Source organism: Clostridium sp. CM74B_53 (assembly GCF_036318045.1).
In the GTDB taxonomy this organism is placed as follows: domain Bacteria; phylum Bacillota; class Clostridia; order Lachnospirales; family Lachnospiraceae; genus Pilosibacter.
The window spans coordinates 173,015-230,685 of sequence record NZ_JAWQDE010000004.1; the positions used below are offsets into that span (position 1 = coordinate 173,015).

The 57,671-nt window shown below is 47.9% G+C and carries 43 protein-coding genes (1 of these 43 cut by a window edge); 31 read left to right on the top strand and 12 right to left on the bottom strand.

Features of this window, described 5'->3' with window-relative positions:
* Positions 1–22: 22 nt before the first annotated feature.
* From V2546_RS05005 to V2546_RS05025, 5 genes are all read left to right on the top strand, one after another.
* The gene (locus tag V2546_RS05005; protein ID WP_329751702.1) at positions 23–2,215 is read left to right on the top strand and encodes a glucose PTS transporter subunit IIA; all 2,193 of its coding nucleotides are present in this window, start codon (positions 23–25) and stop codon (positions 2,213–2,215) included.
* 36 nt (positions 2,216–2,251) lie between these two features.
* Positions 2,252–2,509 (top strand): HPr family phosphocarrier protein, encoded by a 258-nt coding sequence (locus V2546_RS05010; RefSeq protein ID WP_118532855.1) that lies wholly within the window; start codon positions 2,252–2,254, stop codon positions 2,507–2,509.
* A gap of 16 nt (positions 2,510–2,525) precedes the next feature.
* Positions 2,526–4,145, top strand: a complete 1,620-nt coding sequence (gene ptsP, locus V2546_RS05015) for a phosphoenolpyruvate--protein phosphotransferase (RefSeq protein ID WP_329751703.1) — start codon at positions 2,526–2,528, stop codon at positions 4,143–4,145.
* An 80-nt stretch (positions 4,146–4,225) separates the two neighbouring features.
* Positions 4,226–5,059: a Cof-type HAD-IIB family hydrolase gene (locus tag V2546_RS05020; protein WP_118297142.1), complete on the top strand. Its 834-nt coding sequence runs from the start codon at positions 4,226–4,228 to the stop codon at positions 5,057–5,059.
* 226 nt (positions 5,060–5,285) lie between these two features.
* On the top strand, positions 5,286–5,606 hold the full coding sequence (locus V2546_RS05025; protein WP_118297061.1) for a YerC/YecD family TrpR-related protein: 321 nt from the start codon (positions 5,286–5,288) through the stop codon (positions 5,604–5,606).
* Between the two features lie 155 nt (positions 5,607–5,761).
* Here the strand turns inward: V2546_RS05025 and V2546_RS05030 are convergent, their stop codons facing one another.
* The 6 genes from V2546_RS05030 to V2546_RS05055 form a co-directional block, all read right to left on the bottom strand.
* Positions 5,762–6,385: a DUF1836 domain-containing protein gene (locus V2546_RS05030; protein WP_329751704.1), complete on the bottom strand. Its 624-nt coding sequence runs from the start codon at positions 6,383–6,385 to the stop codon at positions 5,762–5,764.
* A 195-nt stretch (positions 6,386–6,580) separates the two neighbouring features.
* A complete protein-coding gene (locus V2546_RS05035; RefSeq protein WP_329751705.1) occupies positions 6,581–7,594 on the bottom strand; it encodes a TAXI family TRAP transporter solute-binding subunit in 1,014 nt (337 codons plus the stop codon).
* Positions 7,595–7,804: 210 nt separating this feature from the next.
* Positions 7,805–9,055: a sodium/glutamate symporter gene (locus tag V2546_RS05040; protein ID WP_118297058.1), complete on the bottom strand. Its 1,251-nt coding sequence runs from the start codon at positions 9,053–9,055 to the stop codon at positions 7,805–7,807.
* Positions 9,056–9,476: 421 nt separating this feature from the next.
* The gene (locus V2546_RS05045; protein ID WP_329751706.1) at positions 9,477–10,727 is read right to left on the bottom strand and encodes a sodium/glutamate symporter; all 1,251 of its coding nucleotides are present in this window, start codon (positions 10,725–10,727) and stop codon (positions 9,477–9,479) included.
* A 333-nt stretch (positions 10,728–11,060) separates the two neighbouring features.
* Entirely contained in the window at positions 11,061–11,747 is a 687-nt protein-coding gene (locus V2546_RS05050; RefSeq protein ID WP_329751707.1) for a response regulator, read from the bottom strand.
* On the bottom strand, positions 11,735–13,357 hold the full coding sequence (locus tag V2546_RS05055) for an ATP-binding protein (protein WP_329751708.1): 1,623 nt from the start codon (positions 13,355–13,357) through the stop codon (positions 11,735–11,737). The genes V2546_RS05050 and V2546_RS05055 overlap by 13 nt, the downstream gene beginning before the upstream one ends.
* A gap of 510 nt (positions 13,358–13,867) precedes the next feature.
* On the opposite strand from V2546_RS05055, the gene gap reads away from it, so the two are divergent.
* The 6 genes from gap to V2546_RS05085 all read left to right on the top strand — a co-directional run bounded on the left by gap (position 13,868) and on the right by V2546_RS05085 (position 20,045).
* Positions 13,868–14,887 carry a type I glyceraldehyde-3-phosphate dehydrogenase gene (gene gap, locus V2546_RS05060; protein ID WP_117552041.1) on the top strand — a complete coding sequence of 340 codons (1,020 nt, stop codon included), beginning with the start codon at positions 13,868–13,870 and terminating at the stop codon, positions 14,885–14,887.
* 97 nt (positions 14,888–14,984) lie between these two features.
* A complete protein-coding gene (locus tag V2546_RS05065; RefSeq protein WP_015554971.1) occupies positions 14,985–16,208 on the top strand; it encodes a phosphoglycerate kinase in 1,224 nt (407 codons plus the stop codon).
* 296 nt (positions 16,209–16,504) lie between these two features.
* A complete protein-coding gene (gene tpiA, locus V2546_RS05070) occupies positions 16,505–17,254 on the top strand; it encodes a triose-phosphate isomerase (protein ID WP_118532841.1) in 750 nt (249 codons plus the stop codon).
* Between the two features lie 329 nt (positions 17,255–17,583).
* Positions 17,584–18,468, top strand: coding sequence for a DegV family protein (locus V2546_RS05075; protein ID WP_118322777.1), 885 nt, complete (start codon positions 17,584–17,586; stop codon positions 18,466–18,468).
* A 154-nt stretch (positions 18,469–18,622) separates the two neighbouring features.
* Positions 18,623–19,048, top strand: a complete 426-nt coding sequence (locus V2546_RS05080; protein WP_015554968.1) for a PPC domain-containing DNA-binding protein — start codon at positions 18,623–18,625, stop codon at positions 19,046–19,048.
* 91 nt (positions 19,049–19,139) lie between these two features.
* A complete protein-coding gene (locus V2546_RS05085) occupies positions 19,140–20,045 on the top strand; it encodes an RsmB/NOP family class I SAM-dependent RNA methyltransferase (protein ID WP_329751709.1) in 906 nt (301 codons plus the stop codon).
* A gap of 48 nt (positions 20,046–20,093) precedes the next feature.
* On the opposite strand, the gene V2546_RS05090 is transcribed toward V2546_RS05085, so the two are convergent.
* Positions 20,094–21,473: an MATE family efflux transporter gene (locus V2546_RS05090; RefSeq protein ID WP_329751710.1), complete on the bottom strand. Its 1,380-nt coding sequence runs from the start codon at positions 21,471–21,473 to the stop codon at positions 20,094–20,096.
* 390 nt (positions 21,474–21,863) lie between these two features.
* Here V2546_RS05090 and V2546_RS05095 point away from each other — a divergent pair, with 390 nt between their 5' ends.
* From V2546_RS05095 to V2546_RS05140, 10 genes are all read left to right on the top strand, one after another.
* The gene (locus V2546_RS05095) at positions 21,864–22,709 is read left to right on the top strand and encodes a LysR family transcriptional regulator (RefSeq protein WP_329751711.1); all 846 of its coding nucleotides are present in this window, start codon (positions 21,864–21,866) and stop codon (positions 22,707–22,709) included.
* Between the two features lie 174 nt (positions 22,710–22,883).
* Positions 22,884–23,783 (top strand): tyrosine-type recombinase/integrase, encoded by a 900-nt coding sequence (locus V2546_RS05100; protein ID WP_329751712.1) that lies wholly within the window; start codon positions 22,884–22,886, stop codon positions 23,781–23,783.
* Positions 23,784–24,090: 307 nt separating this feature from the next.
* The gene (locus V2546_RS05105; protein WP_329751713.1) at positions 24,091–24,792 is read left to right on the top strand and encodes an AP2 domain-containing protein; all 702 of its coding nucleotides are present in this window, start codon (positions 24,091–24,093) and stop codon (positions 24,790–24,792) included.
* A 247-nt stretch (positions 24,793–25,039) separates the two neighbouring features.
* A complete protein-coding gene (locus tag V2546_RS05110; protein ID WP_329751714.1) occupies positions 25,040–28,879 on the top strand; it encodes a VWA domain-containing protein in 3,840 nt (1,279 codons plus the stop codon).
* A complete protein-coding gene (locus V2546_RS05115) occupies positions 28,860–29,576 on the top strand; it encodes a class C sortase (protein WP_329751715.1) in 717 nt (238 codons plus the stop codon). The genes V2546_RS05110 and V2546_RS05115 overlap by 20 nt, the downstream gene beginning before the upstream one ends.
* A 77-nt stretch (positions 29,577–29,653) precedes the next feature.
* Entirely contained in the window at positions 29,654–31,318 is a 1,665-nt protein-coding gene (locus V2546_RS05120; RefSeq protein WP_329751716.1) for a hypothetical protein, read from the top strand.
* Entirely contained in the window at positions 31,275–31,640 is a 366-nt protein-coding gene (locus V2546_RS05125) for an LPXTG cell wall anchor domain-containing protein (protein ID WP_329751717.1), read from the top strand. Before V2546_RS05120 ends, V2546_RS05125 begins: the two co-directional genes overlap by 44 nt.
* A gap of 69 nt (positions 31,641–31,709) precedes the next feature.
* A complete protein-coding gene (locus V2546_RS05130; protein ID WP_329751719.1) occupies positions 31,710–34,094 on the top strand; it encodes a hypothetical protein in 2,385 nt (794 codons plus the stop codon).
* Between the two features lie 39 nt (positions 34,095–34,133).
* Positions 34,134–34,967 carry an LPXTG cell wall anchor domain-containing protein gene (locus tag V2546_RS05135; protein WP_329751720.1) on the top strand — a complete coding sequence of 278 codons (834 nt, stop codon included), beginning with the start codon at positions 34,134–34,136 and terminating at the stop codon, positions 34,965–34,967.
* A 22-nt stretch (positions 34,968–34,989) separates the two neighbouring features.
* Positions 34,990–37,257 carry a hypothetical protein gene (locus V2546_RS05140; protein WP_329751721.1) on the top strand — a complete coding sequence of 756 codons (2,268 nt, stop codon included), beginning with the start codon at positions 34,990–34,992 and terminating at the stop codon, positions 37,255–37,257.
* 192 nt (positions 37,258–37,449) lie between these two features.
* Here V2546_RS05140 and lysS read toward each other — a convergent pair whose 3' ends face one another.
* Together lysS and greA are read right to left on the bottom strand one after the other, a co-directional pair.
* Positions 37,450–39,387 (bottom strand): lysine--tRNA ligase, encoded by a 1,938-nt coding sequence (lysS, locus tag V2546_RS05145; protein ID WP_021905726.1) that lies wholly within the window; start codon positions 39,385–39,387, stop codon positions 37,450–37,452.
* Between the two features lie 14 nt (positions 39,388–39,401).
* The gene (gene greA / locus V2546_RS05150) at positions 39,402–39,884 is read right to left on the bottom strand and encodes a transcription elongation factor GreA (protein ID WP_117484601.1); all 483 of its coding nucleotides are present in this window, start codon (positions 39,882–39,884) and stop codon (positions 39,402–39,404) included.
* Between the two features lie 368 nt (positions 39,885–40,252).
* On the opposite strand from greA, the gene V2546_RS05155 reads away from it, so the two are divergent.
* The 7 genes from V2546_RS05155 (at position 40,253) to V2546_RS05185 (ending at position 50,336) form a co-directional block, all read left to right on the top strand.
* Positions 40,253–41,755 (top strand): class I SAM-dependent DNA methyltransferase, encoded by a 1,503-nt coding sequence (locus tag V2546_RS05155; RefSeq protein WP_329751722.1) that lies wholly within the window; start codon positions 40,253–40,255, stop codon positions 41,753–41,755.
* 80 nt (positions 41,756–41,835) lie between these two features.
* Positions 41,836–42,966, top strand: a complete 1,131-nt coding sequence (locus V2546_RS05160; RefSeq protein WP_329751723.1) for a restriction endonuclease subunit S — start codon at positions 41,836–41,838, stop codon at positions 42,964–42,966.
* A gap of 24 nt (positions 42,967–42,990) precedes the next feature.
* The gene (locus tag V2546_RS05165) at positions 42,991–44,085 is read left to right on the top strand and encodes a Fic family protein (protein WP_329751724.1); all 1,095 of its coding nucleotides are present in this window, start codon (positions 42,991–42,993) and stop codon (positions 44,083–44,085) included.
* Positions 44,086–44,175: 90 nt separating this feature from the next.
* A complete protein-coding gene (gene xerA / locus V2546_RS05170; RefSeq protein WP_329751725.1) occupies positions 44,176–45,144 on the top strand; it encodes a site-specific tyrosine recombinase/integron integrase in 969 nt (322 codons plus the stop codon).
* A gap of 29 nt (positions 45,145–45,173) precedes the next feature.
* Positions 45,174–46,301, top strand: coding sequence for a restriction endonuclease subunit S (locus V2546_RS05175; protein ID WP_329751727.1), 1,128 nt, complete (start codon positions 45,174–45,176; stop codon positions 46,299–46,301).
* A gap of 205 nt (positions 46,302–46,506) precedes the next feature.
* Positions 46,507–46,968, top strand: coding sequence for a hypothetical protein (locus V2546_RS05180; protein WP_118532817.1), 462 nt, complete (start codon positions 46,507–46,509; stop codon positions 46,966–46,968).
* Positions 46,969–47,042: 74 nt separating this feature from the next.
* A complete protein-coding gene (locus V2546_RS05185) occupies positions 47,043–50,336 on the top strand; it encodes a DEAD/DEAH box helicase family protein (protein ID WP_329751728.1) in 3,294 nt (1,097 codons plus the stop codon).
* Between the two features lie 291 nt (positions 50,337–50,627).
* Here V2546_RS05185 and V2546_RS05190 read toward each other — a convergent pair whose 3' ends face one another.
* A complete protein-coding gene (locus V2546_RS05190) occupies positions 50,628–51,110 on the bottom strand; it encodes a DUF2798 domain-containing protein (protein WP_329751729.1) in 483 nt (160 codons plus the stop codon).
* Positions 51,111–51,742: 632 nt separating this feature from the next.
* On the opposite strand from V2546_RS05190, the gene V2546_RS05195 reads away from it, so the two are divergent.
* The 3 genes from V2546_RS05195 to V2546_RS05205 all read left to right on the top strand — a co-directional run bounded on the left by V2546_RS05195 (position 51,743) and on the right by V2546_RS05205 (position 55,998).
* Positions 51,743–52,165 (top strand): MarR family winged helix-turn-helix transcriptional regulator, encoded by a 423-nt coding sequence (locus V2546_RS05195; RefSeq protein ID WP_118603372.1) that lies wholly within the window; start codon positions 51,743–51,745, stop codon positions 52,163–52,165.
* Positions 52,166–52,358: 193 nt separating this feature from the next.
* A complete protein-coding gene (locus V2546_RS05200; RefSeq protein WP_118603374.1) occupies positions 52,359–54,095 on the top strand; it encodes an ABC transporter ATP-binding protein in 1,737 nt (578 codons plus the stop codon).
* Between the two features lies 1 nt (position 54,096).
* Positions 54,097–55,998 carry an ABC transporter ATP-binding protein gene (locus V2546_RS05205; protein ID WP_118533219.1) on the top strand — a complete coding sequence of 634 codons (1,902 nt, stop codon included), beginning with the start codon at positions 54,097–54,099 and terminating at the stop codon, positions 55,996–55,998.
* Between the two features lie 136 nt (positions 55,999–56,134).
* On the opposite strand, the gene V2546_RS05210 is transcribed toward V2546_RS05205, so the two are convergent.
* Both V2546_RS05210 and V2546_RS05215 read right to left on the bottom strand, forming a co-directional pair.
* Positions 56,135–56,818, bottom strand: a complete 684-nt coding sequence (locus V2546_RS05210) for a DUF6198 family protein (RefSeq protein ID WP_118533217.1) — start codon at positions 56,816–56,818, stop codon at positions 56,135–56,137.
* Positions 56,819–57,116: 298 nt separating this feature from the next.
* On the bottom strand, positions 57,117–57,671 hold the 3' portion of the coding sequence (locus V2546_RS05215; RefSeq protein ID WP_329751730.1) for an N-acetyltransferase family protein. 12 nt of this gene lie beyond the right edge of the window; 555 of the gene's 567 nt are visible here — the last part of the coding sequence; its start codon lies off the right edge, out of view; it ends in the stop codon at positions 57,117–57,119.

Consider the following 57,671-nt stretch of genomic DNA (forward strand, 5'->3'; position numbering starts at 1 on the left):
AGAAAACGAAAGGGTGAGATTCATGAAAGATCAGGTCTTTGGTGTCCTTCAGAGGATCGGGAGATCGTTCATGCTGCCGATCGCGCTGCTTCCGGCGGCGGGACTTTTGCTCGGTATCGGCGGTTCATTCTCAAATGTCACGATGCTCAAGGCATACGGGCTGACGAGGATCATGGGACCGGGAACCTTCTGGAACGCACTGTTCATGGTCATGAGCCGGGCCGGGGACATCGTGTTCACAAATCTCCCGATCCTCTTTGCCATGGGTGTTGCGATCGGGATGGCAAAGAAGGAGAAGGAAGTTGCAGCGTTAGCGGCGGTCATCTCGTTCCTCGTCATGCATGCTGCGATCGGAGCGATGATCGAAGTAAACGGCGGAGCGGATTCCCTGAAAGAGGGCGCCGGCGCCATGGTCGCGGGGATCTGGTCCCTGCAGATGGGAGTGTTCGGCGGGATCCTCGTGGGGCTTGGGACGGCATGGCTCCACAACCGGTATTATAAGATCGAGCTTCCCCAGGTGCTCTCGTTTTTCGGCGGAACGCGGTTTGTCCCGATCGTGTGCGCCCTGTTTTACGTTCTCGTGGGGATCCTCATGTACTTTGTCTGGCCGCCGGTCCAGACGGCGATCTCCGGAGTCGGCCGGTTCGTGCTCCGCTCCGGTTACCCGGGAACCTGGTTTTACGGCTTTGTGGAGCGGGCGCTGATCCCGTTTGGTCTGCACCATGTGTTTTACATCCCATTCTGGCAGACAGCGGTCGGCGGGTCCATGGAGATCGGCGGGAAAGTCGTGGAAGGCGCCCAGAACATCTTTTTCGCGGAACTCGCGGACCCTGCAGCAGCGAGATTTTCTGTGGAGGCGACAAGGTTCATGGCGGGAAAGTTCCCACTTATGATCTTCGGACTCCCCGGCGCAGCTCTCGCCATGTATCAGGCGGCGCTGCCGGAAAAGAAAAAGGAGGTATCGGGGTTGTTCCTCTCCGCCGCACTGACTTCCATGCTCACAGGGATCACGGAACCGCTGGAGTTTACATTCCTCTTTACAGCGCCTCTGCTCTATGGGATCCACTGTGTATTTGCCGGTCTGGCGTACATGCTGATGCACATGCTCAGCGTGGGCGTCGGAATGACATTCTCCGGCGGACTGATCGACCTGTTTCTGTTCGGGATCCTTCAGGGGAATGAAAAGACCGGATGGCTCTGGATCGTGGTGATCGGTGTGTTTTATTTCCTCGTGTATTATGCGGTGTTCCTGATCGTAATCCGGAAACTCGATTATAAGACGCCAGGGCGGGAGAGCGGGACCGCGGCAAAGCTTTATACGAGAGATGATGTGGAGCAGAGGAAACAGGATAAAAGAAACAAAACTGTTTCAAAAAACGCGAAAAACGAAAAAGATAGAGCAAAAGAAGCAAAGAATCCCGCAGAGACAGCCGGGGGACCGCACCAAAGTCAGAATGATAACGAAAAAAATCCGGAGAGATCCGGGGAGTCGCGCTCGGGAAAAATCCTCCGGGGACTCGGCGGCATGGACAACCTCACTGATGTGGACTGCTGCGCGACGCGGCTCCGCTGTACTGTAAAAGATGAAAAGAAAGTGGATGAGACGATCTTAAAAGCGACCGGGGCATCCGGCGTCATCAAAAAAGGAAACGGCGTCCAGATCATCTATGGTCCGCAGGTGTCTGTCATCAAGTCGGATCTGGAAGAATATATGGAAGCGTGTGAACAGGCACAAAATGCGTCAACTGTGATCAGAAGTCCCATGACCGGGACCGTCATTCCGCTTGAAGAGGTCCCGGACGAGGCGTTTGCCGGAGCCATGATGGGGGACGGTGCGGCGATCGTACCTACAGACGGGATCGTGCAGGCCCCGGCGGATGGAGAGGTGACCTTTGTGTTTCCCACAAAGCATGCCGTCGGATTCCGGACGGATGTCGGTCATGAGATGCTGATCCATGTCGGGATTGACACGGTGTCCCTGTCCGGAGACGGATTTGAGGCTTTCGTGAGCGACGGGGATCATGTGCGGGCGGGAGAGCCGCTTTTAAAGGTGGATATCCGGAAGATCGGGGACCGGGTTCCGTCCATGGCATCGCCGGTCCTCTTCACGGACCTTGCGGAGAATATGGAAGTCAGGGTATTGAAAAAAGGGCAGATCCATGCAGGTGAGCCTTTCATGGAAGTGCACCGGAAAGCTGACGTTGGATTTTGCTGATCCGGAATGCGAAAATAAAAAGGAAGTGGGTTGATTATGGAGAAGTTTCAGTATACAATTACAGACGAGATCGGAATTCACGCAAGACCGGCGGGGGAACTCGCGAAGCTTTCAAAAGAATTCCGTTCAAAGATCACCTTGAAGACAGACACAAAACAGGCAGACGCGGAAAAACTGATGGCAGTGATGGCTCTCGGGATCCGTCATGGTCAGACGATCAACGTTGAGATCGACGGGACGGATGAAAAGACGGCGGCAGAAGCGGTACGGAAGTTTTTTGAGGCAAAACTGTGAGGCAGAAACAAAAAGTATGGAAATCATTAAAGGAAAATCAATTTTAAATAAAGTGGCGATCGGACCGATCCTCTACCACAGAAAGACGGAGAGCCAGGTCAAACGCCGCACGGTGGAAAATACGGAAGCGGAGATCAGCCGGTACAAAGCGGCAGTGAAATGCGCCGAGGACGAGCTCAAGGCACTCCACAAAAAGGCGTGTGAGCAGGTCGGAGAGACCGGAGCGGCAGTGTTTGAGGTCCACATGATGATGCTGGAGGACGCAGACTACCGGGATTCCGTTCTGAATATCATCAAAAATCAGAAGACGAACGCGGAGTACGCAGCCGCGGTGACCGGTGACAACTTTTACCGGCTCTTTGCGGACATGGATGATGAATATTTCCGTGCCCGGGCGGCGGACGTAAAGGACATCACAGACCGGCTGCTAAAGATCCTCTCCGGCGATGCGGTGGAATCCGGTTTCCTGACAAAACCGGTGATCCTGATGGCGGAGGACCTCGCGCCGAGCGAGACGGTCCAGCTGGAAAAAGACATGCTGCTCGGATTTATCACCGAACAGGGGTCTCCGAACTCCCACACGGCGATCCTCGCGCGCAGCATGAACATTCCGGCGCTGGTCTCCGTGCCGGTGAAAGAGTCCTGGGACGGAAAGATGGCGGTCATCGACGGCGAGACCGGAACCCTCTATGTGGATCCGGATGAGAAAACGCTGGCGGATATGAAGAAAAAGAAGCTGGCGGAGGAAGAGAAAGAGCGTCTGCTCCAGGAGTTAAAGGATAAAGAGGATGTCACCCTGGACGGGACGAAGGTAAAACTCTATGCGAACATCGGGGACGTCTCAGATGTCGCGGAGGCATTAAAGAGCAATGCGGCTGGGATCGGTCTGTTCCGGAGTGAATTCCTGTACCTTGAGAAGAAGACGTACCCGACCGAGGAGGAACAGTTTGCCGCATACCGCCAGGTGGCGGAGATGATGGCGGGAAAGGAAGTCATCATCCGGACGCTTGACATCGGCGCCGATAAGCAGGCGGACTATTTTAAATTAAAGAAAGAAGAGAACCCGGCGATGGGATACCGCGCGATCCGGATCTGCCTGACAAGACCGGAGATCTTCCGGACGCAGCTTCGGGCAATCTATCGCGCGAGTGCCTTCGGGAAGATCTCGATCATGTTCCCAATGATTGCGTCCCTCTGGGAGGTAAAAAAGGCGAAGGAGATCGCCGCTTCCGTCCGGGATGAGCTGAAGGAACAGGGAGTTCCGTTCGGCGATGTGGCGATCGGCATCATGATCGAGACCCCAGCGGCAGCGATCATCAGCGGAGACCTCGCGAAAGAGGTGGATTTCTTCAGCATCGGAACGAACGACCTTGTCCAGTACACACTCGCCATCGACAGGCAGAATGAAAAACTGGACCAGTTTTACGATCCGAAACATCCGGCCGTCCTGAAACTGATCCGCTATGTGGCGGAGAGCGGCCACAAATATGGATGTACGGTGGGAATCTGCGGTGAGCTGGGTGCGGAGACAGATCTCACGGAGGAATTCCTTAAGATGGGGATCGACGAACTCTCTGTGTCCCCGTCGTTCTTACTGACGGTGAGAAAGAAGATCAGGGAGATCGATCTCTCCTGATGTCTGAGCGAATAAAAATGAATACTGCGGGAGAACCGGAAACGGATCCGGTTTCAGAGTCCGCTGATACAGGAGAAGATATGCAGACAGAAAAAAATATGGCAGGTCCTTACGAGATCATCGTCCTGGACCTTGACGGCACGCTGACGAACCGGGACAAGGTGATCACACCGAGGACGAAAGCGGCACTCATGAAGGCGCAGGAGCGCGGAAAAAAGGTGGTCCTCGCGTCGGGACGTCCCACGCAGGGCGTAATGCCGCTCGCAAAAGAGCTTCGCCTGGAGGAATACAGCGGATACATTCTTTCCTTCAACGGCGGGCGGATCATCAACTGCAAGACCGGGGAGACGGTGTTTGCGAGATCCCTTCCGGTGTCCGCAAATAAAAAGATCATCGGACTTGCGGAGGAAAATCAGGTGGATATCGTGACATACGAGGGCAGCAGGATCATCGCATCGAACCCGGAATCCCCATACACAAAACTGGAGAGCCGGATCAACGGGATGGAGATCTGGAAGCCGGAGAATATGGCTGAGTATGTAAATTTCGAGGTGCCGAAATTCCTCATGATGGAGGACGGGGATTACCTCGCAATGGTGGAGCCGAAGGTGAAGGCGGCGATGGGAAAGAATTTCAGTGTTTACCGCTCAGATCCGTTCTTTCTCGAGATCCTCCCGAAGGGGATCGACAAAGCCCAGAGTCTGGAGCGTCTGTTGGAAGTTCTGGGACTCACGAGAGAGCAGATGATCGCCTGCGGGGACGGTTACAATGATCTCACGATGATCAAATACGCCGGTCTCGGCGTCGCGATGGAGAATGCGGTCCTTCCGGTGCGGAACGCGGCGGACTATATCACGGCATCGAACAACGATGACGGGGTGGGGCTGGTTGTCGAGAAATTTATGCTGGCGTGAGAAATGAAAAAAGGTTCATGATATCGAAATGCAAAATTGGCTGCCGATATTCCATCGGGATATGGCAGCCATAACTATTTCCGCTTTTTTATACAGAAAGACTGGACTTTTTGAATCTAACGTGTTAAACTGTGATTAGTGCGTGAAACAGATCGATCCATAAAAATGCAGCAGAAAAAGATCCAGACTCTGCTGCAAATATGAAGCAGAAGGGGTAACAGGTATCATGAACAAGAAAATCAAGACAGATGCGGTCGACCATCTTTTTGAGGCAATCCTGACATTAAAGACACCGGAAGAGTGCTATGCGTTTTTTGAGGATGTCTGCACAGTGAATGAGCTTTTGTCCTTATCCCAGCGTTATGAAGTTGCAAAAATGCTGAGAGAGAAACGGACGTATCTCGATATCGCGGAGAGCACAGGTGCTTCCACCGCGACGATCAGCCGTGTAAACCGTTCCTTAAACTACGGAAGCGACGGATATGATATGGTATTTAAGCGTCTCGGATTCGAAAAACTCGATGATGAGGACGATGCGGAAAAATAAGATATGAAGAAAAAGACCTTCGTACAGGAGCGGAATGGGGATCTGCTTCCGGACGAAGGTCTTTTGGTATATTAGTTTGCCCGTAATCTGCCATGCATCCGAAGGAAAGCTCCGGGGGGAGGTTCCCGTAGGTGTGAAGGTACTGAACAGCTACATTATTTTTTCTTTTTCGGCGGATTCTCAGCCCTGAGTTCGTCGGCCAGGCGCTCGATCATCTGCTTTTTTAAGAACACATCAAAGGCGAGCTCACAGATAAACCCGAAAAGCTGGAGCGATTCCGCATTTTCCGGCTCTGCGCTGCCCTCTGCGCCGGAAGGAAACGTCTCCTTCGCCTTCTCAAATTTCTCTTTCACATCTTCCTTTAACCGATCCATCTGTCCGTGTTCCATCGAGAAGACCTTCGTGTAGATCTCCGCAAGGGAAGATTCGTCATCCGTATCGAAATGGTGCTCTATAACATAGGAAAGAACCGTTTCGATATCCGTAAAACTCAGCAGATTTTTAAAATAATAGATAAATACCAGGAGCAGGATATGTTCCTGGGTATACTTTTTCTTTACCGGGGATGGAAGCAGGTTGTTCTTCGCATAGTTGTTGATCATCGTTTTTGTCAGGACCTTGTCTTCCGGGTAGCGCTTTAACTCACCGAGGTGCTTCTCCATAAAGGTCGTCACCTGATCCATGTAAAGGTCGATCTGCGGGATCTCGTCTACATGAATATGGTCTAGGCTGTCCAGGTGAGCGAGCAGCTCATTCAGTCGTTCTTCATTCGTTTTCATGGTGAAACTCCTTTCATCCATCTATTATATAGTATTAAAAACTATATGACAAGGGGTAAAGATGATTTTTCTGCGTACGAAAAGAAAAACACGTTACAGTACACGGGCACTCTATGCCTGCGCACTGTAACAAAAAACACACCACCAGAAAAAATCTGGTGATGTGTGGAAACCATGCATTCGAAATCCTGCCGCCTACCTGCTGTGTTCCTCCAAAAGTCCCTTTTCCTTATAAAAACGCTCTGCTCCGGCATGCAGTTCGATCGGGAGATCGTTGAACATGAACCCGGACTGGGCGGTGTAGGAGAGGGCGGGGTGAAGGTCCTTTAAGCGGTCACGGTTCTCATAGAGGATCGAGGTGATCTCGTAGACGAGGTCTTCATCCAGATCTGCGCGGACGCAGAGGAGGGCCTTGATCCCGAAGGTTGCGATATCTTCGTCCTGGCCTTTATAAGTTCCAGACGGGATCTGATCCATATAGTAGAACGGGTTCGAGCGGATGATGGAGCGGAGCTCGGAGTCCGTGTATTTTAAAAGATGGCATGGAACCGTGTCTGCCAGCTCCGCAAGCCCGGAGATCGGCACCCCGGTAAATCCATGGATCGCGTCGAGCGTCCTGTTTTTAACCTCGTCAGCGCCTGATCCGAGACCACAGTTGACGAAGGTGGAGTTCTGGTCGGTGATTCCGAGAGTGCCCAGGGAAACCTTTGCCGCGAGTTCTGTGGTGGAATCCTGGGGACCGACACCGAGACGGTTTCCTTTTAAGTCGTGAACATAAAAGATCCCGGAGTCATCCCGCGCCATCCAGTTCGAAAGACTCGGATAGAGAGCCGCAATGACTTTCAGATCTTTGAATTCGTGATCCTTGAATTCACCGGTCCCGTTTACCGCGGAGAAAGCAATGTCGCCGCTCACAAGTCCGAGATCGATACTGCCGTCCTGGAGAGAGTGGACATTTCCGGAGGAGCCGGTCGAGGCGCTGATATTGATCTTGATGGAAGAATCAGCATCTCCTATCACGAGGGAGATCGCCTTTCCGACCGGATACATCGTTCCGCCGCTGTCGGCAGTTCCGATCGTAAGGATCTTTAAAGAATCTGATCTTGCTTCTGTCTGGCGCTGCGCAGTTTCGGATGATTTTCCGCAGCCACCAAGGACAAGACCGGTACAGGCGAGGAACAAAGAAATTGTGTGTAAAAATTTATGCATGAAGTATATCCCATTCCTTGTATTAAAACCTGTCGGCTGTAAAAAGAACCTGACAAGTTTTGTAACTTTTGGAATGAGTATAGCATAAAAACCATCGCAGATTCAATGTTATTTTGAAAAAACCGGGCAAAAAACCGGGCGGAAAGTGGGGGATTCCGCCCGGTGAAAAGAGGGAGGTCAAATGACCTTTAGTGAATGTCACATGTATTTCTATGAACGGAATAAGCCTCCGAAGATAGAAAGGAAGATCGGGTTGTAGATATCGTCGATGATAACGGCAAAGGACGGATACAAAACCCATGCGATGGTGTGCCAGCCGTACTGGTCCATGATCGCTTTCTCGTTTGCGACGGCATTGGAACCGGAACCGCAGCCCCAGCCGATGTTTCCGGCTGTCATGACAGCTGCGCCGTAATCGCGGCCGAAGAGATTGAAGGATACAAAGATTCCAAAGAGTGCCATGAAGATACCCTGTGCAACGAGAACGATTCCCATCTGACCTGCAAGCGGAGCAAGCTTTGTAAAGTCTGTGGTCATGAGAACGAGTGCAAGGTAAAGCTCAAGGAACATATGCTCGATCGCTTCTACTTCCGGAACATAGAACTTGATGCCGGCAGCTTCCATGACGTTTCTTGCGATCGCACCTGCGAAGAGGCAGCCGATGAATTTCGGCATCTCGATCATCGGGATGTTGTCGAGTAAGCAGTAGATCGGCATACCGAGTGCTGCGAGAAGAAGACATAATGCAAACATCATGATCATTCTTGTGTTGTCGAGTTCCGGAACTTTACCGGTTGCGTGTGCTTCCGGCTTGTCGTTCGGATCAGCTTTTAAGCCGTGCTTTGCGATCAGAAAAGCAGCGACCGGGCCGCCGATGAGGGAGCCCATGATGTTTCCCATGGTACCTGCCGCAACACCGACAACGGTAGCGTCTGCAGCGCCCCACTCTTCAAAGATCGGGCCAAATGCAGAAGCAGTACCAACGCCGCCGGACATGGCTGCGGAAGAGCACTGAAGGGCCAGGAGCGGATGCATGCCGATCAGCTGGCTCAGGGCATAACCTAAAAGGTCCTGGCAGGTGATCAGGAGGCATGCAGCGAATGCGATCAGGGCACAGAGTTTTCCGCCCGCATGTCTTAACATCTTTGCGCTGAAGCCGAAGCCTACGCAGAGGAAGAATAAGTTCTGGCAGAGATCCTTCATGATCGTCGCGTCGAAGGAGATTCCGACGATTCCTGCCCCCTTGATGCAGGATACGATGATCGAGAAGATCAGACCGGAAATAACAGGCGCCGGAATCGCGTATTTTCTGAGCGTCTCAGAACGGGCAACGATGGCCCTGCCGAGGAAGATCACGATGGCCGCGAAACCGAGAGTACACAGGTACTCAAACTTGAAAGAGGCGACTGCTCCGTCGGCTGCCGGTTTGTAGGTGCCGAAATAACTGATGATACTTTCCATAAGAGTTCCTCCAATCCTTTTTTGGCTTTCCGGGTCATATCATTCCGTCCGCTTCTGAGACCGGAAGGTTTTCTGTCTCCCCACAGAGGAAACGGTCGGATCACCCGGAAGATAAAACTTTAGTAACTTGAAAATCAGGAAGGACCGTTGCTAAAATTTATGAAAAAAGTATAAAATATTATAAAAATATTTGCAATTTTTCGAAACTATTAACCGACAAAAGTAACTAAAGTTATAAAATTGCAGTAAAAAACTTACAAAAACAGATGTAGAGAAACAATAAAGATGAACAGATACTTAACGGAGAAAGACTTGACAGTAAGAAATAAGTCGTAAAAAAATCCCCCGGGAGAGTGGGGAGCTCTCCTGAGGGATTTTTAAGGGAGGTTCTGTATAATTCGTGAAAACCTTATGTTTCCGATCAGCCTTTGAATAATCCACCAAAGATGGAAAGGAAGATCGGGTTGTAGATATCATCGATGATAACCGCGAAGGACGGGTAAAGAACCCATGCGATGTTGTGCCATCCGTACTGATCCATAACGGCTTTCTCGTTCGCAACGGCATTCGGACCGGAACCGCAGCCCCAACCGATGTTGCCGGCTGTCATAACGGCTGCGCCGTAGTCACGGCCAAAGAGGTTGAAGGATACGAAGATACCGAACAGAGCCATCAGGATCGCCTGTGCTACGAGGACGATACCCATCTGACCTGCAACCGGGGCAAGCTTTGTGAAGTCTGTTGTCATAAGAACAAGTGCAAGGTAAAGCTCCAGGAACATATGCTCGATGGCGTCAACCTCCGGAACATAGAACTTGATGTTTGCTGCTTCCATAACGTTTCTTGCGATGGCACCTGCGAAGAGGCAGCCGATGAATTTCGGCATCTCGATCATCGGGATGTTGTCGAGTAAGCAGTAGATCGGCATACCGAGAGCAGCGAGAAGTAAGCACATTGCGAACATCATGATCATCTTTGTATTGTCAAGCTCCGGTGCTTTGCCGGTTGCCTTTGCTTCCGGTTTATCGTTCGGGTCAGCCTTTAAACCGTGCTTTGCGATCAGGAAAGCCGCAACCGGACCACCGATGAGGGAGCCCATAACGTTACCAAGAGTACCTGCCGCAACACCGATCGTTGTAGCATCCTGTGCACCCCAGCCCTCGAAGATCGGACCAAAGGCAGATGCGGTACCAACACCACCGGACATCGCTGCGGAAGAACACTGAAGAGCGAGGAGCGGATTTAAGTTGATCAGGTGAGCGATCGCAACACCGAGAACATCCTGACAGGTGATCAGGAGGCAGGCTGCAAATGCGATCATGACGCAGAGCTTTCCGCCTGCATGTCTTAACATCTTTGCGCTGAAGCCGAAGCCTACGCAGAGGAAGAAGAGGTTCTGACAGAGGTCTTTCATGACCTTTGCGTCAAAACTGATACTGACTGTGCCGGTCATCTTGATCGCGGACATTACGAGTGAAAAGATGATACCGGAAACAACCGGAGCAGGAATCGCGTATTTTCTTAACGCCGCGGAATGTGCGACGATTGCGCGTCCGAGGAAGATTACGATTGCTGCAAAGCCGAGAGTACATAAATACTCAAATTTAAAATTTGCGATTGCGCCATCGGCAGCTGGTGTGTAGGTGCCGAAATAGCTGATGATACTTTCCATAAAAAATCCTCCAATCCTTTTTTGGTAACTGTCTTGCATCAGTTACAGTCGTTTTTACCTTTTGCGTTGCTGAGATCTTTCAGTTTCTGTATTTTTAAAAACTGCTCACAGTAAAAAAACAGCTTCCACCGTTTATACCCCGCTTATTTTGGTGGAAAAAGTGTAAAAACTTTATAAAAAGAATAAAATATTTTGTATATAATGTCAATTTATGTAAGTATCTAACGAATTATGTAATTATCGTAACCGGAAAAATCACTTTCGTTCGCCACGCTCTGAACAGAAGACTCCGCCGGATCAGATCCGTGCAGAGTCTTAAGAAATGCCTGTTTATTATTTTTTCCCGAATCCGTATTTGATGGAAGGGCGTCCTCCCGTCTTATAGTCGATGGTGCTGATGATCTCTCCGGTGTCCACCATATAATTCATATATCGCCGGATCGTAATGCGGGAGAGATGGATCTGCTCGGCGATCTGTTCGCTGGTGAAGAAGCCGTCAGGATTTGCCATCAGATATTCCCGGACCATATTGAGGGTAGTCTCGTTCAATCCCTTTGCCAGCGTCGGTTTTGCCTCTGTTGTGGGCTCGCTTCCGGAAACCAGACGGTCGATGGCGTGCTGGTCCAGATTGGCATGGGAATCTTCCAGGTACTTCTTCATCTCCGCAAAACGGTCAAGAGCCGCCTTAAAACGTGTATATTCAAACGGTTTTACAAGATAATCCGTGACGCCGCGGTTTAAGAGCGAGCGGACGATATCCGTGTCATTCGCGGAGGTGACCATGATCACATACGGGGTGAGTCCTGCCGCATGGAGCGCGTCGAGGAATTCACCGCCGTTCATGACTGGCGCATAGTAATCGAGGATCACGAGATCAACAGGATTTGTTTTGATATAGGGCAGAGCCTCCGCTCCGTTTTTGAAGAGATGTTCTACACGGAAGTTGGTACTGACTTCGATATATTGTTTATTGATGGATGCGACCATCGGGTCGTCTTCAATGATGATTACATGGTACATGATGGTTTCTCCTTTCCGGTAAATGTAATGGTAAAGCAGGTTCCTTCTCCTTCTTCTGTTTCGATGGAGATATCCCCGTGCGATTCTTCAACAAGTTGTTTGATCAGGAAAAGTCCGGTTCCGCGGTTTTCGCCTTTGGATGAGACTCCACGCTCATAGATCCGGTCGATCAGATCCGGCCGGATCCCACCGCCGGTGTCCTCACAGGTGATGATGTTGCAGTCCGGATCGCAGTAGAGTCCAAGCGTGATCTCTTTGATCTCATGCTCCCCGTTGGAAAGCTCCTCAATCGCGTTTTCGAGAAGGTTTCCGATGATCGTGATGTAATCTTCCATCGGCAGCAGCAGATCTTTCTCAAGACACCGGCTGTCGGGGGATACCGTGAGCAGGATCCCGAGTTCTGCGGCGTGCATCATCTTTCCGATGACCAGGGCGCAGATCTTTGATACGCGGATGCAGTCGGCTGTCTGCCGGATCGACTGGCTGGAGACGAGGTTGCTGTTGATGATGAATTTGATGGCTTCCTCTGTCTGACCTGTCTGGAGGTAGCCGAGTATGACATGAAGTTTATTTAAGAATTCATGGTTAAAAGCCCTCAGTGTGTCCAGCATCGCCTTTGCTCCGGTGAGCTCATCCATGACGGTTTCCATATCGGTCTGGTCATTGATGATGGTCAGGACGGCATGGGAACCTGTCTGGGAGTTGACGGGAACTTCGCTCACGAGAAGTCTGTGGTTCCCGTTGGTGCAGGCCCGGTGGTAGGACGGAACTCCGGAAGTCAGGACGCGGTCTGCCTGGGAGGCAGGAAAGAGGTCCTTAAAATGGCAGCCTTCAGTGGCCGGCGCCGGCTGCGGCAGCTGAAAGAGCTGTCTTGCCGCCTGGTTTGCATAGGCGATCACGCCATTCGAATCGGTCGCGATCAGACCTTCTTCCAATGCATTCAGAACGACATCCTGGCGGAGATAGAGATCAAGAAGCTCGGTCGGATGATGGCCCATCAGGGAATCGCGCAGGAGCGACACGAGTCCGTGCGACAGAAGGACACTGGCCACCAGCATGACCATTGCGGCCAGTAAATAGGTAGGAAAGAGCGTTTGCATCTGCTCGAAGATATACGTGTTGAAGACGGATGCCATGATAAAGCCGATGATGTGCCCGTCCTTACTGAGGACCGCATGGAAGGCGCGCCGCTGTGTTCCGTGGGTGCCGTAGCCGGTCGTGATGTAGGGCTGGCTTCCTTTTAAGATCGCTTCTTCCTCGCCGCCGACGAAGGTCTCGCCGGTCTCCTGACGGTTCGTGTGATAAAAGCGGAGACCGTTGGTGTTGTAGACGGCGATGACGTTGAGGTCGGAAAAGTTTTCGGACAGGGAATCCAGCTCTTCAATAGCAGAGTCATCCGGATATCCGTTTTCCAGCATGGAGATCACGTTGTCCATCGACGCGATGTAGGAGGCGAGCGCACTGATATTTTTATCGATCTCCTGTCGCTGGCGTGTGATCGTCGAGAACAGGGTGATACTTAGGGAGAGGAGCAGAAGACAGATGGATACTGCCATGAAGCTTAAAAAGAGCTGACTCTCCAGGGATAGTTTTCGGAATTTCTGTATCATATGTGGGTCCTCCGGGAGTGGGATGGAAAATATTTATCACTTAGTATATAGAAAATGAGGGGGAGATGCAAGAGGGGAAAAGAGAAAAATGTGCTTGAAAAAATGTGCTGGCGGGCCGGTGAGAGTTCGACTGGATGTGCTGGGGATGCCGGGAGGAAGCCAGCTCCCGGGATCAGGCACATCCAGCCGAACTCTCACCGGCTGGTTGGGGGATTGGCGGGATTAAGAAAAGGGTTTGCTGGCATGCAAAGTAATTTTTTCTGAGAGGGAAGAAGAGAAGAGTCCGGGAGGGGGCGATTTTGTTTGAAGTCTTACAGGCGGGCTGGAGGATGGTGGGATGATGAGGGAAGGTTAGGCGGCTTTGGGACGGTTTTATTTAGGAAAAGATTTCAAAAAGGACTTGCTATTTCTATAGGAATTGGGTACAATAACCTTAAGGTTGATTATTATTTAACAATCCATGACTGTTCAACGTGAACAATCACATCATTTTCTAGGAGGAAAAGAAAAATGGCAGTTAAAGTTGCGATTAATGGTTTTGGCCGTATTGGCCGTCTTGCATTCAGACAGATGTTTGGCGCAGAGGGATTCGAGATCGTTGCGATCAACGACTTAACCTCTCCGGAGATGCTCGCACACCTTTTAAAATATGACTCCACACAGGGCAGATACGCTCTTGCAGATACCGTATCTTACGGTGAAGACTCCATCACAGTTGATGGCAAAGAGATCAAGATCTACGCGAAAGCAAACGCAGCAGAGCTTCCGTGGGGCGAGATCGGTGTAGACGTTGTTCTTGAGTGTACAGGCTTCTACACATCCAAAGCAAAAGCACAGGCTCATATCGATGCAGGCGCTAAGCACGTTATCATTTCCGCTCCGGCAGGAAACGATCTTCCGACGATCGTTTACAACGTAAACCACGAGACATTAAGCAAAGATGACCACATCATCTCCGCTGCTTCCTGTACAACAAACTGCCTCGCTCCGATGGCAAAAGCATTAAACGATGCTTACCCGATCCAGTCCGGTATCATGTGCACAATTCACGCTTACACAGGCGACCAGATGACACTTGACGGACCGCAGAGAAAGGGCGACAAGAGAAGAAGCCGTGCTGCAGCGATCAACATCGTTCCGAACAGCACAGGTGCTGCAAAGGCAATCGGTCTTGTAATTCCGGAATTAAACGGCAAGCTCATCGGTTCTGCTCAGCGTGTTCCTACACCGACAGGTTCCACAACAATCTTAACAGCTGTTGTTAAGGGCCAGCCGACAAAGGAATCCATCAACGCAGCAATGAAGGCAGCTTCCAACGAGTCCTTCGGCTACAACACAGATGAGATCGTTTCCAGCGATATCGTTGGTATGAGATACGGTTCTCTCTTCGATGCAACACAGACAATGGTTCTTCCGATCGACGAGAACACATCTGAGGTTCAGGTTGTATCCTGGTACGACAACGAGAACTCCTACACAAGCCAGATGGTTCGTACCATCAAGCACTTCGGAAAACTGTTAAACGCTTAATTTCGCGCAGTTATCGAAGAAAATAGACTCAGCAAAGGGTCCGGTCTGATGAGGACCGGACCCTTTTTTTCGATTTATAAAAAGGAGGAATTCCAACATGTCTTTAAATAAGAAAACAGTTGATGATATCAACGTAAAGGGAAAGAGAGTGCTGGTCCGCTGCGATTTCAACGTACCGTTAAAGGACGGTAAGATCACAGACGAGACACGTATCAACGCGGCTCTTCCGACAATCCAGAAGCTGATCAACGATGGCGGCAAAGTGATCCTTTGCTCCCACCTTGGAAAAGTAAAAAATGGCCCGAACGAGGGAGAATCCCTGGCTCCGGTTGCAAAGAGCCTTTCTGAGAAACTCGGAAAAGAAGTTGTTTTCGTATCCGATTACAACGTAACCGGCGAAGCTGCAACAAAGGCTGTGAACGCAATGAAAGAGGGAGATGTCGTTCTTCTTCAGAACACCCGTTTCCGCGGAGCTGAGGAGACAAAGAACGGCGAACAGTTCAGCAAAGAGCTGGCTGACCTCGCAGACGATTATGTATGCGACGCATTCGGTTCCTCCCACAGAGCACACGCTTCTGTAGCTGGCGTTACAAAATTCATCTCCGCAAAGGGCGGCTCCAACGTAGTCGGCTACCTGATGGAGAAAGAGATCGCTTTCCTTGGAAACGCGGTTGAGAATCCGGTTCGCCCGTTCGTTGCGATCCTCGGCGGCGCGAAAGTTGCTGATAAGTTAAATGTAATCTCCAACCTCCTTGAGAAGTGCGATACTCTTATCATCGGCGGCGGTATGGCTTACACCTTCTTAAAGGCACAGGGCAAGGAGATCGGTAAGTCCTTAGTTGACGATACAAAGATCGATTACTGCAAAGAGATGATGGATAAGGCAGCAAAGCTTGGCAAGAAGCTTCTTCTTCCGGTTGATACGACGGTTGTCTCTGAGTTCCCGAACCCGATCGATGCTCCGGTCGAGGTTGAGTATGTTTCCGTAGATGCGATCCCGGCTGACAAAGAGGGCGTTGACATCGGACCTGAGACCTGCAAGATCTACGCGGACGCAGTGAAGAACGCAAAGACTGTTGTATGGAACGGACCGATGGGCGTATTCGAGAACCCGACACTTGCTGCTGGTACGATCGCAGTGGCAAAGGCACTTGCTGAGACAGATGCGACAACGATCATCGGCGGCGGTGACTCCGCAGCAGCTGTCAACCAGCTCGGCTTCGGCGACAAGATGAGCCACATCTCCACAGGCGGCGGCGCATCCTTAGAGTTCCTGGAAGGAAAAGAACTCCCGGGCGTTGCAGCAGCTGACGATAAGTAAATGAATGAATGAAACCAGTACACCGTGCGCCGGAACAGGCGTGGAAGGGCGCTGCAAGCTCGCTTGCACAAGCCCTTTCAGGTCTGTTCCGGTATAGGGGGAGCAAATGTACGCATTTACTTCCCTGGCTGTAAATATTATAGTGTCCGAGATTTCAGATCCGGGGCGGTGATCCCGTCCCGGATTTTGTCATAGTATGGAAAACTGCAGATGTAGTTTTTGAATGTTATCGTTCAGAGAGAATCCTGTATATGGATCTTGAAGATAAATATTGGTATATATGGGGGTAGATAACCATGGCAAGAAAGAAAATTATCGCTGGAAACTGGAAAATGAACATGACTCCGTCCGAGGCAGTGGCACTCGTTGAGACATTAAAGCCGCTCGTTAAGACGGAGGAAGCGGACGTTGTATTCTGCGTACCGGCTATCGACATCATTCCTGTCGTAAAGGCATGCGAGGGAACAAACATCGAGGTCGGCGCTGAGAATATGTATTTCGAGGAGAAGGGCGCGTACACAGGCGAGATCTCCCCGAACATGCTGACAGATGCCGGCGTAAAATATGTGATTATCGGACATTCCGAGAGAAGAGAGTACTTCGCTGAGACAGATGAGACTGTCAATAAGAAAGTCTTAAAGGCATTCGAGCATGGACTGACCCCGATCATCTGCTGCGGTGAGACTCTTACCCAGAGAGAACAGGGCATCACTCTGGACTGGATCCGCAAACAGGTGAAGATTGCGTTCCAGAACGTGACAGCAGACCAGGCGAAGACTGCTGTGATCGCTTATGAGCCGATCTGGGCGATCGGAACCGGAAAGACAGCAACGACAGAACAGGCCGAGGAAGTCTGCGGAGCGATCCGTGCGTGCATCGGTGAGATCTACGATGAGGCAACAAAGGAAGCAATCCGCATCCAGTACGGTGGATCTGTAAATGCCGGAAATGCTGCAGAGCTCTTTGCGCAGGTGGATATCGACGGAGGACTTGTCGGCGGCGCATCCTTAAAGGCTGATTTCGGAAAGATCGTCAACTACAAATAGTACATGTACATCCTGGCGCTGTGTCATAGAAAATGGGCTGTGACACAGCGCTTTTTTCATAGAAGATTCCAATGGAACTTCCTATGAAAAAAGGCACATTCGCGAGAAGATGAAAATCGTCGCAAGCGACCGCGCGCCCGGTGCGAGAATGTGCCAGGACACATTCTTTTTACATAAGAGAAAATAGTGACAATCTGTCATTTTTTGCCTCCACCCTATTGACTGGAAGGATTTTGGATGTTACGATTATTAGATACGCAAAACGTTAAAATTGCGCAAAAGACAGCAATCTCTTGCGTGAATCCAGGATATAAAGAGGAAATACATATATGAAGAAAATTGGAATCGTAACAGACAGTCACAGCAGCATCAGCCAGGAAGAGGCAAAGAAACTCGGGATCTTTGTCCTGCCGATGCCGTTCTATATCGACGGGGAGTGCTATTATGAGAGTGTGACGCTTTCCAGGGAACTGTTTTTTGAAAAGCTGACATCCGGAGCCGATATTTCGACTTCCCAGCCATCTCCGACCGCTGTGATGGAAATCTGGGACAAAGCACTCGAAGAATATGAAAAGATCCTGTATATGCCGATCAGCAGCGGACTCAGCAGTTCCTACAATACGGCGATGATGCTGGCGCAGGAGGAAAAATATGAAGGACGCGTCCTCGTTGTGGACGACGGACAGGTTGCGGCGCCGCTTCACCAGATGATCCTGGACACACTGGATATGATCGAAAAAGGATATGAAGCGGAACATATCCGCGAACTCCTGGAAAAGGCGGGAGACCGGATGATGATCTATATCGCCCTTCAGACGCTGGAATTCCTGAAAAAAGGCGGAAGAGTAACTCCGGCTGCAGCTGCGCTCGGATCTGTATTTAATATCAAACCGATCTTAAAGCTCCAGACCGGAAAACTGGATTCCTTTAAGAAGTGCCACGGAATGCAGAAGGCCAAAAAGACAGCCATCGAGGCGATGCAGACAGAGATCCGCGAGAATTTCCAGGATGCCTTAAACGATGGCGCTCTGCATCTCTTAGCGTCTTCCAGCGGAACGGATGAGGAGAATGCAGCGTGGGTCGAGGAGATCAAAGAGGTATTCCCGGGTGTTCCGATCCTTTATGATAACCTTTCTCTCGGCGTTTCCTGCCATATCGGACCTGGCGGAATGGGAATTGGTTGTGCGGTGGCACCGGATTATAAGAGAGTATAAGTAAGAAAATATTGGCTGCGAGTAAAAATACCATTGCTGCAGACAATTTTTAATGGATTTTTGTTCGTAACTGTGAGTATATGGAACCGTTACAAAAGAAGTTTGAAATCAGAGTTTCGGTTGTATGAACGTGCATAATAAGGAGGCAATCATTATGGAATACCGCAGATTTGGAAATACGATCGTAGCAAGAATTGATAAGGACGAGGATGTGCTCGAGAAGATGAAGCGCATCGCGATGCTCGAGGACGTAAAACTCGCGAGTGTCAGCGCACTTGGAACTTTTTCATCCATGACGGTCGGCATCTATGACCTCGAAAAACGTCAGTTTATGGGGAATGATTTCGAGGGAATGTTTGAGATCGTCTCCTTTACAGGAACCATCAACACCATGGACGGAAAGTATTACAGCCACATCCACGCGGCGGCAGCCGACGCGAAGGGCAATGTGTACGGCGGACATTTAAGCCGCGGCATCATCGGAGCGACCTGTGAGATGGTGATCACGGTGATCGACGGAGTTGTGGACCGCGTAAAGGATGAGGAGACAGGACTCAATATCTTTAACTTCAAGTGTTAAAGTGCAGAAAGGTAACTGTGAAGGTACTGAATCGTTACATATTTTTGCGAATTGTGATAAGAGATAAGAAAAGATCGATAAGGAGCAGGCTATGGAGCAGATGATTCCGGGATTTCTGGAAGAGATGTTGAAAAAACAGTATGGAGAGGAAGCTTTCGCGAAGATCCTCGCGGGATATCAGGCGAGACGCCCGGTGACACTCCGGGTCAATCCCTTAAAGGCGGACCGGAACTCGGTAGAACAGGCACTTACCGGTGCAGGGATCGCGTTTAAAAATGTATCATGGTATGAGGATGCGATGATCATCGAGGGCGCAAGGGAGCCGGAGATCCAGGAACTTCCGATCTACAAGGAAGGCGGAATCTATCTCCAGAGCCTTTCCTCCATGCTGCCGCCGCTGTTTCTCGGCCCAAAGGCAGGAGAGTCCGTCCTCGATATGGCTGCTGCCCCGGGCGGAAAGACGACCCAGATGGTGGCGATGACGGGAAATCAGGCGCAGATCACGGCCTGTGAGAAGAATAAGGCGCGGTCAGAAAAGTTAAAATACAATCTGGAAAAACAGGGGGCATCGGGAACCTACGTGATGGTGGAGGACGCAAGAAAGCTCGACGATTTCTTTTCCTTCGACCGGATCCTTTTAGACGCGCCCTGCAGCGGAAGCGGAACCGTAGAAGTGCGGGATGGCGTCTGCCGGACAAAGATCTCAAAGGAACTTGTGGAAAGATCTGCGAGAACGCAGGAAGAACTGTTAAAAAAAGCGCTGAAGCTCTTAAAATCCGGACATGAGATGGTCTACTCTACCTGCTCGATCTTAAAAGAGGAGAACGAAGGTCTCTTAAAGCGCGTGTTAAAGAGTGCAGGCGGAGAGCTTGTACCGATTGGGGAAGATTGGACGAAGGAACTTCCGTTACTTCCGAACGCGATGCCGGGGACGCTCCTCGTGGGACCGAATGAATTGTTTGAGGGATTTTTTGTGGCGAAGATCAGAAAAAAATAGAAGCTCCGCGAGGAACTTCTATTTTTTTGCAAAAAACGCTTTAAGCTTTTATTCCGCCCTGCGGTTCTCAACCTCGATCCGTTTCAGCTCAGGCATGATCGTGATCAGCATTGTGAGAATGCAGGCGGTTCCGCCGATGACATTGGAGACCGGCTCAGCGAGGAATACGCCATCGGTTCCCATATGCATGACGTAGGGGAGAAAGTAGGTCAGCGGTACAACGATGAATACCTTGCGGAGCAGGGAGAAGAAGATCGCAAAGACCTTCTTATTCAGGGATTTAAATACCGCCTGACCGATGTACTGGAGGTCCATAAAGATAAAAGCTGCAAAATACATGTTCAGCGCAGGAACCGCATCCTGGATCAGCGCCGCGTCCGAGCTGAAAATACGGATCAGCGTTTCCGGGATGAGAATGATCATGCTCCACATGACGGCCGTGTAACCGAAAACGAGGAGACTCATGATCAGAATGGATTTCCGCACACGTCCCGGTCTGCGGGCACCGTAGTTGTAGCTCAGGATCGGGGAAGTTCCCTCTACCATGGCGTGGATCGGTGTCTCAACAAGCTGGCGCACACTGGAGATGATGGTCATGACGGAGATATAGATATCGCCGCCGGTGACGGAAAGGATATTGTTGCAGCAGATCGTCACGAGACTGTTTGTGAGCTGCATGATAAATCCGGCAGCGCCGAGGCTGAGGATATTTTTCGCGTGCCCGGTACATTCCGGGATCTCATTTTTATGAAGGAACCGCAGCTTCAACTCGGATTTTTTCGTGAGGAAAAACAGGACGAAGGCGGCGGACAGACACTGGGAGATCACGGTGGCGATGGCAGCGCCGCGGACACCGAGTCCGAGGGCAAAAATAAAGAGCGGATCAAGTACCAGATTTGTTCCGGCACCGATCGCGACGGATAACATGCCGATGCTGGAGTAGCCCTGGGCGTTGATAAACGGGTTCATTCCGACTGCGATCATTGACGGCAGGGTTCCAATCAGATAGAGCATCATATACGGATAAGCGTAAATGATAGCCTCAGCGGAAGCACCGAAGAGGATCAGGATCGGGCGGGCGAAGAGGAAGCCGACCGCCATCAGGATCATAGCGCAGACACAGAGCATCGTAAAAGAAGTGTTCATAATGCGCCTTGCTGTGTCAGGGTCCTTCTTCCCGCGAAAGATCGAGAAGAGCGGCGCACCGCCGGTCCCAAAGAGGTTGCTGAAGGCTGTGATGATGACAATGATCGGAAAGCATAAGCCGACCGCGCCGAGAGCGGCTGTTCCGATCTCCGGGATCCGCGCGATGTAGATGCGGTCCACAATATTATATAGAAGGTTTAAGATCTGGGCAATCAGCATGGGGAGCGCGGCTCCGAGGATATTGCCCGTTATGGTTCCGTTTTCAAAATCAATACGTTTCATATGTATGGTAGCTTTCCGTTACTTTTCATGGGTAGGAATTTTCTGAACTGAAAATTCCGTATGATACCGTTATGACCGCGGATTTTGCCGATTCGGAATGCGAAGCATCGGCAAAATCCTGTTACAGTGCGCGGGCATGGAGTGCCCGTGTACTGTAACAGATTTCCTGTAACGATTTGATCCTTTCTAAATTTTTTCTTGCATTTCAAGTATAGCATCCCCTATAATATATGTAAATTATTGTTTTTGTATAGAAATATAATAAATATTATATAATACAAGAAGATTTTTTACATTCAGACTATGATTGTTACGATCCGGGATCCGATCCCACAGCTCGCACCGTTGTGAGAGTGGAAATCCGCAGATCGCCGGTCAGAAGGAGAGACTATGGAGATCAGACAGTTAGAATACTTCCGGGCCATCGTTGACGCCGGAACCATCAGCGGAGCGGCGAGGGAGCTTCATATGACACAGCCGCCGTTAAGCTACCAGATGAAAATGCTGGAGGAGGAACTTCAGGTGCCGCTTTTTATCCGCGGCATGAAGCATATCACACTGACGGAGGCGGGAAAAACGCTCTACGAACAGGCGGGAAAGATCCTGATGCTCTCGGAGGTAACGAAGCGTGAGGTCATAAAATCAAGTCAGGCGGCGACGATCCATATCGGAATGACTCCGTCCACCGTGTCCATGATGTCCCATTACCTGATGCGTTTTGCAAAAAGCCATCCCAATATCCATTTTGATATCCACGAGGGATCCACATTCACGATGAGGGATCAGCTTGAGAACCGGATCCTTGACCTCACGACCCTGCGCACGCCAATTACGTTAAGGGGCTGTGAGACGAAAACTCTGGCGGAGGAACGCCTTCTCGCCATGGCAGTTCCGGAGTTCCCTCTTTTAAAAGGACGCACATCGCTCCATCTGCAGGAGCTTTCGGAACAGCCCCTGATCCTGTCCCACCGGTTTCAGAAATATATCGCCTCGAAGTTTGAGGAGGCGGGACTTGTCTGCGATATCTACCTTGCTTGTGAAGATGCAAGAACCGCGATCACGATGGCGGAACGGGGAATGGGGATCGCGATCCTGCCGACTTCGATGCTGGAACTTTCTGATAAGCTGAAAGCATGTGAGGTCTGTGATGCTGATTTTACAACAGAGGTCCTTCTTGCCTGGAGAAAAAGTCGAATTTCGTCGGAAATACAGGAATTTCTGAAATTTTGGAATTAAGAAATGTATTCGTGAAATGCATGAATCTTGAAAATAATCTTGCAAACATCTTTTACAGGCAGATTATACGAGTAATTTTCTGAAAAATGTGCCATAATAAGAAATAATGAAAAGCTTCATATTATAAAACATGTCAGATGCAGAGAGCCTGACAGAACAGGAGAAGAATCGTTCATGAAGTATGATCTGGAACATTATGGGCAATATTTAACAGAATGCGAGAAAAGTAAAAATACGATCGAAAAGTATCTGAGGGATGTGCGGAATTTCCTGATATTTTCAGGGGAACGGGAGCTGAGCAAGGAGATCATCTTGGAGTATAAAAAGCTTCTCGTAGAAAAATACCGGACGTCCAGTGTAAATTCCATGCTGATTGCGGTGAATGGGTATCTGAGCTGGATCGGCCGGGACGATCTCCGGGTCCGTGTGTGCAGAACGCAGAGACGGATCTTTCGTGAGGAGGAGAGGGAACTGACGCGCGAAGAGTACCAGAGACTTCTTATGACTGCGAGACGGGAGAATCGCGAGCGCCTGTTCTGCATCCTTCAGACCATCGCGGGAACGGGGATGCGGATCGGAGAATTAAAATATCTGACAGCGGAGACTCTAAAGGAGCGAAAGATACGGATTGACTTTAAGGGCAAAGTTCGGATCATCCTGATCCCAAGGTCCCTTCTGATCCTTTTGAAAGACTACTGTCGAAAACAGAAGATCAGGGCGGGAAGTATTTTCCACTCAAGGAACGGGAGACCGCTGGACCGGAGAAATATATGGACGGAGATGAAAAGTCTCTGTGAGAGGGCAAAGGTGGCAGCAAGTAAAGTGTTTCCGCATAATCTGAGACATCTCTTCGCGAGATGCTTTTACGAAAGGGAACACGATCTCGCGCGATTGGCAGATTATCTTGGGCACAGCAGTATCGAGACAACGAGACGGTATACGATGATCACGAGCGAGGAGGCCTGCGCGAAGGATTTAGAGCTGGGACTGGTCCAAAGGGAGGAAGGGGGATCGGAAGGAAAGAAAGGTAATATGGAACAAAAGGGAAAAATAAAGGATCCGTCTGCGACATAATGTGTATTATGTCATGAACGGCTTATCTTAGATGATCCTGCATCGTTCTTACATGAAATTTACATGCTTTTTACGCTTCCTAAAGTTAATTTAGAAAAGTGAACCGGTCTGCAAACCTGCTTCCAGGACTGTATGTTCTTTTGAAAATCATGTTAAAAAAACGCAAAAAAGTAAAAATCCCGGAATATCCATTGAAAACAAAGGGTTTTCGTGATATTATTTTTATGTATATATATGAATACAAGGGGGATTCGTTATGACATAATACACATTATGTCATGAACGGCTTTTTTGAATGAAAAAATGTATGATCGGAGAACGATACGGAAGTCTCGTGGTAATTGAAAAAGTGAAGATTCCGGGAAAACCGAAAACCTATTGGCGGTGCCGGTGTGACTGCGGGAATATATGCACCGTGGAAGATTCACACCTGAAAAATGGACACACGAAGAGCTGTGGATGCAGAAGGCGGATCCGACTCCAGGAAAAACGCCTCGATCTCACCGGACAGCGGTACGGCAGGCTTGTCGTTCTGGGACCGGCAGCGGGGTTGACAGAAAAACGTGATGGCACGGTGGAGCAAAGCAGATCGTCCGAAGGGGATCACACGGATCGTCCGGACAGGATGAGTGATTACTGGCTTTGTCAGTGTGACTGTGGAAAACAATGCATCTGCCGCAAAGAGAATCTCCGTTCCGGGGTCACAAGGAGCTGTGGCTGTCTTCAGGAAGCACAGAGAAAAGTAAATATGAAGAAAGCCATCCATTTTATGGACGGAACCTGTGTGGAGCGGATCGCGTGCAGAAAGACATTTTCCAATAATACTTCCGGTCACCGCGGAGTGTACAGAAGAGAAAACAACCGATGGAGAGCATCCATTGGCTTTCAGGGAAAGTCCTACAATCTTGGCAGCTTCGCAACCTATGAGGAGGCAGTTCAGGCGCGGCTGGACGCGGAAAAACGGTTATATGATCCATTTTTAGCGAAATACCGCGAAGAAAATTCCTGAGGACGCAGGGGAATCACAATACTGATAAAAACACTTCCAACCGCAGGAATACCGGGCAGCTTTGCTGCATAGAATGCAGTTTAGGGAGTGATTTTTATAAATTTTAAGGAACAAGGGGGAAAGGAGGGGCTTTGTGAGCATACAGAGGCAGAAGAATCCTGTGTGCAGCAATTGAAATATTGACTCACAGTAACTGTTCGACAGAGATACAGTTACGATCCACGATTCGAAAAGGAGGAAAAGAGAGATGAAGAAGCGCGGAATGAAAAAACGTGTTCTGGCAGCACTCATGACGGCCTGTATGGTCGTTGGGTCTGTGCCGGGAGTGTCGTTGGCGGATGTATCAGGTGAACCATCTGGTACGCTGACACCGGCTGCAAAGAAATATAACTTTAATGGAACAGCGTCAACAGCTACAGATCCGGATATTGAGCTTAACAAGACAGCTGTATATAATGCTGACACGAATGATTATACCATTACACTCTCAGCAAAGGCTAAAGAGAAAGTAGAAACAAAAAAGACGCATGTGGTATTTTTGCTGGATGCGTCAGGGTCGATGAATTTCTGCACGAATAATACAATTAGGGAAGTACCGTGGCAACCAGTACTTAAGGACCATGCGCATTATTATTACGAAACGTGGAAAGGTAAGTACGTAAGTGGATGTACGGAAATCGATAAAAATCCCACGTTGAAAAGTCGTTGGAAAATTGCAACAGAATCGATCAAATCAATGACAGATGAGTTGGGTTCGGACAATATCAGCTATGATTATACATGGTTTAATGAGCAAAATAGTCAGGGAGATGGAAGTGGTTCAGAAAATCCGTATAGTAATGTAACACCAGAGGGTGGAACTTTTCTGACAGAAGGCGTTAAGCATGCTTTAAAAAAATTTGAAAGTGATGATTCAGATACCGATAAGGTTATGGTAATTGTTGCGGACGGTGAAACAAGCAACAATAATTATCCCACGAAGGAATTAAAAAGCTTTAAATCAGCTACCAACAACGGCAAAGTCTATACGGTAGGTTTCACATTCAGCAGCGAAGGCTTCAAGAGTCTTGCAAACGGATCTGACTATAATTTTAACGCGACAGACGAAGATTCTCTGAAGGTGGCGCTAAATAAGATCAGCCAGAAGATCAAGACCGGAATTACGGACCCGTTGGGAAATAATGTTGAACTGGTCGGTGACATTAAGGTTGACGGCAGTGATGCTGCAGCTAAGTATGACTCTGAAAAGAACGAGATTACCTGGAATGATCCGAATGGACTGGATGAAAACGGGGTCAGTCTTACTTATCGTGTGAAGGTTAAAGATACGTCGAATGCTGGCAGTGTGGATCTTAATGGAGACGCAGTACTCAGCTATACGGCAGGATCAGAGAATCATACAGTACAGTTCCCGAAACCGTCCATTACCGGAGCAAAACTTATGGTTCAGTATACGGAACAGGGCACTGGAAACGTTGTAAAGACAGACAACGATTGGATTGGTTTTACCGGTGGAAATGTTTCTTTTAAGAAGATTACAGAAATTCCGGAAACGGTTCTCGTGGGTGATACGACATATTATGTAGTATCGAGTGACCCTGAAGCAATTCCGACACCGACAGAGGCAAAAGAGTATATTGTTAATGTTCAGGTATCCACAGAGAAGCCGAATCAGGCAATCTTCAGTGTCATATATGATGCAAATGGTGGAACTTGGAGTGAAGAGTATGAAGCGCAGGAAACTTATACGCTGAATACAGATCGCAATATGCTGACACGAGCAGGGATGAATTCCGGAGATATGATTGAAATCCTTGACGGTAGTAATGCACCAGAAAAATCTGGATATGTTTTCAAAGGATGGCAGTTTGGTGAGGACAAATTGGTCGCTCCAGTATCGGTTGGTTATGCGGCAGGTTCCAGTTATGAGGTTCATCTGAGCGCAATCTGGGAAGAAGATGGCTCCATTCCTGCAGAAACAGTCACTTATGTTGTAAACAAGCACTACTTTGATACAGACACAGAGAAATCTGTGTACGATGAATCTGTTGATGTTAATCAGACAGCAGAGGAAGGCGCTTTGATTTCTTCTAAAGTTGCCGGTCTTATGACAACTCAGTCTTATTATTATACAGATTATCTGTATGGCCATGCGACAGTTACTGTTGAGGGTACAACAACGGATTATACAGAGAATTCTGTGTTCCAGCCAGGCAGGAACATTATCGATCTTTACTATTACCGTGATTCCTGGAATAGTAAGGACGGCAGTGAAACAGGTGGAGATGAAATTCCGGATAACAAGCAGGTTCTTGTTAAGTTTGGCAATAAAGACGGAAATGGTACTGTAACTGACGGCGAAAATGCAGACAACAATGGCACCGTTCAGGTTTATACTCTTGAAGAGGAACAGAAAAACGTAACTCCATCACTGGAGGGCGTGAAAGTCGAAGCGGCAGAAGGCTATGAATTTACGAAATGGACCAAAGGTAATAATTCTGCATCTGTAAAGCCTGATATTGCGTGGATGGTCAAAGGCGGAGATGAGATTGATTTCTGGGCATGGTTTGACGCCAAGGAGCCGGAGAGTCCGGAGTTTCCGACGGATGATGAGTTAAAAGCACTTATTGATATTGCGCTTATTCATACCGGAAGCAATGCAGATCATAATAACGAAAGTTATCCGTTGCTCCCTGACAGTTACACAGTTGCAAGCGCAAGTGACGCAAGAGCAATCGTCACAGTGAATGCTGATGCTTATGTGAAAGCATATAACGATGAATATGGAACACATACGCTGCCGGGAAGACCATCTGCAACACTGACCTTCAAGTACGATGGAAGCGCATGGGAACTTGCGGACGGTACGGTACCGGTTACATTTACAGTGAAGTGTACCGAAAACAATCCGGAGAAACCGGCTCTTCCGAAATACGATGATCTGAAGAAGCTGCTTGGAGAAACGATCAATGTAACCTGTGAAACAGATGAGCAGCACGCTCCGCAGTCCTTCGGTCTTATGGCTGGAACTTACAGCGTCACAAGAGATAAGGAAGACGATAACGAGGCAGTTGTTACTGTATTTGCAAAAGATTACATCAAGGCATATGCAGATGGAAAGCATACTAATGCAGGAGACGATGCAGCAACAGTCAAGCTCTTCTACGATGAGGAGGACGGCAAGTGGTATTCTGAAAATCAGGAGATCGTGATCAACTTCAAAGCAAAATGCGAGAAAACACCTGAGAAGCAGTACACCGATATCAAGTTCGTTGTTGTAAACGGAACATTTACAGAGAACGGTCAGACAGAACTCACAAAGACCTTTGAGGTTGGAACGAAGCTCACGCTTGCGGATATTCCAGCATCCAAGGGAAAGAGCAGCAGCTACAGCGATCAGACCTGGGATAAGTTCCCGGTTGGATATGTTGTAGGAAAAGATGGAACGACCTTCACGATCACTTACAGGTGGAGATCAAGCGGCAGTGACAGTGATGACAGCGATTATGACTATGGCACCTCCACAAGAGGCAAAGCCACAAACGCAGCCGGTAAGTCCGGTCGCTGGATCTTAGAGGGCGGCGAGTTCACGGAGGACAACGGAAGACTTCCGTCCAACGAGTACTTAAAGATCGGTGATACGATCTACGGTTTCTACACCTACGGATTTGCCATCGACTTTGACCGTCCGGAATACTACACAGACGCGGCAATTCAGGCAAAGGGCGGCTACCGCGACGCGACAGGAACCTGGAGATTAAACGGTTGGTGGTTCTGCTATGATGACGGTACATTCCCGCATGATGAGTGGGTATACCTCACATGGAACGGCCGCTCCGACTGGTACTACTTTGATGTAGACGGCTGGATGGAAGACGGCTGGTTATACCGGAACAACAACTGGTATTATCTCCATACTCAGTACGACAACACAAGAGGACGCATGTACACCGGCTGGCATGAGATCGACGGCAAGTGGTATTACTTCAACACAGCATCCGACAAGGGAACACTTGGCGCAATGCTTGCGAACACCACAACACCGGACGGATATCAGGTAGACGCAAATGGAGCATGGATCCGGTAATTCCGGCAGGAAACCTTCATGGCTCACCGGGCGCGGGATCCTCATAGCAGTCATATTTCTTCTGGGACTGGGAATTTTCCTGTACCCGCATATCTGTGACTGGTACTATCAGTATCAGTTTAACAAGGCGATTGCGGCGTATGACCGGTTTCAGGGGATCGACTGCGAAGAAATGATCCAGGCGGCCCGAGAGTACAATGAAAGACTTGCAAAGAAAGAGGAACAGTTTCTGGTTCCCGCAGAGGAACGGGAGGAGCTTGACCACCTTCTGGATCCATGGGGAACAGGGATGATGGGATATGTGGACATTCCGAAGATCGGGGTCCACATTCCCATTTACCACGGAACGGAAGAGCGGGCGCTTCAGTCGGGCGCCGGTTTCTGGTATGGGACAAGCCTGCCGGTGGGCGGTGAAAATACCCATTGTGTGCTGGCTGCCCATAACGGTCTTGTGAAGGCGAAACTGTTCACCGACCTGGACAAACTGGAAGTGGGAGATCGGTTCACTCTGGATGTCTTAAACGAGACATTCACGTATGAGGTGGATCAGATCCTCGTAACACTCCCGGAAGAGACGGAAGAACTTTATATTCAGAACGGAAAAGACCTTGTGACGCTTTATACCTGTACTCCGTATGGGGTAAATACCCACAGGCTCCTTGTCCGCGGACACCGGGTAACAGAACCGGAAAAATGATGGAAAAAATGCGCCGGTTCACAAAAAAGTGAAAACGGCGCTTTTTTCGACATAAATTGACATGGAGGGGATCGAAAATGAAAAAGAAAATGAACAAGGTTTTCGTGGTCTGTCTGGCAGCGACTGCGATGACGGCGGGAATGTCGGTTTCGGCATTTGCGCAGGTACATATTGGTGAGACTACCTATAAGACGTTTGATGAGGCAGTGGCTGCGGCAGCAGATGGAGCGGTGATCGTTCTTGATACGGATGAGACGACAAGTGGGCTTAATCTGAGCAAGAACTTGACGGTAGATGGTGGTGCGGATAAGAAGAATCTTACATTTAAAGACAAAGGAATTGCACTTTGGGGCAAAAAGCTGACTTTTAAGAACTGCGCTGTGGGACTGGAAGGAATCGGATCGACACCATATACAGCGGAGTGGAATTGGATGACGATCTCTGCATCAAAGGATGCAGAGCTGCATCTGGAGAACGCAGAGATGGTAATGGATGGCAATGGTGTTGCTGCAAACACTCATGCGATCTATTTCGGCTCGAATAATAAGCTGAATCTGAAGGATTCCACGTTGGAGATCCGAAATTATCCGCAGGATGCCCTGGAGTGGGATGGCGGTGACTGGGGATATAACGTAAATCTGGAAAATTCAAAATTTTTCTCGGATCATAACCGATCTGGTTTTACCGGGAAATTTTCTGTAAGGGCGAAAGACAGCACGATTGATGTTGTGAATAGCACCGGAAACGGATCTAATGGTTCAGATTTTGAATTTTATCATAGCATGGTCCATTTTGACGGAAACAAAGCCAATGGACTCAGCGCGAGAAATCTGACTGTTGATAACACGACACTCAGTGCATCGGAAAATGGAGCAAACGGAATTCATATCACTGGAAATGGTGTGATTGAAAATAACTCAATTGTAGATGTATACAGAAATAAATGTGAACTATTAACAAAATGGACAATCCCAGCAGCAATCCGTGTTCAGGGAAACGGAAGTTTCACAGTGGACAAGTCGGCAACCCTCACAGTCATGGAAAATAAAGGCTCAGGAATCGGAGTGGGGAGCGGTGCAAAAGCGGAGATCTGGACTGGCATCATCAAGAATAACGAGGCACAGAAGCTGGAGTTTGGCGGCGGCATCCATAACATGGGAAAGGTGAGTCTTTCCAGTAAGGTTATTCTCTACAATAATCATGCCGGAAAAGGTGCCGACGATATCTACAACGGAGAAAACGCGACACTGAAATTTGGAGACACAAACAAAGAGTGGATCCTGGACGATTGTAATCACGCGATTGACGGCTGGTATGATGATGCAGAAGGAAGCCGCTGGAATGCCGATGGCGGTGAAAGTGAGCACCATATTGTTCTTGTAAACAGCGGAAGTAAGAACGGTATGCTGCAGATCAAAGCTGCGCATGGACTTGATGCGGACGATAAGGAGAGCAGACCGGATATCGATAAAAAGGCAGACGGTGAGGATGAGATCAAGGGCGTAAAACCGGGCGATAATATAAGCTTTACGCTGGAATCCCATCTTCCGGCAAGACTGGCTGGATTTGTAGTACGTTCCGATTCTAATGCAGAGAGATTGCTGATTCCGGAGAAGTTCTCCGAGCGCATGATCTTCCATGACAAGATGAGCAAAAATCTGGAATTTGACAAGGAAACCCTGAAAGTGACAGTCGGAAATGATGGAAGTGTATTACAAGGTAGAAACCGGAAAAGGCGATGAGACATTCCGGGTAAGCATCGCTCTGATCGCAGCATTCAATGACGGATATATTACATATGATGAGTTAAAGAATGCAGAGCCGATTATAGTTTCCTATGACGCAGCTGTCTCTGACAAAGCCATTGATGGAGACAAGGTGGAGAACCGTGCATGGGTCAACGACAGCGAGAAAGATATCGTTGACGGCCCGGTCATCGATCCGGATGTTCCGTCCACCGGTGGAATTGGAACAAAAGCCTTCACAGCAGCAGGAATCGCACTGATGGGAGCTGCAGCAGGTGCTGTGATCGTGACAGGTAAGAAAAAGAAAAAAGAGCAGTAATTCAGACTTTTCGGATTGTTGCTAGTTATGAGAACGAGGTAGAGACATGAAAAATCATGGAAAAGTTTCATGACCGTCATCGCAGCCGCCGCTGCGATGACGGCTGCCATGGCATTTTCTTCGCTGGCGGCTGTGGCGAAGGTAGGAACACAGGAGTTCAATAGTCTTCAGGATGCGATCAATTCCGCGGGAGAGTCACCGGTAGTGATCGATCTTGAGGAAAATGTAAGCCTTACAGACGGACTTGTGATCGGTGCAGGAAAAAATGTGACGATCCAGTGCGGCACGTCGGATCCGAAGACGATCAAGATGGAAGGAAAGGGAATCCACACAGAAGGAACTTATGATGCTGCAGCTAAAAGCTGGAATACCAGTCGGCTGACATTTAAGAACTGCGTATTGGATATTGCCGCGAATGATAATCCGGGTGGAAGTGGCCGCACTGCGAATCTGATCTCGAATACAGATCTCACCTTGGATCATGTGACATGGACACAGAATAGTGCGAATGGCGGCAGTGGAAGCGGAATGTATTTGTATCAGAAAAGTAATTTATACCTTGTAAATGGTACAGTCATGACGATATCCGGCTACAAAGGATTCCAGGCAAGTGGTATTTTCGCAGACGATTCAGAGTATGAGGATATGCCAAACCGGAGTATTAAAATTTCAGATCATTCCATTCTCAATATCATTGATTGTGACTGGCACGGAATGACGGTCAATCCGGTCGATGTGACGGTAGAAAAATATTCACATATCGATATTACGGGCTGTGGAAATCCGAACTACGGTGGTGGAATTGGCTGCTATTACGGAAAACTGAGCGTAACAGATTATTCGGATGTGACAACGAATCAGAATATTGGTAGCGCCTGGGGAATTTTTGTTAAAGAGCTGTTTGTAGACGGCACTTCAAAACTGACTTCCTGTAAGAATACCGGAAATGGGCTGAATGTCGGAGGAAAAGGAACCATTGAGGGAGGAGCTGAGATCAGTCTCGACGGAAATGGGGAAAGAGGTCTTTGGGTATATAGCGGCAGCGAATATTGGTACGGCGATGTTGAAGTCAAAGCAGGGGCAGTTGTATCGGCCTGTGAAAATAGATCAAACGGGATTTTAAATACGTATAAGCTGTGTGTTGAGAATGGAGCAACACTTAAGGTTGAAAAGAATCATGATCGCGGAATCTGTAACGTGGGAGAACTGACTTTAAATGCAGGCAGCGTTTGTGAAAATCAAACGGGTTCAACCGGAGCAGGAATCTTCAATGAGGGAACCTTGAAGATCGGCACCGGCGTCCGCATCTGTAACAACCACGCAGCCACTTACGGCGGCGGCCTCTATAACGAGGAAAACGGAACCGCAGAGCTTTCGGACGGTGTGATCCTCTACAACAACCACGCAGCCAAAGGCGCTGACGATATTTACAACACTGCAAGGCAGAAGCTGACCTTCTGCGCAGTCGGAACCGGTTGGAACCTCGACGACTGCAATCACCGCATCGACGGCTGGTATGACGATACAGAGGGCTCAAGATGGAACGCAGACGATGCCCTTCCGGAAAATCGTCATATTGTATCGGTAGCTTCCGGCGGATATGAGACGGGATTCCAGATCAAGGCGGCTCATGGCGCGGACATCTACGAGACGACAAGCTATCTGATCGATAAAAAGGCAGACGGCGAGGATGAGATCGGAACCGTAAGTCAGGGAAAGAAGATCGAGTTTACACTGACCTCCAGTCTTCCAAAGCTGCTTGCACGCTATGTTGTAACGGCATCCAACGCCTCACCGGCAAACTCCGCGAGGGAGGTCCGCAAAGTCCGCGTACACAGTGCGTCCGGTGCGGGAACAGTCCGCGTACACAGTGCATCCGGTGCGGAGACAGTCCGCGTGTACAGTGCGTCCGGTGCAAGAAGAGCGAGAAGCGTAAGCGGAGATAACTACGACAATGAGATTTCTGCACAGTTCCTTTCTGCAGATGAAAAATATGCGATCCCGGATTCGGTTGTGGAGACCATGTTCTTCCACGATGAGATGAACCGGTATCTGAAGTTTATTGACGGTACGATCCGTGTGACCGCGGGCAGGGATGGAAAAGAAGTTCCTTCCGGGTATTACACGGTAACAGCCAGTGGTTCCAACGCATTCCGGGTTGAGATTGATCTTGTAAACCTCTTTAATACCGGAATCATCGATTATGAAGATCTGACGGATGAAAATCCGATTACAGTGACCTATGAAGCGGTCGTGACAGACGACGCGATCCAGGGGGACGAGCTGTTTAACGAAGCCTGGGTCAACGATGGAGAACATGACTCCGTGGAAGGTGATGTCCTCGATAAGAAGGTTCCGTCCACAGGCGGAATGGGACGGGGAATGTTCACGGGTCTGGGACTCCTGTTTATGGGCACAGCGGCAGTAGCATGGAAGAGAAAAAGAAGCATGTAGATCAGATACAGAAATCGATGTAGAAGGAAGGAATCCAAGATGACAGGAATTCGGAAAAAGAATAAGATCCTGGGCTTTATTTTTGCCGTGCTTGCGGTATGGATGGTGATATTTCAAAATCCGTCTTACGCGGCACAGCGGGGTAGTCTGAACATAAAAACAGAACAGACCGGAATGACGGTATATCTCTATCGGGTTGCAGAAAAACAGGCGGGTGTCTATGTGCTGAATGAGAAATTTCAGGCATCCGGTGCGGATGTTTCCGGAGGTGGTTCCAGAGAGGCTGCGATCGCTCTTACAAATTTTGTGAAGGCGCAGGGGATCCAGCCTTACCGGACCGGAACGGGAAGCGGAAAGCATGTGGTTTTTCGGAATCTCCCGGATGGAGAGGCTCTCTACCTTGTGACGGGGGATCCGATGACCGTTGGCGGCAAGACCTACATTCCGGCACCGGTTCTCGTGGAAGCGGGCGGTGCCGCTGCGGAAGCAGATATCAAGTGTGACATTGAAGAACCGGAAAATCCGACCGAACCCACAAACCCGACGGATCCGTCGAATCCGACCTCTCCGACCCGTTATTATGATGACAGCGATGATGACGACTGGGATCCGACTCCGAATAAGAAGCCGACGATCACAACAGCGGCTGACGAGACGGTGACGATTACAGATGCGGAGACACAGTCGGAAACCAGAGTGGAGGAGAGTACGGCAGAGAGTGAAACAGAGACATCTACGGAGACAACCGTGGAGAACGAAAAGAAGCTTCCTCAGACAGGACAACTGTGGTGGCCGGTAGGGATCCTGCTCTCCGCAGGCGCAATCCTTCTGGCGGCAGGTCTTGTGATGAAAAAGAGAAGTAAGGAAAATTAAAGAGAAACATGAGGATACAGATATGAAAAAGAAAACGCTTCATCCAATCATGATTGCGTTACTGGCACTTTTTGTTCTGCTGCAGGCATTCTGCCTGACAGCATTCGGCGCTGAAAATCCGGAGGTGTGTATTTCGGCTGGAACAGAGACGGAGACTGTGAATCAGATCCTGACAGAAACGCTTCTCCCGGACAGTGAAGATACACTGGAATGGGAGTACGAGTGTGTTGGAAAGGAAGACGGTGGTCTGCTGAAAAATACCGCATGGGGATCAGTAGGCGGATTTGAAAGTACAACAAAAAAATACTTAGTGACTCACACCTATATCCATCCGGCGCTGGCAGACAATGCGGATGGTGAATATCAAGTACGCACAGGAGAGAAAAAATTCACAATCAGAAAAACAGCAAAACATACCGTGGATTGCGAGCTGCTCCGGGATCAGGAAATTCCGCTGATATATGACGAGGACGGAACCCTTAATGCCGAAGAGACGAAAGAAGAGATCTTCACGAGAGTTTTTTCAGCTTCCAATGCGGAGTTTATTACCTGTGACGATGTGACGATCCAGTACTACGGTAAAGCTGAGTCAGGCGCTGTAGGAAATCTCGGAAAGAACTGGGTCGCACTGGACGGGGAGACGGTGAATCTCCTGACCTATCCGGCAATCCCGGCAGGAAAACAGAAGATCCGTATTTTATGGGACGGCGATGAGGAGTATTCTGGTTTTGAAAAAGAGACAAACGTGACCATGACGGAACGGGAGCAGATGAAGTTCAATCTGAAAGAGGCTCCTTACGAGGCAGGGCTTGTTTTTGATCATGATCAGAATATCGATTATACTGCAACAGCAAGAGCGATCTACGAGGCTGTAGTGGAGTCCACAGAACCGGAAGTGGATTTTGATGAGTTCGAGGTGAAGTACAATGCAGATCCTTCGGGACTCATTGAAAATTTCAGACCGCTCGATGATGAGTCACTTGTAACAAAGAAATTCGGCACGGGAAGCTGGAAGATCCGTATTTCCTGGGGCGGAAGCAAGGATTATGCGCCGGGCAGCGTGACAGTATCAGTAGCAGTGACGGACAACCGGATCAACAGTAAAGTCGTATTAAAGAGCGAAACCTCCTTCACATATAATAAGGATGTGGAAGCAGTAAAACAGGCGGTTCTTGACAATGTGATCGACTGGGAAAATTCCGAGCTTCCGGAGCGGGATACACTGTCTGTTGACGATTTCACCTTTTCCTACAATGCGAGACTTTCTCTTCTGGACGGTTTGAGCAGCGAGCTCGGTGACAGCTTTGCTGACAAATTCCTGAACGGAGAAGGAATCAGGGACGATGTTCCGTTTGAAGGAAAAAGCTATGAACTCGGAGGAAAGGTTCTCGGAAGCTTCCCGCAGATCGGCGCAGGCGAGCAGAAGATCAAAGTGACCTTCAAGGGAAATTCGGAGTATCGCGCAAGTGAAGAAGCTGAGGGCAGCGTGACCATAAACAAAGCAAATGTGAAGGTCAGCGTCAACAGCGCCAGCAGATATGTGAGCGAGGCTGTGAAGGGCAGAGAGCTTGTCTCCACAGATCCGGAGGATCAGTTCAACCTGTATATCATCTACGCCGGAATCACCAGCAATGTGACTACAGGCGTTTATCTGGAGCTCCCGGAACAGTATACCTCCAACAGCACTGTCATCAAGATCGTAGATAAGGCGCTGGAAAGCTTAAATCAGCCAACCCTGACAGAAATGCTGCAGAACGGTATCACGGTCGGTGAGCTTAGAAAGCTTTTAAATGCCAGTGAAGTGATCGATGTGCTTGAGAAGATCGGTGTGGATACCGGTGCTCTGGGACAGGTCATCAAGGTGATTAACAAGCTTCCGTCCATCGCTGATAATCTCCGGATCAGTATCGGTGCCCCGAATCATGCCGGAATTTACAGCGTGACAGCAGTCACCGACAACAAGAACTACAATACGGGTGTCGGCACCGGCGCTCTTGTCTTAAAGGCTGACAAGGCAAAGCTTGTATGGAACCAGAGTATCGGCAAAAAGATCTCCGCAGCGGAAGCGGCGGGTGCTGATTTTGGCGCACATCTCGAGATTGGCGGGGAGAGAGTTGGCGACCAGTCCAGCGTCAGCGTGCTCTACTCTGGATTTACAAGTAAATGGAGAGCATACTCCAGCACAACAACCCCGCCGACTGAGCCGGGGCGTTACACGATGACCGTAGTCGTTCTCGGCGGCAATTACCTTGCCTCACCGATCAACCGATCGTTCCAGATCACAAAATAAATTAAGAAAAGAAATTGGAAACCAGCTGATGAAAATCGCAGAGTCCAGGTGATGGCTGTTATTTATAACAGGCGTGATCAGATCAGGCAACTGACCAATATGGATTTAGAATAATAAGAATTATAAAACAACGAAGTGGACAGCCCCAACAGGAACTGCCCACTTCTTTTGTTATCCGAATATTTCTTTTAATTAGTACAGCTTCGCACCAGCCGGGATATGGTTGTCAACCATGAGAAGGTTTAATTTCTCCTCGCCCTCTTCAGTATGGATTGCACTAAGCAGCATACCGCAGGAATCGATTCCCATCATGGCTCTCGGCGGAAGGTTTGTGATCGCGATCAGGGTCTTTCCGACAAGCTCTTCCGGCTCGTAGAAAGCATGGATACCGCTTAAGATCGTGCGGTCTGTGCCGGTTCCGTCATCGAGTGTGAACTGAAGGAGCTTTTTGCTCTTCTTGACTGCTTCGCAGGCTTTTACCTTAACAGCGCGGAAATCGCACTTGCTGAATGTCTCGAAATCAACATAATCAGCGAACATCGGCTCGATCACAACTTTGGAGAAGTCGATGACTTCCGGAGCTGCGTTCTCGGATGTCTTAACGACCGGTTTCTCAGACTTCTTTGTGTCTAAGGACTTCATTGTCGGGAAGAGCAGTACGTCACGGATCGCCGGGGAGTTTGTAAATAACATAACAAGACGGTCGATACCGTATCCGATACCACCGGTCGGCGGCATACCGATCTCAAGGGCATTTAAGAAGTCCTCATCTGTTGTGTTTGCCTCGTCATCACCGGCAGCAAGAGCAGCCTCCTGTGCTTTGAAACGCTCTCTCTGGTCGATCGGGTCGTTTAACTCGGAGTATGCGTTACACATCTCACGGGCATAGATGTAGAGCTCGAAACGCTCAACCTGCTCCGGATGATCCGGTTTCTTCTTGGTAAGCGGGGAGATCTCGATCGGATGGTCTGTGATGAAGGTCGGCTGGATCAGGTGCTCCTCAACGAACTCCTCGAAGAAGAGGTTGATGATGTCGCCGCGAACGTGACGATCTTCGTAGTGAACGCCCTTCTCATCCGCTAATTTCTTTGCTTCCTCAGTTGTCGTGATCTCGTTGAAATCAATACCGGTGTATTTCTTGATCGCATCGATCATGGTCAGGCGCTCGAACGGCTTTCCAAGGTCGATCTCAACATCCGCATACGGGATCGTTGTGGATCCGCAGATCTGCTCTGCGATATGACGGAACATGTTCTCGGTGAGGTCCATCATTCCCTTGTAGTCTGTATATGCCTGGTATAACTCCATCAGAGTGAATTCCGGGTTGTGTCTTGTGTCAAGACCTTCGTTGCGGAATACACGGCCGATCTCGTAAACGCGCTCCATACCGCCGACGATGAGTCTCTTTAAATAGAGCTCGAGGGAGATACGAAGTTTAACGTCCTCGTCAAGTGCATTGTAGTGTGTCTCGAACGGTCTTGCAGCAGCACCGCCGGCATTTGCAACGAGCATCGGAGTCTCAACCTCGAGGAATCCGAGGTTATCTAAATATCTGCGGATGCAGCTGATGATCTTGGAACGCATAACGAATGTCTTCTTTACGTCCTCGTTCATGATCAGGTCCACATATCTCTGACGGTAACGGGTATCCGTGTTTGTCAGACCATGGTATTTCTCCGGAAGGATCTGTAAGCTCTTGGAGAGCAGAGTTACGGAATGGGCATGAACAGAGATTTCGCCCATCTTTGTTGTGAATACAAAGCCTTTGATGCCGACGATATCGCCGATATCCATCTTCTTGAAGTCTTTGTAGGAATCGTCACCGAGCTCATCACGGGATACATAGCACTGGATGTTGCCCTTGAGGTCCTGGACGTTGCAGAAGGAAGCTTTACCCATCACACGCTTGGACATGATACGTCCGGCGATGGAAACTTCCTTTCCGTCATATTCTGCGTAATTGTCTTTGATATCTGCGCTGTGAGTATCCTGATCATACTTTGTGATCTGGAACGGGTCCTTGCCCTCTGCCTGTAACTCAGCAAGCTTCTCGCGGCGCACCTTTAAGAGCTGGTGGATATCCTGCTCTTTTGCATTTGCATTCTTGTTCTGATTCTGCTGTTCAGCCACTTTTCTTTTCTCCTTTAGTCTACTCTCTTAATATCAAGTACCTTGTACTGAATGATTCCGGACTGTGTTTCAACGTCAACAACATCGCCAACGCGTTTGCCGATCAGCGCGTGTCCGACCGGGGACTCATTGGAGATCTTGTTCTCAAGGCTGTTTGCCTCTGTGGAACCAACGAGCTTGAATTCCATCTCCTCATCGAAATCAACATCGTAAACTTTTACGATACATCCAACATTGATCTTATCAAGGTTTACCTCGTCCTCAACGACAACCTCTGCGTTCTTTAACAGTTTCTCGAGCTCTTCGATTCTTAACTCAATATCTCTCTGCTCATCTTTCGCAGCATCGTACTCGGCATTCTCGGATAAGTCTCCCTGTTCTCTTGCCTCTTTGATCTTCTGGGCAATCTCACGACGGCGGTTTACTTTCAGATCCTGAAGCTCATCCTCGTATTTTTTCAGTCCTGCATAAGTTAAAATATGTTTCTTATCAGCCATGACGTCTTACCTTTCTTATTGTTTCGGGGCAGAATGACCCTTTATAATTTTTAGCTTTACATTCTCTGTATTATAGCGTGTAGAATTGGGATTGTCAAGAAGCCGAAAGCCTTAGTTTTGGTGGATTTTTGCGGATTTTCGCGGGGATGTGACAGAAAGTGCGGGGGAAGTGTATTTATTATAGAAAGAACGCGGAGACCCTGTACAGTAACGAAAGAGCAGTTCGACAAAGTAGATTTGTTGATTTATAGCGACAGATGCTTTATACTTATGATAATAAACAGGAATATAAAAGAGCATTTCTGCAAGAATTGGGAATAAAAGTAAGCGCAGAGCTTTTTATTTTAGTGGAAGATGAGGAAAAAAAGATGGTAACAGGAGAACTGAAAAATAAAATAGACAGTTTATGGGAGATATTCTGGACAGGCGGTCTGACGAATCCGCTGGAGGTAATCGAGCAGATGACGTATCTGATGTTCATCCGGGATCTGGATGATGCGGATAATACTCATGCAAAGGAAGCAGCGATGCTCGGAATTCCTTATAAGAGTATTTTTGCGGGACAAGTGCAGATTGGTGAGCGGATGGTTGATGGAAATCAGTTAAAATGGAGTGTGTTCCATGATTTCCCGGCGGAAAAGATGTATGCAAACATGCAGGAACTTGTATTTCCGTTCATGAAAAATCTTCATGGAAATAAAGAAAGCGCCTATTCAAAGTACATGGGAGACGCGATCTTCAAAGTTCCGACACCGCTTATGCTGGATAAGATTGTGAATGCGCTGGATGGTGTTTACGAACAGATGGAACAGCTAAAGAAGGCGGATACCAGGGGCGATGTCTACGAATATTTATTATCAAAACTTGCAACAGCAGGTGTAAACGGACAGTTCCGGACTCCGAGACACATTATCAGGATGATCGTCGACATGATGCAGCCAAAGCCGGATGATGTGATCTGCGACCCGGCCTGCGGTACATCAGGATTTTTAGTGACTGCCAGCGAGTATCTGCGGGAAAACTGCAAAAAAGAAGTCTTATTTGATAAGGCGAACAAAGATCATTATATGAATCATATGTTCCATGGTTACGATATGGACCGTACGATGCTTAGAATCGGTGCCATGAACATGATGACGCATGGTGTGGAAAATCCATCGATCGAGTATCGTGACAGCCTGAGTGATCAGAATCCGGACAAAGAGAAGTACAGCCTGATTCTTGCCAACCCGCCGTTTAAAGGCAGTCTGGACTACGATATCGTATCGGCGGATCTTTTAAAGGTATGTAAAACAAAGAAAACAGAGCTGCTGTTCCTGACCCTTTTCTTAAGAATGCTGAAAATCGGTGGCCGGTGCGCCTGCATCGTCCCGGATGGCGTATTATTCGGATCATCGACCGCACACAAGGCGATCCGGAAAGAACTGATTGAGAACAACCGCCTGGAAGCCGTCATCTCCATGCCGTCCGGTGTGTTTAAACCGTATGCGGGAGTTTCCACTGCAATCCTGATCTTTACAAAGACTGGTCATGGCGGCACTGATAAAGTCTGGTTTTACGACATGAAAGCAGATGGACTCAGTCTTGACGATAAGAGAAGTGAAATTTCTGAGAATGATATTCCGGACATCATTGAGCGATTCCATCATCTTGAAAAGGAGACGGACCGTGAACGCACCGAGCAGAGCTTTTTCGTCCAGAAGGAAGAAATTGTGGAGAACGATTACGACCTCTCCATCAATAAATATAAGAAGATCGAGTATGTTCCGGTAGAATATCCATCCACGCTGGAGATCATGACCGAGCTTCGGGAGCTGGAGATGAAGATCGGGGAAGAGATGGATGAGTTGGAAAGGCTGCTGGGGTTGTAGAAGATGATGGAGAGAGAATATGGAATTGGAAAATTTTCGGAGAGAGGAAATGGACAATTCGGGTTTGTGGGGATGAGTGGATGGAACATAAAAAATTAGGAGATATAGCTACGTATATAAATGGTTATGCTTTTAAACCACAGGATAGGGGAGAAAAAGGCCTGCCAATTATACGGATACAAGATTTAACCGGAAATGCTTATGATGTAGGATTTTATGATGGAGATTATCCAGAACGTATAGAGATAAATGATGGTGACATTCTTATTTCCTGGTCAGCCAGTTTAGGAGTGTACATTTGGGACAAAGGGAAAGCACTGCTTAATCAACATATTTTTAAGGTTGTGTTTGATAAAATTAAGGTTGATAAACGATATTTTGTTTTTGCGGTCCAGTATAAACTGAAAGAGATGGAACTAAAAACTCATGGTGCAACTATGAAACATATTGTTAAGAAAGATTTTGACAATACATTGATACCGTTTCCTTCAATTAAAGATCAAATTGAAATAGCAAATATCATTTCAAAGGCTTCAGAAATTATTTCCCTTCGACAGGAGCAGCTTGAAAAACTTGAAGAGTTGATCAGAGCCCGATTTGTCGAGATGTTTGGGGATGAAAATAATTCTAAAAATTGGAATGTTGTAAATGTTGAAGATGTTGCAGATGTCCAAGTTGGTGTTGTTATAAAGCCATCCCAGTATTATACAGATGAAAGTGAAGGCGTAAGAGCTTTTCGCTCTCTTAATATAGGTGCGGGATTTATTAAAGATATTGATTGGGTATATTTTACTAAAGAAGGACATCTGAAGAATTCAAAATCTATTCTTAAAGAGAATGATTTGTTAATAGTAAGGTCTGGTGCACCCGGTACCGCCTGTGTTGTTACAGAAGAATATGCGGGATGTAATGCAGTTGATATTATAATTGCTCATCCAGATTGTGAAAAAGTAAATCCTTATTATTTATGTACCTTTACAAATATGCCACATGGAAAAAAACAGATAGATGAAGGGATTGGCGGGGCAGCGCAACAGCATTTCAATGTTGGAAAATATAATAAATTACAATTGATGTTGCCGCCAAAGACGTTGCAAGATGAGTTCGGTGATTTTATCAATCAAGTCGACAAATCAAAAGATTCTGTACAAAAGGCACTTGATGAGGCGCAGCTTCTGTTTGACAGCCTGATGCAGCAGTATTTCGGATAAATTTGATTAACAGAAGGTAGATGTATGGGAAAATCGCAGGAATGGAAACTGGCTTTAGATCAATATATCCGGCAGGGAGATTCAGGGCTGGCTGAAAAAAGTGCTGCATGGCAGACTGCAATCGGTTTGCAGGATGTGGATGGATTAAAGATCTCAGAATATTTGTTGAAAATTGCTAAAGAACATATCGAAGGCAGGATTGACATGAATGCGGTGAAAACACGGATTCAGATATACTATGAAAAACGGAAAGGACACCTTACCGATGCCGAAGAGAGGACACGGGAGGCAGACCTCGTTTCGCTACACATTGTGGAATTATTGGGAGAGAAAACATTTCAGCTTTTACCTGCATTTTATATCAACATTCATAAACGTTTATTTACAGGGGTATTCCCGCATGCAGGGCGGCTGCGCAGCTACAATATCACAAAAGATGAGTGGATTTTAAACGGGAAAACCGTTTATTACGCTTCTTATAATGAAATACAGGCTGCATTGGATTACGATTTTTCACAGGAAAAACAGTTCCCGTATGAAACAGTTTCAGTTGCAGATGCAATGAAACATATTGCGGCATTTACATCCGGAATCTGGCAGATTCATCCATTTGGTGAGGGAAACACCCGTACCACAGCAATTTTTGTTATTCAATATCTGAAGGCATTTGGATTACGGGTCAACAGTGATGTATTTGCAGAGCATTCATGGTATTTTCGAAATGCGCTGGTTCGATCCAATTATAATAATTTTCAGTTGGGGATTCATGCAACAACAAAATATCTGGAACAGTTTTTCGAAAATCTGTTGATGAATATGAATCATGAATTAAAGAACCGCTATTTGCGTGTGGATTATCGGGATGATAGGATGATTCAAAGTGAGAATGCGGAGAGTTCAAAGTGCATAGATAATATTTTGAATTGCACTTTGGAAGAGATGGCTGTAATGAAGGTCATCGAAGAGAATCCGCGAATCACTCAAAAAGCTTTGGCTGCTGCATTGGGAAAATCAGAGCGCACGATCAAGACAAGAATGGGGTCTTTAAAGCAAAAAGGACTGATTCAAAGGAAAAATGGAAAGCGCAATGGGGATTGGGAAATATTGACCCGATCATAACTGTGAGGTATGAAACAGTTGCACCGGATTAAAAATATATGGCATTTGCAGGAGTAGGATGTTGGTATACAAAGGAAGGAGTATACCGATATGGAAGAAAAACTTGTAAACATCTTAAATCAGATGGCAGAATACCTGAATATTTCACAGATGAAGAAACTGCAGGAGGTTCTGTTGAAAAATCTGGCACAGCCGGAAACAACTAAAGTAGAGACTACGAATGATACCTACTTGCAGATGTTCCTGGATGCAAAGAAAATCGAAGGATGTTCCGAGAGAACGCTTCAATATTACCGTGTCACCGTAGAGAAAATGTTTCAGATGCTAAAGACGCCGGTCAGAAAGATTACAACGGAAGAGATCCGGACATATCTTTCGGAATATCAAAAGATCAATAACTGTGGGAAATCCACAATCGATAACATTCGGCGGAACATTTCAAGCTTTTTCTCATGGCTGGAAGAAGAGGATTATGTCCTGAAGAGCCCAATGCGTCGGATCCACAAAATCAAGACGAAACAGCAGGTGAAGGAAGTGATTTCCGACGAGGGGATTGAGCAGCTGCGGGATCATTGCTGTTGTGTCCGGGACCTGGCGATCATTGATCTGCTGTACTCAACGGGAATCCGTGTCGGGGAACTGGTAAATCTGAACATTAAAGATGTGGATTTTGAAGCCAGAGAATGTGTGGTGTTCGGAAAAGGTGATAAGGAGCGCAAAGTATACTTTGACGCGAAGGCAAAGCTGCATCTGCAAAATTATTTAAACAGCCGTTCTGATGACAACCCGGCATTGTTTGTAACACTGGATGCACCTCATGCCCGCTTAAAGATCAGTGGTGTCGAGATCAGACTGCGGAGACTCGGAAAAAAGATCAATCTGACAAGAATTCATCCCCACAAATTCCGCCGTACCATGGCGACTCGTGCAATCGACAAAGGAATGCCGATTGAGCAGGTCCAGAAGATTCTCGGTCATTCACAGATTGATACCACGATGCAGTACGCTATGGTCAACCAGTTAAATGTAAAAACATCCCATCAGAAGTACATTGCCTGATCAAGTTCGGGTTTGTGGGGATGAGGTAGATGGAGAAAGTAAGATTAGGAGATTACATCGAGGAATATTCAGTTAGAAACAAAAACGATGAAAATCTTCCAGTATATAGTGTTACCAATACTCAAGGATTTTGTAGGGACTACTTTGGAAAAGAAGTGGCAAGTAAAGACAAGACTACCTATAAAATAGTTCCTAAAGGTTGTTTTGCATATAATCCTTCAAGAATAAATGTAGGTTCGGTAGACTGGCAGCGAAAAGAAGAAAGAGTTATTGTAAGCCCATTATATAATGTGTTTGCCGTATCTGAGAGATTACGGCAGCAATATTTGTATTATTATTTGAAAAGCAATTTTGCTTTACAACGTATTAGATCAGTTGCAACTGGTAGTGTTCGTGATAATCTGAAATTGGAAATGTTAAAAGAATTTCCAATATGGCTTCCTAGTGTAGAAGAACAGGATGCCATTGTAAAGAAATTGGATATTGTAAATGAGGTTATCAATTTTCGCCGTCAAGAGATATTAAAATTAGAAAATTTGGCGCAAGCCCGATTTGTCGAGCTATTTGGTGATGTGAAAATCAATCAGCATAACTACAAAAAGATTAAAATTAAACAGGTACTGAAAAGTTGTGAAGCTGGGTGGAGTGGAAATGGCACGCAAAGAGTAAAAAAAGATGATGAAATTGCAGTTCTTAAAGTGAGTGCTGTTACAAAAGGCTATTTTATCCCAGAAGAATGTAAAGTATTGGATGATCAGGAAAATATTAAAAAGTATGTGACTCCAGAAAAGGGTGATTTGTTATTTAGCAGGGCAAACACGAGAGAAATGGTAGGCGCTACAGCGATAGTTAGAGAAGATTATCCAACGTTGATCTTGCCAGATAAATTATGGAAAATTCGATTCAACGATAGTGCTAATGTTTTTTATATGAAATATGTTTTAAGCAGTAAATCGATAAGAAATGAGTTTTCAGCTTCTTCTACGGGAACAAGTGGATCGATGTTTAATGTTTCAATGGATAAGTTTAAAGAAATAGAGATTCCGATTGCCCCAATAGAGCTCCAAAACCAATTTGCAGATTTCGTCCAAGCAATCGACAAATCAAAATTGCCATTACCTTTGCAAACGCACACTTGTCAACCCAATACCAGTTAATATTTGACTATTTCATGCAAAATTCATAGAAAGGACGCTGCTTATGCCTAAAATGACAGTTTATTACGGCGGCTACATGCCGGTGAAGGAACTGGAAATTCGGATCGGGAGAAATACGAAGGACTTTGGACCGGGATTTCATTAATTTCTGCACAGAAAATGCATTAAAGTGTTTGGAATATAGAGATTATGAGGTGATTCAATAATGCAGGAAACAGGGCGAGAACCGCAGAAAGACAACGATCTCTTTTTTACATGCAGTTTGATCGATTATATTGCCAGGAAGACAACAAACAAAAGAGCAGATGTTGTAAACGCATTAGGGAAAAAACGTCTGGAAAAGATTTATGATCTTGCGGATGTCTATCATTGTGATAACATAGACCGTGTCAGCGATGATTTCATTGCGGAGTCAGGTATCAAAAAAGGCAGTTTTGATAATGTAGGAGATTGTCAGTATACAATTCCGACTTACTGGGAAATTGGAAAAGTTTATAAAAGGCTGATCAAGAAGGTTGCGGAAAACGAAAAAATCAGTGTGATCGATGCACTGATGCAGGTTTATAATTCTTTTATCAGCCCGAAAATTGATGACTATAACAGCAGTGTTTACTATGAAAATCCATCGTACATTTTTGAAAGCTACAGAGAAAAGAAAATCTTGTAATGATTCAATCAGTCTGTGCACGTGCTGTACGGACGGTAATAAAAAAGTCATACACCCGAACAGGAGGTGTCATCATGACGAACTTTGATTTTTTAAAGGATGAACCAAAATTCAAAAGTTTTGCCGATACAGCGATCGCAGCGGAGCGGATTTTTTCCATTGATGAGTCTGCATCTGTTTTAAACTGCCGTCGGGCGATGGAATTTGCAATCAAGTGGATGTATTCGGTTGACAGCTCGCTGACGAAAACATGGGATGACAAGCTGGTCAGCCTGATGAGTGCGGAAGATTTCCGGGATCTTGTGGATAATGATTTATGGCAGCGGTTGGATTTTATCCGGAAAATGGGAAATACAGCGGCTCATACAGGAAAACGGGTATCGAAGGAGCAGGCGGCGCTGTGTCTGGAAAATCTGTTTGTTTTCATGGATTATGTAGCGTATTGCTATGCGGACCAATATTCAGAACGGGCATTTGATGAAAAACTGCTGGGTAAGACAGAGACGAAACCAGTCGCTATAAAGCCGCAGACACCGGAGATCGACCTGGAAACACTGATCAAAGAAAACCAGGCGTTAAAGGCAGAGCTGACGGCACGAAGAGAAGAGCAGCAGCCGACCTATGTGCCGAAACCGCTTGATATTTCGGAATATAAGACAAGAAAACTTTACATCGATGCCATGCTGGAGGATGCCGGTTGGATCGAGGGGAAAAACTGGCTGAATGAAGTGGAAATCCCGGGAATGCCGAATAAGAGCGAGACTGGATTTGCAGATTATGTTCTCTATGGGGATGATGGAAAGGCGCTTGCGATCATCGAGGCAAAGCGGACCTGTGTGGATGTGAGCAAGGGACGGCAGCAGGCGAAATTATACGCGGATCTGATCGAAAAACAGCAGGGAAGAAGACCTGTGGTATTCCTGACAAATGGATTCGAAACGCGGATTTCGGATAACCAGTATCCGGAGCGGAAGGTTGCTTCCATCTATTCAAAGCGTGATCTGGAAAAACTGTTCAATCTGCAGTCCATGCGTACCGGCTTGACGAATATTTTTGTCGATAAAAAGATTGCCGGGCGCTATTATCAGGAGGCAGCGGTGAAAGCAGTCTGCGATAGCTTTGATCGGAAAAATCGCAGGAAAGCGCTACTTGTCATGGCAACCGGTTCCGGAAAGACGAGAACCGTGATCGCGCTTGTCAAAATCCTTCTGAATCATGGATGGATCAAAAATGTACTGTTTCTTGCAGACCGGAACAGCCTGGTAACACAGGCGAAAAGAAGTTTTGCCAATCTTCTGCCGGATTTTTCCGTCACGAATCTCTGCGAAGAGAAAGATAATTATGGCGCGCATTGTGTCTTTTCCACCTACCAGACGATGATGAACTGCATTGATATGGTTCAGGATGAAGATGGAAAATTGTTTACATGCGGACATTTTGACCTTGTGATCTGTGATGAGGCACATCGATCCATTTACAATAAATACCGGGATATTTTCAATTATTTTGATGCCCCGCTTGTCGGACTTACCGCAACTCCGAAGGATGAGATCGATAAGAATACATATGAAATCTTTGAATTGGAAAGTGGTGTGCCGACATATGGATATGAGCTGGCGCAGGCGGTAAAAGATGGTTATCTTGTGGATTTTATGTCGATCGAGACGAGGTTAAAATTTATCGAAAATGGGATTGTCTACGATGAACTTTCTGAGGAGGATAAGCAGGAGTACGAGGAGACTTTTGAGACAGAAGATGGAAATCTTCCGGAGCAGATCAATTCTTCGGCACTTAATGACTGGGTGTTTAATGAAGATACGATCCGTGAAGTCTTGAATATTTTGATGACAAATGGGCTTCGCGTGGATTATGGGAATAAGATCGGAAAGACGATCATTTTTGCGAAGAACCACCGGCATGCAGAGAAAATTCTTGAGGTGTTTGGAAAAGAATATCCACACTTGAAAGACTATGCAAAAGTGATAGATAATTATCTGAACTATGCGCAGAGTGCGATCGATGAATTTTCAGATCCAAAGAAAATGCCGCAGATCGCGATATCGGTTGATATGCTGGATACTGGAATTGATGTTCCGGAGGTCTTAAACCTTGTATTCTTCAAAAAAGTTATGAGTAAGGCAAAATTCTGGCAGATGATCGGACGCGGAACGAGACTTTGTCCGGGACTTATGGATGGTGCAGATAAGGACAAGTTTTATATCTTTGATTTTTGTGGGAATTTTGAATTTTTCCGGATGAACAAAGGAAAATCGACAGCGAATACGATTGCGGTTCAGGGGGCGATTTTTCAGCTGAAATTCGAAATGTCGTACAAGCTTCAGGATCTCGCATATCAGACAGAACAACTAAAAAAATTCCGCAGTTCGCTTATTGAAGATATGACCGGAAAGGTGCGCGAGCTGAATCGGGATAATTTTGCAGTCCGTCAGCATTTAAAATACGTGGAACTGTATTCATCAGGAGAGAACTATCAGGCGCTGACTTATGCGGATACTTTGGTAGCTCGGGATGAACTGGCACCGTTGATTGAACCGGAAAAAGATGATGCGCAGGCGCTCCGTTTTGATGCACTGATGTACGGAATTGAGCTGGCGTATCTGGCCGGAAAGAAATATTCCAGGGGGAAACATGATCTTATAAAACGAGCAAGGGGTCTTACAAAGGTTGCAAATATTCCGGAGATTACAAAACAGGCACCGTTGATTGAGCAGATCCTCCATACAGATTATCTGGATCGTGCGGATGTCAATGATTTTGAAAAAATACGGAAAAATCTGCGTGATCTCGTGAAGTACATTCCGAAAGAGTATATCATTTATGAGACGAATATGGATGATGAAGTTTTATCTACGGAGTGGAACGAATCGGAGCTCGAAAATGATGATCTGAAAAATTATAAGGCAAAGGCGGAGTTCTATATCCGGGAACATCAGAATGAATCAGTGATTGCGAAGCTGAAAGGAAATATCCCGCTGAATTCCGAAGATGTGAAGGAGCTGGAAAAGATCCTCTGGAGTGATCTCGGAACGAAGGCAGATTATGAGGCGGAGTATGGGGAAAAGCCACTCGGTGAGTTTGTACGGGGAATCGTCGGTCTCGATATGAATGCGGCGAAACAGGCGTTTTCAGAATATCTGGACAGCACCAACCTTGACAGCCGGCAGATCTATTTTGTGAACCAGATTGTGGAATATATTGTCCAGAATGGAATGATGAAGGATCTGTCTGTTCTTCAGGATTCCCCGTTTACAGATCAGGGAAGTATTGTGGATGTCTTCACAGATCTGTCTGTATGGATGGGGATCCGGAAGGTGATCGACCAGGTGAATGCGAATGCGGCGGCATGATGTTATTCCTCATGAAACAGTTTCCGCCGAACGTCTTCTTTTATCTTGACAAGTAACCGTTCGGTTGCTATAATACAAAGTAACCGAACGGTTACAAAAACAAGAAATCAGGTCATGACCGGAAAGACGGAAGAGCCAGACGCTAAGACGCAGTGCTGATTGAAAAATTCAATCTCGCATTGTGTCTTTTGTTTTTCAATGGGTTCACTCGCAAAGATTGCTGCATTCTGCCGATAGGGCGTTTTTGAGATCTATAACAAAAATTTTTGTCGCAGATCAGCTTTTATCCGATCATGCTAACACAGTTCCTTCCGGGAATGCTCCGCGGAATACGCGGCGTACAAGCGGTCCTGCAACGAGGAGCTGGAACGGAAGAGCCATGATAAAGTTCTTCGGAATGTTTGTCAGCCAGATGATCAGGAGCAGATTGAAGTTTCCGCTCTTTACACATCCCTCAAGAGCTCCGTACATGGACATGATGATCACCATCGGAACGACCATGGAGCAGGAAACTGCGATCACTTTGTGTAATACCGGGCTTTCCGGCTTAACGAGAAAACGGAATGCGAATCCCTTTGCCGGGCCTGATACGACGAACCAGTCCATGCACATCGCAAACACGTAGGCGATCGGGAAACCGATCCATGCTTCGCGGATCGTGGTCAGGTTCAGAGCTCCCATGTGAAGGGTTACATTGTAGATGCTCATCCAGAGCACCATAGTAAAGCACATTAATACGGTGTAGATCAGACTTTCTCTTTTATTTTTTGGCATACTTTTTCTCCTTTTTGTGAAATTGTGTTTTTGGTTATTGTACGTGCCAGCGTACATATTCTTTTTCATGATCGGAAAAGCATATGGAATGTCTTTTCTTCCGGATGCGCTTCTCACTGCAAGGGGCAGAAAAAAAGCAGCGAAGTCAACAAAACTCGTTGCGACTCCACTGCTTTTTGTGTGCATCTCACTGCGTTTCCAATCTCTATGTGAACGCAGTATACAATATTTTTCCGGACTTCGTAAGTCTTTTTTTCCAATTTTTTCATTTTCGGAAACATGCACAAATTGTATACAATATTCTTATATGCTCTTATTCACATTCCCATATGGAGTTTCATGTAATGATTTCCTCACAGAATTTTCACATTTTTTTCGTTGACATTTAATGATGGATGTCTTATGATACTTAGCAAGCTAACAAATTAGTTTGCTAAGTATTTGCTAAGAATAAAATCAATGGAATACGGTCGGAGACGACAGGAACTCTGATTTTGGTTTCACATTTTCTTACGGTCAGAGCGGAGAATGGAAAGAAGCGCTGAAATATGAGGCAGACAAAGATGATAGCGATCACGCTCGGTGCGAGAATGAGCTGCGGCACATTCTTTTTTAAAGGGGGATTTTGATTTATGAAAGAAACTGTTGGCAGAAGTATCGGGATGCTGTCCAATTTGATCCGGAGGCATTTCAGTACCTTTTCTTTTCACGACACTCTGAGCCCCGCGCAGGGAAAAACGCTTCATTTTATTCTGGCGAGAAGCATGGACACGGATGTGTTCCAGAAAGATGTTGAGGAAGAATACAGCCTGCGGCCGCCGACGGCCACAAAAATCTTAAAGGATATGGAAAAGAATGGTCTGATCCGCCGGGAAACGGTTCCCTACGATGCGAGATTAAAGCGGATCGTTGTGACGGAAAAGGGACTCCAGTACCAGGAAATGATCCGGGAGAGTCTGGAGGAGACGGAACGAAGGCTGACCGCGGGGATCACGGAGGATGATCTCGCGACATTTTTCCGCGTCATCAGCCGGATGATCCGGAACATGTCCTGATACAGATTAGTCAGATAAGACTCTGTTCTCTTTCCGGCAGCGGGAGACAGAAGACTTATCTGAAAGGAGAAAGTCCGTTATGAGGACAAAAGGGGGGAAGATACAGCCGGTTCTGCAAGGATACGGACTTGCTGTACCGAACCTTTTGAACTTTTATCATAACAAATCATAATATGGAAACGAGGTAAGATTCATGGTTAAAACACTTTTAAAAAGCGTGCGCCAATATAAACGGGCATCCATCGAGACGCCCGTGTTCGTTGCCATGGAGGTCGTGCTGGAATGTACGATCCCGCTCATCATGTCAAAGCTCATCGATGACATGACGGGAACTTCCATGACGCCGATCTTAAAGTACGGCGTGCTTCTTCTGGTCCTTGCGACCATGTCCTTGTGTTTTGGAGTCCTCTCCGCAAGATCCGCGGCAACAGCCGGATGCGGACTTGCAAAGAACCTCCGGAGAGATCTCTATTTTAAAACCCAGGATTTCGCGTTTGCGGATATCGACAAGTTTTCATCGTCCTCTCTGGTCACGAGAATGACGACCGACGTCACAAACGTCCAGAATGCGTATCAGATGCTCATCCGGATGGCAGTCCGTGCCCCGCTCATGATGATCTTCTCCGTGATCATGAGCATGAGTATCAATGTCCGGATGTCCTTCATCTTCCTGGCACTGATCCCGGTCCTCGCGATCGCGCTGTTCGGCATCTTTTTCTATGTACATCCGATCTTCAAGCGGATCTTTAAGAAGTATGATGCCTTAAACAATTCCGTCCAGGAAAACGTCGGCGGCATCCGTGTTGTAAAATCCTTCGTCCGTGAAGACTACGAGAAGGAAAAGTTCGGAAAAGCCGCAGAGGAAGTCCGGAAAGACTTCACGATGGCAGAGAAGATCCTCGCATTGAACAACCCGCTCATGATGTTCTGCATCTATCTTGCGATGCTTTTAGTAAGCTTCTTTGGAGCGAAGCTCATCATCGGATCCGGCGGAACATCGCTCTCGACCGGTGAACTTTCCTCCCTGATCAGCTATGGCGTCCAGATCCTGTCTTCAATGATGATGCTGTCCATGGTATTTGTTATGTGCAGCATGGCGCAGGAATCCGGCGACCGTATCGCGGAGGTCCTGACACATGAGAGTGTCCTGAGATCTCCGGAAAACGGAGCGAAGGAAGTGAAGGACGGCAGCATCGAGTTTGATCATGTTTCCTTCCGCTATTCCGGAAAGAACAAGAAATATGCGCTCACGGACATCGATCTTGAGATCCCGTCCGGCGCTACGATCGGGATCATCGGAGGAACCGGTTCCTCCAAGACTTCCCTGATCCAGCTGATCCCGCGTCTCTATGACGTCTCGGAAGGTTCGGTCAAAGTCGGTGGACGCGATGTGAGAGAATATGATCTCCAGGCGCTCCGTGACGCGGTGGCCGTCGTTCTCCAGAAGAACGTCCTGTTCTCGGGAACGATCAAAGATAACCTCCGCTGGGGCAACAAGAACGCCACAGACGAGGAGCTGATCCATGCATGCAAGCTTGCGCAGGCGGATGAGTTCGTCACCCAGTTCCCGGCCGGCTATGACACTTACATCGAGCAGGGAGGAACGAACGTCTCCGGCGGCCAGAAGCAGCGTCTCTGTATTGCGAGAGCTCTTTTAAAGAAGCCGAAGATCCTGATCCTCGATGACTCCACCTCTGCGGTCGACACAAAGACCGATGCCCTGATCCGTCAGGCATTTAAGAATGAGCTTCCGGATACCACAAAGATCATCATCGCCCAGCGTGTCTCCTCTGTGCAGGATGCGGACCGCATTCTCGTCATGGACGGCGGACGGATCGTGGAGTCCGGTACGCATGAAGAACTTCTCGCTTTAAACGGAATTTACCGGGAAGTCAATGATTCCCAGACAAAGAGCAAGGAGGCAGAGTGATATGGAAAAACAGAACAATAGGAAAAAAGGCACTTTCGGCCGCCTGCTCCGCTATATCTTCCAGAATTACAGGATCCACCTGATCGTGGTCATCTGCTGCATCATCGTCAGCGCGGCGGCTTCCGTTGTCCAGACGGTATTTTTACAGCGGCTGATCGATACCTGCATCCTTCCGGGCCTGAAATCGGGCATGGAAAGTGTGAAACAGCCGTTCATGCAGACGATTCTCTCCATGCTCACGATCTACGCGTTCGGTGTTGCAGCGGCGTTCACCTACACGCATCTCATGGCGATCGTGACACAGGGAACGTTAAAGCATCTGCGTGTGGACATGTTCGATAAGATGCAGTCCCTGCCGATCAAATATTTTGATACACATGCACACGGCGATATCATGAGTACCTACACGAACGATACGGACGCGATCCGCCAGATGATCGGTCAGTCGCTTCCGATGGTATTCCAGGCATCTTTGACGATCACAGTCATGTTCCTCATGATGATCTACTACAGCGTGTGGATGACGATCCTGGTCTGCCTGTTCTCGGTGCTCATGCTGACGGTCACGAAGAAATTCGGCGGCGCGAGCTCCCGCTATATGATGGAGCAGCAGAAGTCGCTCGCGAAAGAGGAAGGTTTCATCGAGGAGATGATCCAGGGACAGAAGGTCGTAAAGGTGTTCTGTCATGAAGAAGAGTGCAAGAAGGATTTCGACAAGTTAAATGAGAAACTGTTCTCCGACGGAGAACTTGCAAACCGCTATGGTAACTCCCTGATGCCGATCTTAAACAATGTCGGCAACCTGATGTATGTGGTACTCGCGATCGTTGGCGGACTTCTCGTCTACTGCGGAGCGCCGAACTTAAGCCTCGGCGGAAACGGTGTCCTTACGATCGGTATCATCGTCTCGTTCCTCGGAATGGCAAGACAGCTTTCCCAGACGATCGGGCAGGCATCCATGCAGGTTTCCATGGTCGCAATGGGACTCGCAGGAGCTTCCAGAGTGTTCTCTCTGATCGATGAGGAGCCGGAGAAGGATGAAGGTTATGTAACGCTTGTCCGCGCGGAGTGGACTGCGGACGGAACCTTGAAGGAGACAAACGACAAGAACGGCATCTGGGCATGGAAACATCCGCACAAGGCGGACGGAACCGTCACCTACACCCCGTTAAAGGGCGATATCCGGTTGGAGGATGTTGATTTCGGCTACACACCGGAGAAGCTTGTTCTCCATGATATCACTCTTTATGCGAAACCTGGCCAGAAGATCGCGTTTGTAGGTGCGACCGGCGCCGGAAAGACGACGATCACGAACCTGATCAACCGTTTCTACGACATTCCGGACGGAAAGATCCGTTACGACGGCATCAACATCACGAAGATCAGAAAGCCGGATCTTAGAAGATCTCTCGGCGTCGTTTTACAGGATGTCAACCTGTTTACCGGCACGGTCATGGACAACATCCGCTATGGTCGTCTGGACGCCACGGACGAGGAGTGTATGGCGGCAGCGAGACTGGCGAATGCCGATGACTTTATCCAGAGACTGCCGGAGGGCTACAATACGATGCTCACCGGAAATGGTGCGAGCCTTTCCCAGGGTCAGAGACAGCTCATCTCGATCGCGAGAGCAGCCGTTGCGGATCCGCCGGTCATGATCCTCGATGAGGCGACAAGCTCGATCGATACGAGAACGGAGGCACTCGTCCAGGAAGGTATGGACAACCTGATGATGGGACGTACCGTCTTTGTTATCGCGCACCGTCTTTCCACGGTCCGCAACAGTAAGGCGATCATGGTTCTCGACCACGGTCACATCATCGAGCGCGGCGACCATGAGACGCTGATCGCGCAGAAGGGCGTGTATTATCAGCTTTATACAGGTGCGTTTGAGCTGGAGTAATGGCTGCGGTCTGGTCATACAGTAATTTGTGAATATAACAAGTGAAAACACGCTTCGCGTAAATAAAAATCCCCCTCTAACTTCTGCAGTGTGCCCGGAAATCCGGGTGTGCGGGCAGGAGTGGGAGGGGGATTTTTTATGCCGTCTGTTCTTTTTCTGTCAGAAATGATACAAATCGGAAATGACGGTCGAGGACGTTTCCAATCAGACCGATCACTTTTCCCATGGTAAAGGCAGCAAGGATCGTTCCGATCCCGAGGCCTTTGATGTGGCCGAGGAAGAGGAAGGTCAGTCCGGCAGTCACGGCGAGGCAGGTCACGTCGAAGGTGATCTTGACTCTGGAGTAGGGTACTTTGAGGATCTCAGCTGTTTCACGCGGGAACAGGTCGGTCGGGATGATCGGGAGTCCGCAGCGGTTGGAGAGTGCAATTCCGATGCAGAGGACGACATAGCTCACGATAAAGTAACAGATCTGATATCCGAGTCCCATTGGAAGACCGGCAAGGGCAGTTTTGTAGACATCCAGCATCTTGCTGAAGGCAAAGCCGACTACGAAGCTGAAGAGATAGGTTGGAACGAATTTTTTTCGAAGGACCATCAGGACAGCCACGAGTGTGCCCTGAAAGATGTAGGTCCAGGTGCCGAGTGTCATTCGTGGGAATGATTCGGAGAAGGCGTATGGTACACTGGAGATTGCCGAGATTCCGGCGCCGGAGTCGAGCATCAGGACTACGCCGAAGCTGTTGATGAGGACAACGATCAAGAGGGCAAGTTCACCTCGCCAGATCGGGCGGGTGTCGTTTTGGTTTTTTGTATTCATTTGTGTATGTCTCCTGTTAGTCGATGTTTCTGTGAGGTGCAGAACGGTTATTATTGTAGCGCGGGGGTGGGGAATGTACAAGAGGGAGTTTTTTGCTGTCCATTGCCCGAAAAAAGTTGCCGGAGACAGGCTAACATCCGAAAAAAATGTAGGAAAGAGTGAGCTAACATCCGAAAAAATGTGGTACAGCACGACTTTAACGTCCGTAAAAATTTAGAATAGAACGAATTTACGTCCGAAAAAATGTAATATAACGCATATTTACATCCGTAAAAGTATTGATCTCTATGGATTCTTTTTATTCCATGTAGGAGTACGGTTTTACCGGCGGCTGGTCTGCCTTGTGTTCCCCGATGATTTTTTCCATCCAGATCATGTCGTACCAGCGGTTGAATTTATAGCCGCAGTTTTCGAAGGTACCACAGAGGTGGAAGCCGAGATGTTCGTGGAACTGGGCACTGTTTTTGTTGAGATATTCGTCCTCTACTTTGGGGTAGCCGATGCAGGCATAAAGATTCAGAATGCCCATGGTTTTCAGGCGGTCGGCGAGGGCTTCGTAGAGTTTTCGGCCGAGACCGCATTTTTTGGCGTTATGGTCCAGGTAGATCGTGAGTTCGCAGGCCCAATCGTAGGCAGCGCGGCCAACGAAGGGACCTGCATAGGAGTAGCCTTCGATTTTTCCGTTTCGCTCGATCACGAGATATGGATATTTTTTCATGGTGTTGCGCATCCGGTTTTCGAATTCTTCGAGAGAGGGGACTTCGTATTCGAATGTGATCACGGTGTTTTCTACATAATAGGTATAGATTTCCAGGATGCGTGGGGCATCTTCAAGTTTTGCGTTTCGGATATT

Excerpts from the sequence above, each read along its gene's own strand:
- V2546_RS05005 (WP_329751702.1), top strand. The coding sequence starts at position 23 with ATGAAAGATCAGGTCTTTGGTGTCCTTCAGAGGATCGGGAGATCGTTC.
- V2546_RS05010 (WP_118532855.1), top strand. The coding sequence starts at position 2,252 with ATGGAGAAGTTTCAGTATACAATTACAGACGAGATCGGAATTCACGCA.
- ptsP (WP_329751703.1), top strand. The coding sequence starts at position 2,526 with ATGGAAATCATTAAAGGAAAATCAATTTTAAATAAAGTGGCGATCGGA.
- V2546_RS05020 (WP_118297142.1), top strand. The coding sequence starts at position 4,226 with ATGCAGACAGAAAAAAATATGGCAGGTCCTTACGAGATCATCGTCCTG.
- V2546_RS05025 (WP_118297061.1), top strand. The coding sequence starts at position 5,286 with ATGAACAAGAAAATCAAGACAGATGCGGTCGACCATCTTTTTGAGGCA.
- V2546_RS05030 (WP_329751704.1), bottom strand. The coding sequence starts at position 6,385 with ATGAAAACGAATGAAGAACGACTGAATGAGCTGCTCGCTCACCTGGAC.
- V2546_RS05035 (WP_329751705.1), bottom strand. The coding sequence starts at position 7,594 with ATGCATAAATTTTTACACACAATTTCTTTGTTCCTCGCCTGTACCGGT.
- V2546_RS05040 (WP_118297058.1), bottom strand. The coding sequence starts at position 9,055 with ATGGAAAGTATCATCAGTTATTTCGGCACCTACAAACCGGCAGCCGAC.
- V2546_RS05045 (WP_329751706.1), bottom strand. The coding sequence starts at position 10,727 with ATGGAAAGTATCATCAGCTATTTCGGCACCTACACACCAGCTGCCGAT.
- V2546_RS05050 (WP_329751707.1), bottom strand. The coding sequence starts at position 11,747 with ATGTACCATGTAATCATCATTGAAGACGACCCGATGGTCGCATCCATC.
- V2546_RS05055 (WP_329751708.1), bottom strand. The coding sequence starts at position 13,357 with ATGATACAGAAATTCCGAAAACTATCCCTGGAGAGTCAGCTCTTTTTA.
- gap (WP_117552041.1), top strand. The coding sequence starts at position 13,868 with ATGGCAGTTAAAGTTGCGATTAATGGTTTTGGCCGTATTGGCCGTCTT.
- V2546_RS05065 (WP_015554971.1), top strand. The coding sequence starts at position 14,985 with ATGTCTTTAAATAAGAAAACAGTTGATGATATCAACGTAAAGGGAAAG.
- tpiA (WP_118532841.1), top strand. The coding sequence starts at position 16,505 with ATGGCAAGAAAGAAAATTATCGCTGGAAACTGGAAAATGAACATGACT.
- V2546_RS05075 (WP_118322777.1), top strand. The coding sequence starts at position 17,584 with ATGAAGAAAATTGGAATCGTAACAGACAGTCACAGCAGCATCAGCCAG.
- V2546_RS05080 (WP_015554968.1), top strand. The coding sequence starts at position 18,623 with ATGGAATACCGCAGATTTGGAAATACGATCGTAGCAAGAATTGATAAG.
- V2546_RS05085 (WP_329751709.1), top strand. The coding sequence starts at position 19,140 with ATGGAGCAGATGATTCCGGGATTTCTGGAAGAGATGTTGAAAAAACAG.
- V2546_RS05090 (WP_329751710.1), bottom strand. The coding sequence starts at position 21,473 with ATGAAACGTATTGATTTTGAAAACGGAACCATAACGGGCAATATCCTC.
- V2546_RS05095 (WP_329751711.1), top strand. The coding sequence starts at position 21,864 with ATGGAGATCAGACAGTTAGAATACTTCCGGGCCATCGTTGACGCCGGA.
- V2546_RS05100 (WP_329751712.1), top strand. The coding sequence starts at position 22,884 with ATGAAGTATGATCTGGAACATTATGGGCAATATTTAACAGAATGCGAG.
- V2546_RS05105 (WP_329751713.1), top strand. The coding sequence starts at position 24,091 with ATGATCGGAGAACGATACGGAAGTCTCGTGGTAATTGAAAAAGTGAAG.
- V2546_RS05110 (WP_329751714.1), top strand. The coding sequence starts at position 25,040 with ATGAAGAAGCGCGGAATGAAAAAACGTGTTCTGGCAGCACTCATGACG.
- V2546_RS05115 (WP_329751715.1), top strand. The coding sequence starts at position 28,860 with ATGGAGCATGGATCCGGTAATTCCGGCAGGAAACCTTCATGGCTCACC.
- V2546_RS05120 (WP_329751716.1), top strand. The coding sequence starts at position 29,654 with ATGAAAAAGAAAATGAACAAGGTTTTCGTGGTCTGTCTGGCAGCGACT.
- V2546_RS05125 (WP_329751717.1), top strand. The coding sequence starts at position 31,275 with ATGATGGAAGTGTATTACAAGGTAGAAACCGGAAAAGGCGATGAGACA.
- V2546_RS05130 (WP_329751719.1), top strand. The coding sequence starts at position 31,710 with ATGACCGTCATCGCAGCCGCCGCTGCGATGACGGCTGCCATGGCATTT.
- V2546_RS05135 (WP_329751720.1), top strand. The coding sequence starts at position 34,134 with ATGACAGGAATTCGGAAAAAGAATAAGATCCTGGGCTTTATTTTTGCC.
- V2546_RS05140 (WP_329751721.1), top strand. The coding sequence starts at position 34,990 with ATGAAAAAGAAAACGCTTCATCCAATCATGATTGCGTTACTGGCACTT.
- greA (WP_117484601.1), bottom strand. The coding sequence starts at position 39,884 with ATGGCTGATAAGAAACATATTTTAACTTATGCAGGACTGAAAAAATAC.
- V2546_RS05155 (WP_329751722.1), top strand. The coding sequence starts at position 40,253 with ATGGTAACAGGAGAACTGAAAAATAAAATAGACAGTTTATGGGAGATA.
- V2546_RS05160 (WP_329751723.1), top strand. The coding sequence starts at position 41,836 with ATGGAACATAAAAAATTAGGAGATATAGCTACGTATATAAATGGTTAT.
- V2546_RS05165 (WP_329751724.1), top strand. The coding sequence starts at position 42,991 with ATGGGAAAATCGCAGGAATGGAAACTGGCTTTAGATCAATATATCCGG.
- xerA (WP_329751725.1), top strand. The coding sequence starts at position 44,176 with ATGGAAGAAAAACTTGTAAACATCTTAAATCAGATGGCAGAATACCTG.
- V2546_RS05175 (WP_329751727.1), top strand. The coding sequence starts at position 45,174 with ATGGAGAAAGTAAGATTAGGAGATTACATCGAGGAATATTCAGTTAGA.
- V2546_RS05180 (WP_118532817.1), top strand. The coding sequence starts at position 46,507 with ATGCAGGAAACAGGGCGAGAACCGCAGAAAGACAACGATCTCTTTTTT.
- V2546_RS05185 (WP_329751728.1), top strand. The coding sequence starts at position 47,043 with ATGACGAACTTTGATTTTTTAAAGGATGAACCAAAATTCAAAAGTTTT.
- V2546_RS05190 (WP_329751729.1), bottom strand. The coding sequence starts at position 51,110 with ATGCCAAAAAATAAAAGAGAAAGTCTGATCTACACCGTATTAATGTGC.
- V2546_RS05195 (WP_118603372.1), top strand. The coding sequence starts at position 51,743 with ATGAAAGAAACTGTTGGCAGAAGTATCGGGATGCTGTCCAATTTGATC.
- V2546_RS05200 (WP_118603374.1), top strand. The coding sequence starts at position 52,359 with ATGGTTAAAACACTTTTAAAAAGCGTGCGCCAATATAAACGGGCATCC.
- V2546_RS05205 (WP_118533219.1), top strand. The coding sequence starts at position 54,097 with ATGGAAAAACAGAACAATAGGAAAAAAGGCACTTTCGGCCGCCTGCTC.
- V2546_RS05210 (WP_118533217.1), bottom strand. The coding sequence starts at position 56,818 with ATGAATACAAAAAACCAAAACGACACCCGCCCGATCTGGCGAGGTGAA.